The 49,937-nt window shown below is 47.0% G+C and carries 55 protein-coding genes and 1 pseudogene (1 of these 56 running past the window's edge); 52 read left to right on the top strand and 4 right to left on the bottom strand.

All coding sequences use genetic code 11. From position 1 onward, the window contains the following. Window positions 1–441 precede the first annotated feature (441 nt). A complete protein-coding gene (locus tag HMPREF0083_RS16160; RefSeq protein WP_021622646.1) occupies window positions 442–963 on the bottom strand; it encodes a hypothetical protein in 522 nt (173 codons plus the stop codon). Window positions 964–1,107: 144 nt separating this feature from the next. Here HMPREF0083_RS16160 and HMPREF0083_RS27310 point away from each other — a divergent pair, with 144 nt between their 5' ends. Next, a complete protein-coding gene (locus HMPREF0083_RS27310; protein ID WP_240961188.1) occupies window positions 1,108–1,278 on the top strand; it encodes a DUF2768 family protein in 171 nt (56 codons plus the stop codon). Here HMPREF0083_RS27310 and HMPREF0083_RS16155 read toward each other — a convergent pair. After that, window positions 1,268–1,483: a hypothetical protein gene (locus HMPREF0083_RS16155; protein ID WP_040303076.1), complete on the bottom strand. Its 216-nt coding sequence runs from the start codon at window positions 1,481–1,483 to the stop codon at window positions 1,268–1,270. The two genes, HMPREF0083_RS27310 and HMPREF0083_RS16155, sit on opposite strands and share 11 nt — an antisense overlap. A 99-nt stretch (window positions 1,484–1,582) precedes the next feature. Here HMPREF0083_RS16155 and HMPREF0083_RS16150 point away from each other — a divergent pair, with 99 nt between their 5' ends. The 26 genes from HMPREF0083_RS16150 to aroA all read left to right on the top strand — a co-directional run bounded on the left by HMPREF0083_RS16150 (window position 1,583) and on the right by aroA (window position 25,403). Further along, window positions 1,583–1,927, top strand: coding sequence for a 2Fe-2S iron-sulfur cluster-binding protein (locus tag HMPREF0083_RS16150; RefSeq protein WP_021622643.1), 345 nt, complete (start codon window positions 1,583–1,585; stop codon window positions 1,925–1,927). Next, complete coding sequence (locus HMPREF0083_RS16145) at window positions 1,924–2,658, top strand: hypothetical protein (protein ID WP_021622642.1); 735 nt, start codon at window positions 1,924–1,926, stop codon at window positions 2,656–2,658. The genes HMPREF0083_RS16150 and HMPREF0083_RS16145 overlap by 4 nt, the downstream gene beginning before the upstream one ends. A gap of 202 nt (window positions 2,659–2,860) precedes the next feature. Further along, window positions 2,861–4,339: a stage IV sporulation protein A gene (spoIVA, locus tag HMPREF0083_RS16140; protein WP_021622641.1), complete on the top strand. Its 1,479-nt coding sequence runs from the start codon at window positions 2,861–2,863 to the stop codon at window positions 4,337–4,339. 357 nt (window positions 4,340–4,696) lie between these two features. Beyond that, window positions 4,697–4,969 carry an HU family DNA-binding protein gene (locus HMPREF0083_RS16135; protein ID WP_021622640.1) on the top strand — a complete coding sequence of 91 codons (273 nt, stop codon included), beginning with the start codon at window positions 4,697–4,699 and terminating at the stop codon, window positions 4,967–4,969. A 114-nt stretch (window positions 4,970–5,083) separates the two neighbouring features. Further along, window positions 5,084–5,647, top strand: coding sequence for a GTP cyclohydrolase I FolE (gene folE / locus HMPREF0083_RS16130; protein ID WP_021622639.1), 564 nt, complete (start codon window positions 5,084–5,086; stop codon window positions 5,645–5,647). A 263-nt stretch (window positions 5,648–5,910) separates the two neighbouring features. Continuing rightward, a complete protein-coding gene (gene mtrB / locus HMPREF0083_RS16125) occupies window positions 5,911–6,138 on the top strand; it encodes a trp RNA-binding attenuation protein MtrB (protein ID WP_021622638.1) in 228 nt (75 codons plus the stop codon). 236 nt (window positions 6,139–6,374) lie between these two features. Next, on the top strand, window positions 6,375–7,184 hold the full coding sequence (locus HMPREF0083_RS26470) for a heptaprenyl diphosphate synthase component 1 (RefSeq protein WP_021622637.1): 810 nt from the start codon (window positions 6,375–6,377) through the stop codon (window positions 7,182–7,184). Window positions 7,185–7,186: 2 nt separating this feature from the next. Continuing rightward, the gene (locus tag HMPREF0083_RS16115; RefSeq protein ID WP_021622636.1) at window positions 7,187–7,921 is read left to right on the top strand and encodes a demethylmenaquinone methyltransferase; all 735 of its coding nucleotides are present in this window, start codon (window positions 7,187–7,189) and stop codon (window positions 7,919–7,921) included. Next, a complete protein-coding gene (locus HMPREF0083_RS16110; RefSeq protein WP_021622635.1) occupies window positions 7,918–8,781 on the top strand; it encodes a UbiA-like polyprenyltransferase in 864 nt (287 codons plus the stop codon). The genes HMPREF0083_RS16115 and HMPREF0083_RS16110 overlap by 4 nt, the downstream gene beginning before the upstream one ends. Beyond that, window positions 8,778–9,368 carry a UbiX family flavin prenyltransferase gene (locus HMPREF0083_RS16105; protein WP_021622634.1) on the top strand — a complete coding sequence of 197 codons (591 nt, stop codon included), beginning with the start codon at window positions 8,778–8,780 and terminating at the stop codon, window positions 9,366–9,368. The genes HMPREF0083_RS16110 and HMPREF0083_RS16105 overlap by 4 nt, the downstream gene beginning before the upstream one ends. A gap of 4 nt (window positions 9,369–9,372) precedes the next feature. Further along, window positions 9,373–10,224 carry a menaquinone biosynthetic enzyme MqnA/MqnD family protein gene (locus tag HMPREF0083_RS16100; protein WP_040303071.1) on the top strand — a complete coding sequence of 284 codons (852 nt, stop codon included), beginning with the start codon at window positions 9,373–9,375 and terminating at the stop codon, window positions 10,222–10,224. A gap of 36 nt (window positions 10,225–10,260) precedes the next feature. After that, a complete protein-coding gene (gene hepT, locus HMPREF0083_RS16095) occupies window positions 10,261–11,214 on the top strand; it encodes a heptaprenyl diphosphate synthase component II (protein ID WP_021622632.1) in 954 nt (317 codons plus the stop codon). 96 nt (window positions 11,215–11,310) lie between these two features. After that, window positions 11,311–11,760: a nucleoside-diphosphate kinase gene (gene ndk, locus HMPREF0083_RS16090; RefSeq protein WP_021622631.1), complete on the top strand. Its 450-nt coding sequence runs from the start codon at window positions 11,311–11,313 to the stop codon at window positions 11,758–11,760. A gap of 152 nt (window positions 11,761–11,912) precedes the next feature. Continuing rightward, window positions 11,913–12,689, top strand: a complete 777-nt coding sequence (locus HMPREF0083_RS16085; protein WP_040303069.1) for a CheR family methyltransferase — start codon at window positions 11,913–11,915, stop codon at window positions 12,687–12,689. A 235-nt stretch (window positions 12,690–12,924) separates the two neighbouring features. Then, window positions 12,925–14,085 carry a chorismate synthase gene (gene aroC, locus HMPREF0083_RS16080; RefSeq protein ID WP_021622629.1) on the top strand — a complete coding sequence of 387 codons (1,161 nt, stop codon included), beginning with the start codon at window positions 12,925–12,927 and terminating at the stop codon, window positions 14,083–14,085. A gap of 3 nt (window positions 14,086–14,088) precedes the next feature. Continuing rightward, on the top strand, window positions 14,089–15,189 hold the full coding sequence (gene aroB / locus HMPREF0083_RS16075) for a 3-dehydroquinate synthase (protein WP_021622628.1): 1,101 nt from the start codon (window positions 14,089–14,091) through the stop codon (window positions 15,187–15,189). Continuing rightward, window positions 15,189–15,563: a chorismate mutase gene (gene aroH / locus HMPREF0083_RS16070; RefSeq protein WP_021622627.1), complete on the top strand. Its 375-nt coding sequence runs from the start codon at window positions 15,189–15,191 to the stop codon at window positions 15,561–15,563. Before aroB ends, aroH begins: the two co-directional genes overlap by 1 nt. Window positions 15,564–15,817: 254 nt before the next feature. Then, complete coding sequence (gene trpE, locus HMPREF0083_RS16065; RefSeq protein ID WP_021622625.1) at window positions 15,818–17,338, top strand: anthranilate synthase component I; 1,521 nt, start codon at window positions 15,818–15,820, stop codon at window positions 17,336–17,338. Beyond that, window positions 17,331–18,356, top strand: a complete 1,026-nt coding sequence (gene trpD / locus HMPREF0083_RS16060; RefSeq protein ID WP_021622624.1) for an anthranilate phosphoribosyltransferase — start codon at window positions 17,331–17,333, stop codon at window positions 18,354–18,356. The genes trpE and trpD overlap by 8 nt, the downstream gene beginning before the upstream one ends. Continuing rightward, complete coding sequence (trpC, locus tag HMPREF0083_RS16055; RefSeq protein ID WP_021622623.1) at window positions 18,346–19,161, top strand: indole-3-glycerol phosphate synthase TrpC; 816 nt, start codon at window positions 18,346–18,348, stop codon at window positions 19,159–19,161. The genes trpD and trpC overlap by 11 nt, the downstream gene beginning before the upstream one ends. Next, the gene (locus HMPREF0083_RS16050) at window positions 19,158–19,832 is read left to right on the top strand and encodes a phosphoribosylanthranilate isomerase (protein WP_021622622.1); all 675 of its coding nucleotides are present in this window, start codon (window positions 19,158–19,160) and stop codon (window positions 19,830–19,832) included. Before trpC ends, HMPREF0083_RS16050 begins: the two co-directional genes overlap by 4 nt. Further along, complete coding sequence (gene trpB, locus HMPREF0083_RS16045) at window positions 19,810–21,015, top strand: tryptophan synthase subunit beta (RefSeq protein ID WP_021622621.1); 1,206 nt, start codon at window positions 19,810–19,812, stop codon at window positions 21,013–21,015. Before HMPREF0083_RS16050 ends, trpB begins: the two co-directional genes overlap by 23 nt. Continuing rightward, window positions 21,012–21,833: a tryptophan synthase subunit alpha gene (gene trpA / locus HMPREF0083_RS16040; RefSeq protein WP_021622620.1), complete on the top strand. Its 822-nt coding sequence runs from the start codon at window positions 21,012–21,014 to the stop codon at window positions 21,831–21,833. The genes trpB and trpA overlap by 4 nt, the downstream gene beginning before the upstream one ends. A 38-nt stretch (window positions 21,834–21,871) precedes the next feature. Continuing rightward, a complete protein-coding gene (gene hisC, locus HMPREF0083_RS16035; protein ID WP_021622619.1) occupies window positions 21,872–22,951 on the top strand; it encodes a histidinol-phosphate transaminase in 1,080 nt (359 codons plus the stop codon). Between the two features lie 50 nt (window positions 22,952–23,001). Continuing rightward, a complete protein-coding gene (locus HMPREF0083_RS16030) occupies window positions 23,002–24,105 on the top strand; it encodes a prephenate dehydrogenase (protein WP_021622618.1) in 1,104 nt (367 codons plus the stop codon). Window positions 24,106–24,119: 14 nt separating this feature from the next. After that, window positions 24,120–25,403, top strand: a complete 1,284-nt coding sequence (gene aroA / locus HMPREF0083_RS16025) for a 3-phosphoshikimate 1-carboxyvinyltransferase (RefSeq protein WP_021622617.1) — start codon at window positions 24,120–24,122, stop codon at window positions 25,401–25,403. Between the two features lie 350 nt (window positions 25,404–25,753). Here the strand turns inward: aroA and HMPREF0083_RS16020 are convergent, their stop codons facing one another. Next, window positions 25,754–25,936: an aspartyl-phosphate phosphatase Spo0E family protein gene (locus HMPREF0083_RS16020; protein ID WP_040303066.1), complete on the bottom strand. Its 183-nt coding sequence runs from the start codon at window positions 25,934–25,936 to the stop codon at window positions 25,754–25,756. Window positions 25,937–26,342: 406 nt separating this feature from the next. On the opposite strand from HMPREF0083_RS16020, the gene HMPREF0083_RS16015 reads away from it, so the two are divergent. From HMPREF0083_RS16015 to HMPREF0083_RS15960, 13 genes and pseudogenes are all read left to right on the top strand, one after another. Next, window positions 26,343–27,377, top strand: coding sequence for a hypothetical protein (locus tag HMPREF0083_RS16015; protein WP_021622614.1), 1,035 nt, complete (start codon window positions 26,343–26,345; stop codon window positions 27,375–27,377). A 69-nt stretch (window positions 27,378–27,446) separates the two neighbouring features. Then, window positions 27,447–28,043 (top strand): RNA polymerase sigma factor, encoded by a 597-nt coding sequence (locus tag HMPREF0083_RS16010; protein WP_021622613.1) that lies wholly within the window; start codon window positions 27,447–27,449, stop codon window positions 28,041–28,043. A 2-nt stretch (window positions 28,044–28,045) separates the two neighbouring features. Further along, window positions 28,046–28,675 (top strand): anti-sigma factor family protein, encoded by a 630-nt coding sequence (locus HMPREF0083_RS16005; protein WP_021622612.1) that lies wholly within the window; start codon window positions 28,046–28,048, stop codon window positions 28,673–28,675. Between the two features lie 62 nt (window positions 28,676–28,737). After that, entirely contained in the window at window positions 28,738–29,820 is a 1,083-nt protein-coding gene (locus HMPREF0083_RS16000; protein WP_040303063.1) for a tetratricopeptide repeat protein, read from the top strand. A 140-nt stretch (window positions 29,821–29,960) separates the two neighbouring features. Then, window positions 29,961–31,058, top strand: coding sequence for a hypothetical protein (locus HMPREF0083_RS15995; protein ID WP_021622610.1), 1,098 nt, complete (start codon window positions 29,961–29,963; stop codon window positions 31,056–31,058). Window positions 31,059–31,259: 201 nt separating this feature from the next. Beyond that, window positions 31,260–31,460 (top strand): IDEAL domain-containing protein, encoded by a 201-nt coding sequence (locus HMPREF0083_RS15990; RefSeq protein ID WP_040303061.1) that lies wholly within the window; start codon window positions 31,260–31,262, stop codon window positions 31,458–31,460. A 153-nt stretch (window positions 31,461–31,613) separates the two neighbouring features. Then, window positions 31,614–32,084, top strand: coding sequence for a DUF2487 family protein (locus HMPREF0083_RS15985; RefSeq protein ID WP_040303060.1), 471 nt, complete (start codon window positions 31,614–31,616; stop codon window positions 32,082–32,084). 176 nt (window positions 32,085–32,260) lie between these two features. Continuing rightward, window positions 32,261–32,785, top strand: a complete 525-nt coding sequence (locus HMPREF0083_RS15980; protein WP_021622607.1) for a ubiquinol-cytochrome c reductase iron-sulfur subunit — start codon at window positions 32,261–32,263, stop codon at window positions 32,783–32,785. 6 nt (window positions 32,786–32,791) lie between these two features. Further along, window positions 32,792–33,463 carry a menaquinol-cytochrome c reductase cytochrome b subunit gene (gene qcrB, locus HMPREF0083_RS15975; RefSeq protein ID WP_021622606.1) on the top strand — a complete coding sequence of 224 codons (672 nt, stop codon included), beginning with the start codon at window positions 32,792–32,794 and terminating at the stop codon, window positions 33,461–33,463. A gap of 36 nt (window positions 33,464–33,499) precedes the next feature. Beyond that, window positions 33,500–34,270 (top strand): annotated as a pseudogene (locus tag HMPREF0083_RS15970) (c-type cytochrome); the annotation flags it as partial. Window positions 34,271–34,273: 3 nt separating this feature from the next. Further along, complete coding sequence (locus tag HMPREF0083_RS29810) at window positions 34,274–34,636, top strand: c-type cytochrome (protein WP_262360681.1); 363 nt, start codon at window positions 34,274–34,276, stop codon at window positions 34,634–34,636. 100 nt (window positions 34,637–34,736) lie between these two features. Next, entirely contained in the window at window positions 34,737–35,342 is a 606-nt protein-coding gene (locus HMPREF0083_RS15965; protein ID WP_021622604.1) for a DUF1405 domain-containing protein, read from the top strand. Between the two features lie 54 nt (window positions 35,343–35,396). After that, window positions 35,397–36,239 carry a sporulation protein YpjB gene (locus HMPREF0083_RS15960; protein ID WP_040303058.1) on the top strand — a complete coding sequence of 281 codons (843 nt, stop codon included), beginning with the start codon at window positions 35,397–35,399 and terminating at the stop codon, window positions 36,237–36,239. Window positions 36,240–36,434: 195 nt separating this feature from the next. Here the strand turns inward: HMPREF0083_RS15960 and HMPREF0083_RS15955 are convergent, their stop codons facing one another. Then, window positions 36,435–37,292 (bottom strand): YitT family protein, encoded by an 858-nt coding sequence (locus HMPREF0083_RS15955; RefSeq protein ID WP_021622602.1) that lies wholly within the window; start codon window positions 37,290–37,292, stop codon window positions 36,435–36,437. A 122-nt stretch (window positions 37,293–37,414) separates the two neighbouring features. Here HMPREF0083_RS15955 and HMPREF0083_RS15950 point away from each other — a divergent pair, with 122 nt between their 5' ends. The 12 genes from HMPREF0083_RS15950 to dinG all read left to right on the top strand — a co-directional run. Further along, on the top strand, window positions 37,415–37,759 hold the full coding sequence (locus tag HMPREF0083_RS15950; RefSeq protein ID WP_021622601.1) for a nucleotide pyrophosphohydrolase: 345 nt from the start codon (window positions 37,415–37,417) through the stop codon (window positions 37,757–37,759). Window positions 37,760–37,928: 169 nt separating this feature from the next. Continuing rightward, the gene (gene dapB / locus HMPREF0083_RS15945) at window positions 37,929–38,729 is read left to right on the top strand and encodes a 4-hydroxy-tetrahydrodipicolinate reductase (protein WP_021622600.1); all 801 of its coding nucleotides are present in this window, start codon (window positions 37,929–37,931) and stop codon (window positions 38,727–38,729) included. Window positions 38,730–38,742: 13 nt separating this feature from the next. Then, window positions 38,743–39,162 (top strand): methylglyoxal synthase, encoded by a 420-nt coding sequence (gene mgsA, locus HMPREF0083_RS15940; protein ID WP_021622599.1) that lies wholly within the window; start codon window positions 38,743–38,745, stop codon window positions 39,160–39,162. Beyond that, entirely contained in the window at window positions 39,159–39,875 is a 717-nt protein-coding gene (bshB1, locus tag HMPREF0083_RS15935; protein WP_021622598.1) for a bacillithiol biosynthesis deacetylase BshB1, read from the top strand. The genes mgsA and bshB1 overlap by 4 nt, the downstream gene beginning before the upstream one ends. A 16-nt stretch (window positions 39,876–39,891) precedes the next feature. Beyond that, window positions 39,892–41,034 (top strand): N-acetyl-alpha-D-glucosaminyl L-malate synthase BshA, encoded by a 1,143-nt coding sequence (gene bshA / locus HMPREF0083_RS15930; RefSeq protein WP_021622597.1) that lies wholly within the window; start codon window positions 39,892–39,894, stop codon window positions 41,032–41,034. Continuing rightward, window positions 41,019–42,254: a CCA tRNA nucleotidyltransferase gene (locus HMPREF0083_RS15925; protein ID WP_148315987.1), complete on the top strand. Its 1,236-nt coding sequence runs from the start codon at window positions 41,019–41,021 to the stop codon at window positions 42,252–42,254. Before bshA ends, HMPREF0083_RS15925 begins: the two co-directional genes overlap by 16 nt. Continuing rightward, window positions 42,241–43,218, top strand: coding sequence for a biotin--[acetyl-CoA-carboxylase] ligase (locus tag HMPREF0083_RS15920; RefSeq protein WP_021622595.1), 978 nt, complete (start codon window positions 42,241–42,243; stop codon window positions 43,216–43,218). The genes HMPREF0083_RS15925 and HMPREF0083_RS15920 overlap by 14 nt, the downstream gene beginning before the upstream one ends. A gap of 452 nt (window positions 43,219–43,670) precedes the next feature. Continuing rightward, window positions 43,671–44,528 (top strand): 3-methyl-2-oxobutanoate hydroxymethyltransferase, encoded by an 858-nt coding sequence (panB, locus tag HMPREF0083_RS15915; RefSeq protein WP_040303056.1) that lies wholly within the window; start codon window positions 43,671–43,673, stop codon window positions 44,526–44,528. After that, window positions 44,525–45,394, top strand: coding sequence for a pantoate--beta-alanine ligase (panC, locus tag HMPREF0083_RS15910; protein ID WP_021622592.1), 870 nt, complete (start codon window positions 44,525–44,527; stop codon window positions 45,392–45,394). Before panB ends, panC begins: the two co-directional genes overlap by 4 nt. After that, a complete protein-coding gene (gene panD / locus HMPREF0083_RS15905; RefSeq protein ID WP_040303055.1) occupies window positions 45,379–45,762 on the top strand; it encodes an aspartate 1-decarboxylase in 384 nt (127 codons plus the stop codon). The genes panC and panD overlap by 16 nt, the downstream gene beginning before the upstream one ends. A gap of 186 nt (window positions 45,763–45,948) precedes the next feature. Next, complete coding sequence (locus tag HMPREF0083_RS15900; protein ID WP_021622590.1) at window positions 45,949–47,358, top strand: tetratricopeptide repeat protein; 1,410 nt, start codon at window positions 45,949–45,951, stop codon at window positions 47,356–47,358. 111 nt (window positions 47,359–47,469) lie between these two features. Beyond that, window positions 47,470–49,937: the 5' portion of an ATP-dependent DNA helicase DinG gene (gene dinG / locus HMPREF0083_RS15895; RefSeq protein ID WP_040303109.1), read on the top strand. It continues 376 nt past the right edge of the window; 2,468 of the gene's 2,844 nt are visible here — the first part of the coding sequence; it begins with the start codon at window positions 47,470–47,472; its stop codon lies beyond the right edge, outside the window.

Below are 49,937 nucleotides of genomic sequence, written 5' to 3'. Positions count from 1 at the left end.
TTTTTGCCTTTAAGGGGAACATTTTCGTATAAAAGGTAACTTTGGGGCACCCTTCTTCACGTAAAAAAGAAGAAAATCGCTCTTTTGATATAATGAAGTCACCACAACAAACAAAATATCAGAAAGGAACGATTTTCTTATGTACACTCATTATACCACTCGCCAGTTCCATCGATTTTCATTAAGAGGCCTGTCCAAAAATACGGTGGAATAGGGTTTTATTTGTGCTGCCCATAACCTCATAAAATGGACCCTAAAATTAAATCAACGATCAAAAGAACCGCAACTACAAAGATAATATAGAGGGAAAATTGAAGATAAGCAACCTTGAAGATCCATATTAATGTAAAAAAAGAAAGGCTGGCTCGAAAAAGTCGTGATTCAACAACCTTTTGAGATAACCTCTTTTTTTATGCTTGAAAAAAGTAAGGAGGCCTTAGATTAGGCCTCCTCAGCTGACGATGCGATTTCATCCATTTCCAATAATGCCTGCACAAGTGGGGAGTTAAGCAGAGAAATAATTTGGCGGAAATCAATATTATTTAACGATTTGATAAACGAAAACGGTAATTTCTCGCCTGTAGCCTCGTCACCTTGTTTGGCTGCACGCAATGTGGCCCGTTTCTGACTGCTGGTTGACCAGCGTTCATACATGCTGATGAGGCTGGTCAGCGTATTAAGCGTTTGTTCCATCTCTGCCATTGTACCGCGTATTTGGCTTGACCATTCCCGGACAGTATTAATGGATGTTCGCATTTCATCGGGAGACTTGTTTAGAAGCGATGGCAAGTTTTTCATCAACGAGGATGCTGATTGAATATCTATCTTGTTTTTGAGCGGAATGATTGAAGTTGCCGTTTCTTTTTTGACAGCGGATGGTGCAGTTTTTTTGCGTTTTTTGCTGACTGTGGGTGAACGCTTAGGCCTTTTTGTGTTTGGATTCCGCCGTTTTTGGCTGCTCATGGTTTCGCCCCCTTTGTTCTGTAGTCAACATTATAATATGCGTTCGTCCCGTGAGAGGTTCGATTGTCCCGGGTTTGTGCTATAATGTGAGTACATCCGTTCTATAGGATTATTTTTACAGGTAAAGAGGGAGATCCCATGCAAATGATGTTCTACGCGTTAAGCGCGATTGGTTTAATGATTCTTGCTAGCTTTACGATTGTTTTTGCGCGTAAATTGCAACAGCGTATAGTCAGGTTCGCTTTATCAGCAGTCGCATATGCAAGTCTGGTTGTTGCTTTTTTCCTTATGATTGCCGTACTCATTACTTTTTAGTTCCCGGTTCCATGTTGCGTGACTTGATGTATTTATGAAGCAAAAGAAGAACAATATACAGTCCTCCGAGGGAGATGCCGATCCATAATATCGTAGGCGCGGTATTTTCCGTATTGGCGAGGAGGAATACGGGCGTAAACAGCACGATACCAAAGAAGAACGTGCCGCCAAGCGCTACTTTAATCCATTCGCGGCTCATTAACATAACGTATAAACCTCCTTTACGCATGGGATCAAACTTAGTGTGGACAGAAGGGGCATCTTCTATCCGCAATATACGACATCTGAAGAAACAGGAGTTGTTATGATGCCGAAGATTACATTTACTCCAGCAATGCGGCATGTGGAAGTTCGTACCGGAGAGACCATATTGCGCGCTGCTGCCAAGGCGCGAATAGTAATTTCTCAACGGTGCGGCGGCAAAGGGGCCTGCACGATGTGCAAAGTAAAGGTAGAGCCTGGCAGTCTTGTTTCTCCGGCTCAGGAAAAGGAAAAGCGTATGATTGGTGAAGTTGATCTTGTGTGCGGCATGCGGCTTGCCTGTCAGACGAAAGTACAGGGGAAGACACAGGTACAACTGCAAGAAAATCGCCTTGCCGCCGTAGTGCATGCTCAGCTTGAAAAACAACGGCAGGAGAGAGAGGAATGAGTAGAAAAAAGAAACAGCCGTCATTTATGAAGACGGCGGTACTTGTTGTTTTATATGCATGGATGTTATCAGGATGTGCATATCCGCGTGAGCAGATGATACAGAATACGGCACCTCCAGTTCAGCAGATTAAGATGGTGCAAGATGCGGTAGACCAATTCCAGAAAGAGACCGGAGTTCTGCCGATTATGACCAGAAATGCTAATACACCGGAATTTGAGCGATATCCGGTTGATTTTTCGAAAATTGTGCCCAAATATATTCCTTATATTCCAGGTGCCGCATTTGAAGCAGGAGGCAATTATATGTTCGTTCTGCTGGATGCGGAAACAAAACCGGAAGTGCGTTTGATTGATTTGACCGTATCACAAGGCGTTCAGACGATGCAGGAAAAAGTAAGTCGTTATTTCGCTGACAAGAAAGAATTTCCGTTTGGACAAAAGGTGACGGACGGTTACTACCTGATTGATTTCAATAAGTTGCGAATGGGTGAAGAAACGATTCTTAGCCATTTTAGTGAGCAGCCAATGCCTTACATTATGAATGAATACGGGCAGGTCGGGGTAGACTATGCCATGGATTTAGCAATGGCGCTGAGGAATGCTCCCCAAACGCAGAGTCAGCATCAGGATATACGACGCGTACTGACTAACGTATCGCCGCTCGCTCCGGTAAAGTCTTTTCCATACCATCTCATAGACGGTGAGCCGAAGCTTATGCCCGAAAATTAAAAAATGGAATATCTCATGTTTCTTCGCCATATCTTGTACAAAGCAGGACAGGGCGGAACGCATAATTAGCGGAAGCCCGGCACAGCTTCCGCTAGTTTCGTTCAGGCCGTGTCGAGGTCTATTTTTTCCGTCGCCCTCATAAAATGAGTAGTGTCCTTATAGTACAAGAAGTAGATGGAAAGAAACGCGAGGAGGTATCCAGGTGGAACGTGTAGATATTTTCAAAGATATTGCGGAGCGCACGGGGGGAGACATCTATATCGGCGTGGTCGGCCCTGTTCGTACCGGAAAATCGACATTCATTAAACGCTTCATGGAATCAATTGTGATACCCAGCATTCCGTATGAAGCAGAAAGGGTCCGTGCTGTGGACGAACTGCCGCAGAGTGCCGCCGGCAGAACCATTATGACGACCGAGCCAAAATTCGTGCCAAATAATGCTGTTGCCATTCATGTTGCCGATGGACTTGATATTAACGTGCGACTTGTTGATTGTGTTGGCTATGCAGTAGAAGGAGCACGGGGGTATGAAGACGAAAATGGACCGCGCATGGTGACAACTCCCTGGTATGATGAGCCGGTTCCGTTCGAAGAAGCAGCAGAACTTGGGACGCGCAAAGTCATTCAGGAGCATTCAACACTCGGTGTAGTCGTCACTTCAGATGGAACCATCGCTGAAATTTCTCGATCCAGTTACGAAGAAGCGGAAGAGCGGGTGGTTGCCGAACTAAAGGAAGTAGGTAAGCCGTTCGTAATGATTGTCAATTCTGCGCAGCCTGGGCGACCGGAAACGGCTGCTCTACGTGCCGCGCTTGAAGAAAAATACGATGTACCCGTGCTCGTGATGAGTGTAGACTCAATGGATGAGCGAGAAGGGCTTGCGGTTCTGCGTGAAGTGCTGTTCGAATTCCCGGTTCATGAAGTCAATGTAAACCTTCCTTCCTGGGTTATGGTGCTACATGAAGAGCACTGGTTGCGTCAGAATTTCGAGGAAGCGGTGCGGGAGACGGTAAAGGATATTCGACGCTTACGTGATGTGGATCGGGTAGTAGGGTATTTTGGCGAATACGAATTCATTGACCGGGCGGCGCTTGCCGATATGAACATGGGTCAGGGAGTCGCCGAAATCGATCTGTACGCCCAGGATGAGTTGTATGACCAGATTCTAATGGAAATTGTCGGTGTAGAAATTCGCGGAAAAGATCACCTTCTACAGCTTATGCAGGAGTTTAGCGTAGCCAAGAAAGAGTATGATAAAATCTCAGGTGCGCTTAATATGGTTCGTCAGACCGGATACGGCATTGCGCCACCTTCGCTTGAAGAGATGAAGCTTGACGAGCCGGAGATTATTCGGCACGGTTCCCGTTTCGGTGTCCGTCTGAAGGCGACGGCCCCGTCGATTCATATGATTCGCGTTGATGTGGAATCGGAGTTTGCGCCAATTATCGGTACGGAGAAACAGAGTGAAGAGCTGGTAAGATATTTGATGCAAGATTTTGAGGAAAATCCGCTAAGCATATGGAACTCGGATATTTTCGGCCGTTCGTTAAATTCAATTGTTAACGAAGGCATTTCCGCCAAATTGTCCATGATGCCGGATAATGCGCGCTATAAGTTGCAAGAAACGCTAGAGCGCATCATCAACGAGGGTTCAGGCGGATTAATCGCGATTATTTTGTAGGATGCACAAACAAGAATGAAAAAAGGAAGAACAGCGGCTTCTCCTCACTGGGCAGAAGCCTTTTCCTGTTTCGGAGAACAAATCGAAAAAATAGAGATTTAATTTAAGATAAAGTAAAACCTTCTTCCATGCGGGATGTATTGTCCATTTGATTGGGACAAAATAAAGGAGAATTTAAAAAATCCTGGAAGGATGCAGGATGAGTAGTAGGATATTGGGTGAAATCCCTTGAATTGCAGCGTTTTCTATATTAATATTAGCTTGTCTACCTTAAAAATGCTTGGGTTATGTATATTTACTTTATAATTGGTTAACAACGTATAACAAGATACCCCCCTTTGGGAGGAGGTGAATGACATGAATAAAACGGAATTAATCACAAAAGTATCCGAAGTTGCCGAACTCACAAAGAAAGATGCGACCAAAGCAGTTGATGCAGTGTTTGATGCAATTACGGAAGCATTGAAAGACGGGGATAAAGTACAGCTGATCGGATTCGGTAATTTCGAGGTGCGTGAGCGCGCTGCCCGCAAAGGCCGCAATCCGCAAACTGGAGAAGAAATCGAAATTGCTGCTAGCAAGGTACCTGCCTTCAAGCCTGGTAAAGCACTGAAGGAAGATATTCAATAGTGGCGTACATATCGCCATTGGACTCGATTCATCCATTTATGGCAAAGCAAACAAGGGGAGCTGTACGAAGGTACAGCTCTTTTTCCTATCTTGACCTGTAAACAGGAGGCACATATGAAGGTAAATCATAAAAAAATTGAAGAAGGGGTTCGCATGATTCTTGAAGCGGTGGGAGAAAACCCGAACCGTGAAGGGTTGCTTGATACGCCAGCGCGCGTCGCACGCATGTATGAGGAAGTGTTCTCTGGTCTGGCGCAGGACCCGAAAGAATATTTTTCTGTCGTATTCAGCGAAGATCATGAAGAACTTGTCCTTGTTAAAGATATTCCATTCTACTCTATGTGTGAACATCATCTAGTACCGTTCTATGGAGTGGCACATGTAGGCTACATCCCACGTGGTGGACGGGTAACAGGTCTATCTAAGCTGGCACGTGCCGTAGAAGCAGTAGCGAAGCGGCCGCAATTGCAGGAAAGAATTACTTCGACGGTAGCCGATTCCATTATGGATACGCTTGAACCGCATGGGGTCGTCGTCGTTGTAGAAGCCGAGCATCTATGTATGACAATGCGCGGAGTCAAAAAACCGGGTGCCAAAACCGTTACTTCGGCCGTACGTGGTATCTTTGCCAAGGACTCAGCATCGCGTGCAGAAGTATTTAGTTTAATCAAGGGATAGTCAGGAGTAGAAGGATGGGAGTGCTTCCTTGCTGAACTTTTGACTAAGAATGGAAGGATTTACGCATGCTAAGTTCGAGGTGAACATGTGATGAATAAGATAAAAACGATGTATTGGCTGTGGCTTCTGCCGCTCGCTCTGCTCATAGCCGTAGTATATATCGGCTTTTGGTTATACAGATAATCGTTGACAGCGCTTCCTATTTGCGCGATAGTTAAAATCGTAGCCGTACGGCACGGTAAGAGTATAGAGGGGGAGCGTTTATGAGCGGAAATTCAAACGAATTCATTGTTATTAAGGCCTTGGAGAACGGTGTTAATGTAATCGGGTTAACGCGAGGCGAGTCGACAAAGTTTCATCACTCCGAAAAATTGGATAAAGGCGAGGTTATGATCGCCCAGTTCACTGAGCATACATCCGCAATCAAGGTTCGTGGAAAAGCCGTTATTCAGACAAGTAATGGAACGATGGATACACTGGTGGACAAGTAGAGAAAAAACAAGCAGGAACCTGCTTGTTTTTTCTTACAGAGAGCAGGTTTCGCAGGCGTTCTTAGCATTCATCGTGTACAATGCAGGTAGAAAAGATGATTTTTCACCGTAGGGAAACTTACAATTCTTATGTGAGAATTATATAATAGCATGGTGTGGTATCAGTAGTAGTATGGTATACTTTATAAGTATGTTTTCAGTGAGCGTGGAACGTTTTTTTGGGGGATGCATAACAGATGAGCCTTTTGAGAGATGATTTTCAGGAAGAAATAGAAAGCATTGTAAAGCAGATTAAATTGCATGCCGAAAATCGAGTCCTCTACCAGTACATGGATAACCCATCCATTTCACAGCTTCGTGTATGTTTGCTGTATCTTTTCCTGCGCCAGCGCGGCATAGCCGAATCGCAACTTCGTAAATATATTGTGACTGCTATGCTTATTCAGCTTGGTCTTGATAGCCACGAACGGGTTAGTCTGGGAAAGGAAGATACACCTACGGGCATGCGAACCCGTCAGCTTACCATTCTGGCCGGAGATTATTTCAGCGGGCGGTATTATCATTTGCTTGCCGATATGGAAGATGTACGGACAGTTAAACAGTTGGCGCGAAGCATACAAAAGATTAATGAATGGAAAATCAGTTTGTACTGGGAGAACGGTTGGACAGCGGAACAATATTTGCGACGCAAGGTAGATATTGAATCTTCCCTGCTTTGCTCTTTCGGAAGCACATATGGAGCAGAAAATGCAGAGCTATGGATGCGAATTTTTTCACAGATGATACTCATTGAGCAATTGCTCGTCGAGTATCGGGCCTGTCGTTTTGAAGAACGTGCCGGACGGTATTTTCATCTGCTGAGTCAAGAGGAAGGTACACATAATGCCTACCAATCAATGCTGCAGAACGTCCACAAAGCGCTCCATCAGTGTCGAAAGCTAACTGCGCTGGTGGAAGAGGAGGAGTGCCGGATTGAGTTAAAACATCTGGTAGATCAGTGCGCTGAAGAGTTGAACAACCAGAAAGCAAGGGCAGAGGAGATGTAACCATGCGCGAGAAATTGCAGGGGGAAGAGAAGGCGGGTTATGTACATTCGGTGTTTGAATCGATTGCAAAAGAATATGACCGGATGAACTCCGTTATTAGCTTTGGTCGACATAGTGCCTGGCGTAAATATACAAACAGGCGGATGGGCGTAGGTACAGGTCAGAGTGCCATTGATTTATGCTGCGGAACGTGCGATTGGACCATCAGTCTTGCAGAGGCAGTCGGTCCAACTGGCAAAGTGGTTGGCCTTGATTTTAGTCAGAATATGCTGGACGTCGGTGCCGGGAAAATGCAAGATAAGGGTTTGGATCAGGTTGCGCTGGTCAACGGGGATGCGATGAGCATTCCATATCCGGATAATACATTTGATTATGCTACCATTGGATTTGCGCTCCGGAACGTACCGGATTATAAACAGGTTATCCGTGAGATGGAGCGGGTAGTAAAGCCGGGTGGACAAGTGGTGTCGCTGGAAGTTAGCAAGCCGCCGTTCATGCCGTACCGCAAGCTGTTCTTTTTTTATTTCTATAATATCCTGCCCCTTATTGCCCGTTTGGTGGTGGACAAATATGAAGAGTACAGCTGGCTGCCTCAATCGTTGACTAACTTTCCGGATAGCAGACAGCTTGCAGATGTATTCCGTGAGGTAGGTCTTGTAGACGTACAGACGAAACTGTTTGTCGGCGGTGTTTCCGCGCTACACATCGGTTTTAAAAAGCAGGTGGATAAGCTATGAATAAACTAAAGATTATTCTTGAAATGATTAAGTTTGAACATACGATTTTTGCGCTGCCATTTGCGTTTATGGGCGCAATTCTTGGAAGCTTTGTCGTAAATGGTACATGGCCGACTTTGTGGCAGATTTTCTGGATTATTGTAGCGATGGTAGGTGCACGAAGCGCGGCCATGGCACTTAACCGATTAATCGACCGCCGTTTTGATGCGGAAAATCCACGTACGGCGATGCGAGCCATTCCGGCCGGATTGCTAAAAGAAAAAGAAGTACTTTTGTTTATTATCGTATCTTTCATTGTATTGTTTTTTGCTGCGTTCCAGCTGAATATGTTGGCGGTAAAACTTTTGCCTGTTGCGGTCTTTTTCCTGGTTTTATATTCATATACGAAGAGGTTTACTTGGGCCTGTCATCTAATTCTTGGAATCGCCATCGGTCTTGCGCCGCTTGGGGGATGGGTAGCAACAACCGGACAAGTGGACTGGATGGGGGTTTTATTGTTCGTTTCCGTCGCGCTATGGACGGCGGGATTTGATGTCATCTATGCATGCCAAGATGCCGAGTTTGATCGTGAGCGCGGATTGTACTCTATTCCAAGCTATTTCGGTATTGCTAAAGCGTTGAAGCTGGCTCGGTTGTTTCATATCGTGACGATTGCGGGCTTTATCGGTCTGTTCATCGTCACCAGTCTGCATGTATGGTTTGTTGTCGGTATTATCATTGCCTCAATGATTCTTGTGTATGAGCATCGTTTGGTATCACCCAATGATTTATCCAAGTTGAATACGGCTTTTTTTACGATGAACGGAGTATTGAGTGTGGTTGTGTTCTCCTTTACTTTGCTTGATTTGGTGATGAGATGAAGAAAATTTTTGTTGTCGGAATTACAGGGGCGAGTGGTGCGGTGTATGGAGTACGTCTTGTACAGCAGATGCTCCTTCATGACTATAAAGTGCATCTAATAGTGACAGAAGCGGGCTGGCAAGTATTTCGGGAAGAGCTGGAATGGGATACATCAGACCGGGACGCGGTCATCCAGGAGCATTTTCCATCAGTGAACGGGGAGCTCCATTATCACACGCTACGCGATTTCACAGCACCCGTAGCGAGCGGTTCCTACCGCAGTGACGCCATGGTTATCCTTCCTTGCTCCATGGGAACGATGTCGGGCATTGCACATGGTGCCTCCGGCAATTTGCTGGAACGTACTGCCGATGTGATGTTGAAGGAAGGGAAGAAGCTGGTCATCGTGCCGCGTGAGACACCGCTTAACGTCATTCAACTGGAGAACATGACGAAGCTGGCGCAGGCGGGAGCACGCATCGTACCCGCTATGCCGGGATATTATCACAAGCCACGGACAATGGACGATATCATTAACTTTGTAGTGGGAAAAGTACTGGACACCCTCGATGTGCCGCATGAACTATTTCGTCGTTGGGGAGAGTGAAATAATGTCTGCAATAAAAATCGGTAAAATTTCATTTAGCAACATTATGCCCATCTATCACTTTTTTCGTACCGATCAGTTTGATGAGCATCAGGTAGAATTAATTCCGCAGGTTCCTTCACAATTAAATCGTAGCATGGCTGCGGGTACGATTGATATGGGGCCCATCTCGTCATTTGAGTATGGTCGCAATTATAAGGAATATGAAATACTGCCTGATTTGTCCATTAGCTCAAAAGGTCAGGTGCGTTCTATTTTTTTATTTTCACGTAAGCCGATTGAAGAATTGAAAGAGGCGAAAGTGGCGCTTACTGATAAATCAGCCACATCAAATCACCTCCTCAAAGTAATTTTAGAGAAATTCTATGAGTCTTTCTCATCCTATAAAGTGATGCCCGCTAATCTGGAGAAAATGATGGCGATAGCAGATGCCGCACTGTTAATCGGCGATGATGCACTGCTTGCTTCCTGGAATAATCCCGGCTATTATATGTATGACTTAGGGGAATTATGGTATAAGCATACCGGTTTATGGTCGGTATTTGCAGTCTGGGCAGTGCGCCGTGAAGTTACGCACAGTAAGTCTGAGCTTTTGCGCAGTGTTCATAATGAGTTTCTGCATAGCAAGAAAAGAGGACTGACCGACCTGGACACGGTTGTGGCACAGGCGAAAAAGGAGTTTGGCGCTACAGCCGAATTTTGGAAAGTGTATTACACCGGATTATCATATGAATTTACTTCCGAGCATAAAAAAGGGCTGGAGTATTATTACGCATGCGCGGCCGAACTTGGACTGCTGGAGGAAGCAGCCAAAGTGGAGATTTGGAGCCCGGATTCCCGGCAGTCGGCTGTATAAGCCAAAGGAAGAGAAGAACCAGTTGGGTGGAACGTAATGAAACTAACAGATATTTTTTGGCCATTCCGATCGGACATGAATTATATTGAACGCGAGCTGGATAGGGCGATTGACACGAAAGAGCCTGTATTGCACAAAGCGGCCAGTCATTTGCTCAAAGCCGGGGGGAAACGGATCCGCCCCGTCTTTGTGCTGCTGGGCGGTAAGTTTGGCAACTATGATATTGAGCGGCTTAAATATGTGGCTGTACCGCTCGAGTTGATTCATGCGGCGTCTCTTGTTCATGACGACGTCATTGATGATGCAGAGCTTAGGCGCGGTAAAATCACTGTGAAATCAAAATGGGATAATCGAATTGCGATGTATACCGGTGACTATATTTTTGCCCGTGCGCTTACGCTCGTTACCGAACTGCCCAATCCACAGATTCACAAAATTTTATCTAATACGATTGTTGAAGTGTGCCTTGGGGAAATTGAGCAAATTCGCGATTTGAATAATTGGGATCAAAATTTACGTCGATATTTGCGTCGCATTAAACGAAAAACGGCGCTCTTAATGGCAATTAGCTGCCAGCTGGGTGCTATCGCGACGGATGCATCCAAAGATGTTGTACGCAGATTGTATGCATATGGATACAATGCTGGTATGGCATTTCAGATTACCGACGATATTCTGGATTTTACCGGTGATGAAAAGAAGCTTGGAAAGCCTGCGGGCAGTGATTTGAAACAGGGAAATATTACGCTGCCAGCGCTTTATGCATACCATAAAAGCCAAAATGCGGCAGCATTTCGTGTATTGGCTGAAGAGAATCGCACAGATGAGATGATACGATTCATTCGTGAAGGAGAGTGCATTAATGAGGCCCAGAAGCTTGCAGATCGGTACTTGATGCGGGCTGCTGCGGCTCTTGATGGGTTGCCCGATAACCGCAATAAGGAAACGTTGCTTAAAATTGCACATTTTTTTGGAGAACGGCAATCATAAGCGAAAGTTGCAAATGTACCCTGAATTTGTTAAAATTTTCGTTGTGTGCTAGCACATCGTACATACAGAATTGAGAAAACATGGAGGTTGTAATACATGGCAAAACAACGTACGTTTATTATGGCAAAACCAGATGCTGTACAGCGCAATCTGATTGGAGATATTATGCAGCGCTTTGAGCGCAAAGGCTTCCACCTGATCGGTGCAAAATTGATGAACGTACCGCGCGAATTGGCAGAAGAGCATTATGCTGAGCATAAAGAGAAGCCATTTTTCGGTGAACTTGTAGACTTTATTACATCCGGCGCTGTATTTGCCATGGTATGGGAAGGCGAGAATGTAATTGCTACAGCCCGTAACATGATGGGTAAAACAAATCCGGCAGAAGCAGCACCAGGCACAATCCGTGGTGATTTCGGAATCAGCATGGGTATGAATATCATCCATGGCTCAGATGCTCCGGAAACAGCTGAACGTGAAATCGCGCTGTGGTTCAAAGATACTGAGCTGCACGTATACGAAAAAACAATCAACAAGTGGATTTAATCTGCGAATGACGTGGAGTTTTCCTAGTTGACTGACTAGGCGGATGAAAGCATGGAGCTTTCATCCGCTTTTTTAATAAGAAAGAAGGAAAAAAAGTATAGGCCGCGAATACCATTCTAGTAATGCTTGTAAGGACTAAAGGGGATAGAGTGATGGAAGACAAGGATTTTCTGCAATTTATTGACAGAATCAAGCACAAAACAGGTATTGACCTGGCGCTGTACAAAGAAGCCCAGATGAAGCGGCGTCTAACTTCGCTGCGCGTAAAGAGAGGGTATCATACGTTTGAAGACTTTTTTGAAGCAATGACTAAAAACCAGGAATTGTTCAACGAATTTCTGGATCGCATGACGATAAATGTGTCGGAGTTCTTTCGGAACCCGAGCCGCTGGGAAGTATTGGAGAAGAAAATTCTCCCTCGTCTTCTCAATGAGAAAGGCAAGATTAAATGCTGGAGCGCCGCTTGCTCTACAGGGGAGGAGCCGTATTCGCTGGCAATGCTTCTGACACGTTTTATGCCGCTGCACGAGATTGACATTACGGCAACAGACATCGACGAAGGGGCAATTGCTAAGGCGAAGCGGGGACTGTACACGGAGCGTTCTTTGCAGGATGCGCCGAAAGATCTGATAGGCAAATACTTCAAGAAAGACGGCATCACCTACACAATTTCGGAAGATATCAAGCGCCTCATTAAATTTAAGCGTCATAATATGCTGGCTGATGCGTTCGATAAAAATTGTGACTTGATTATTTGCCGTAACGTTATGATTTATTTCACAGAGGAAGCGAAGCATGAATTATACCATAAATTTGCCGCTTCACTACGAACCGGTGGAGTATTGTTCGTTGGCAGCACAGAGCAAATCTTTCAGCCGCAGCAGTACGGATTTGAACCGGAGGACACCTTTTTTTACCGTAAAATGTAAAAAAATGCAGGGAAAGCAAAGCCGTACTTGTCAGCAGAAGGATGAGCACGGCTTTTTTTCTGAATTTTATCTAGGATTTTCCCGACAGCTATACTATAATAGCACTTAAAAAATAAAACGAACCCTACGCTTGCTAGCTAACCTCGTTTTATACCAGGAGAAAACAAGTGCAGGAGATAGGATTATAAGAAAACGTGTTTCCTGATACAAATACAAAAGAGGGTGGAGGAAGAAGATGCGCTATCTTACAGCAGGAGAATCACACGGACCTCAATTAACGGCAATTATCGAGGGAGTACCTAGTAATTTGCCTATTTCAGTAGAAAAAATTAATGAGCAGCTGCTGCGCCGCATGAAAGGACATGGTCGGGGCCGTCGTATGCAAATCGAGAAGGACGAAGTGAAGATCGTTGGCGGTGTACGTCATGGCAAGACGACAGGTGCACCTATCTGTCTGGTAGTTGAGAACAAGGATTGGACTCACTGGCAGAAAATCATGAGCCCTGAGCCGGTGGAAGAGGGCGAAGATAAGCGTCGGGTTTCACGTCCGCGCCCTGGACATGCTGACTTAAATGGGGCATTGAAATACAATCAGTACGACATGCGTAATATTCTCGAGCGTTCCAGTGCACGAGAGACAGCCATACGCGTAGCGGTTGGTGCAGTAGCGCGGCAATTATTAGAACAATTTGATATTGCGATTGCAGGACATGTCCTTCGCATTGGAGAAGTGGAGGCGAAGTCCATCGAGGTCAGCCTTGAGGAGATGATTCGTATAACCGAAGAATCGCCGGTTCGCTGTCTTGACAGCGAAGCTGCACAAAAAATGATGGATTTAATCGATAAGGCGAAAGCTGACGGAGATTCACTCGGCGGTGTCGTTGAGGTCATCGCGGAAGGCTTACCTATCGGACTGGGCAGTCATGTGCAATGGGATCGTAAGCTTGACGGACGCCTTGCACAGGCAGTCATGAGCATTCAGGCATTCAAGGGTGTAGAGGTTGGCATTGGATTTGAAGCTGCAGTCCGTCCAGGCTCTCAGGTGCATGATGAGATTGTACTGGATGAACAAGGTAGATATTCCCGAAGAACAAACCGTGCAGGCGGGCTCGAAGGCGGTATGACAACGGGACTGCCAGTGGTTGTACGTGGTGTTATGAAGCCGATTCCGACGCTGTATAAGCCGCTCGGCAGCATAGATATTGACACAAAAGAACCGTTCGCAGCGAGTATCGAGCGTTCGGACAGCTGCGCTGTGCCGGCTGCGAGTGTTGTAGCTGAAGCAGTCGTATCCTGGACATTAGCCGATGCGCTGTGTGAAAAATTTGCCGGTGATTCGTTGGAAGAGATGAAGGCCAACTATGAGAGCTACCTCCGGCATGTAGAGGAGTTTTAACCGATGAAACGGTTAACAGTAGAACTAGGGGAGCGTTCGTACCCCATCTGGATTGGTGCCGGGGTGCTCGGTCAATTGCCTCGCTTGCTTGAGGAGGCGGGCATCAATAATCAGCGCAAGCTATTCATTGTAACGGATGAACATGTGGCTCCTTTGTATTTGGACAAGACTACAACGGTACTGCGTGATGCTGGCTATATGGTATATCACAGCATTGTAGAAGCAGGAGAAAAAGCGAAAAGCCTTTCCATATACGAACGAGTGATGACAGAAGCGCTTGAGGCAGGACTGGATCGCCAATCCGCGTTTCTTGCGCTTGGTGGCGGAGTTGTCGGTGATTTGGCCGGATTTGTAGCAGCAACATACATGCGCGGCGTTGCCTTTATACAGATCCCGACAACGCTGCTGGCTCATGATAGCAGTGTAGGGGGCAAGGTTGCGGTTAATCATCCGTTGGGCAAGAATATTATCGGTGCGTTTCACCAGCCACGTCTTGTAGCGTATGATACCGAACTTCTCAAGACGCTCCCGTCCCGTGAAGTAGCCGCCGGATTTGCGGAGGTAATTAAGCACGGATTAATTTGGGATGAGGCGTTTGTAGAATGGCTTGAGCAAAATGCAGACGGATTGCAGCGTTTTGATGATAATCTTCTACAGGAAACGCTGCTTCGTGCCTGCAGCGTCAAAGTTGCGGTTGTCTCGGAAGATGAGAAGGAGCGTGGACTGCGCGCGATTTTGAATCTCGGTCATACGTTTGGCCATGCATTTGAAGCGCTGTGCGGATACGAAAAGCTGAACCACGGTGAAGCGGTTGCCATTGGTATGGTCGCAGCTGCGATGCTGGCTGAGCACCTTGGTATGGCCTCCTCTATCAGTAATCGTACACGCCGTATTCTCAAGCAGTACAGCCTTCCTGTTGTGCTTCCGTATGCTATGGAGGCAGATGCGATCATTGAGGTTATGCGACGCGATAAAAAGGGTGAAGGAGGCAAGCTTGTATTTGTCTTGCCAACCGCCATCGGGAAAGTGGAGATTAGAAAAGATGTAGCAGAAGAGGCGGTGCGTGATGTATTGTGTGCACTGCAAGAAGGAGGTAAGTTGTAATGGCCGTTCGTGGGATTCGTGGTGCAACTACTGTGACTGTAAACGAAGAAGCCGCTATTCTTGAAGCAACCGAGAAGCTAATGCGCAGCGTGATCGAGGCAAATGAAATCGATCATGAAGACGTGGCAAGCGTTATGATTACAGTTACACACGATTTGGATGCGGCGTTTCCGGCACGTGGAGTACGTGCAATTCCGGGATTCGATCTTGTACCGTTGATGTGTTCGAATGAGATTCCAGTGCCAGGCAGTCTGGAGAAGTGTATTCGTGTGATGATGCTGGTTAATACTGAGAAATCGATTCGTGATATCCGGCATATTTTTTTAGAGGGAGCAGCCGCATTGCGTCCTGACCTGAATTCGCAGATCAAATAAGAGCAAGAACAGTTGACAGTCAGGCGAAAAGCCTATATGCTGAGAACAATAGGAACAGATCAAGTGAGATAGAGTTGAGAGCAAGAGTAGAGTTATGTTTGACAGTTGAGAAGAGCAGAGCCTGAGAAGAGCGGAAATCTGTTGATGAAGTACGTAAAGAACAGACATTTTCGAATCCAGGGCTGTGTTAGCCCTGGATTTTTTATATTCTTCTTTAGGCCCTCTTCCTTAATGAGAGGAGAGGTGACAACCATATGTTTACCCCGTCGTTAGCTGAGGTGCAAGAACTTGCCTTACGCTATAATTTTATTCCCATCTCGTATTCCCTTTTGGCCGATCAGGCGACCCCTATTCACTTATATCAAAGCTTGCGCAGACCTGATTCATTTTTGCTAGAAAGCGTGGAGGCAGGCAGCCGTTTTGGTCGTTATTCCTTTATCGGTCTGCATCCGTTTCTGAAATGTCGTGTAAAAGACACAAAACTTGAACTTTCATACCGTTCTGGTGAGCATGAGATAGCGGAAGGCAATCCGCTCGATGCGCTACGCCTTCAGCTTTCCCGTTTTCGCAGCCCAAAATTAAACGGTCTGCCTCCTTTCACTGGTGGCGCAGTCGGCTTGCTTGGATACGATACGATTGGGTTTGTCGAGGAACTCCCGAAAGCCGCCCATGATGAACTGCAACTAGATACGATACATTTGCTTTTTGCCGACGAAGTGATTGCATACGATCATGTAAAACAAGAAGTGAAGGTAATTGTCAATATGCAGGCAGATAAGGATATGACAGATGCAGAACTAGCCGTATCTTATGAAAAAGCGTGTGCGAGGATACGTGCTCTCGTTCGGGAAATTACCGAATCGGAGACACGCGCATTCACTCGTATCGACAATATTCCTGCAGAAGGAAAGCCGCTTGCAGTGAAGAGCAACATAACGAAAGAATCATATGTGCGAATGGTAGAGCAGGCGAAAGAGTATATTGCTGCCGGAGATATCTTTCAGGTTGTATTGTCACAGCGCTTCTCAGTGGAACATACTGCGGACCCGTTGCTTGTTTACCGGATTCTTCGTTTGACCAATCCATCCCCTTACATGTACTACTTTGAAATTGATGGTGTTACAGTTGCCGGAACATCGCCGGAATTGCTTGTGAAAGTGAATAATGGAAAAGCGGAAACAAGACCTATTGCGGGAACAAGGCGCCGTGGAATAAGTGAAGAAGAGGATGCGGTGCTTGCATCCGAGATGCTGGCTGATGAAAAAGAGTGTGCTGAGCACTTGATGCTGCTTGATTTGGGCCGTAACGATATTGGAAGAGTGGCACGGTATGGAAGCGTGGAAGTAACCCAGCAGATGGATGTAGAGTACTATTCACGGGTGATCCATATGGTATCGCACGTTCAGGGTATGCTTGCAGACGGAATGGAACCGTTTGATGCACTCACCTCATGCTTCCCGGCTGGAACGCTGTCCGGTTCACCAAAAATAAGAGCTATGGAAATCATCGCAGAATTGGAAGGCCAGGCGCGCGGCTTTTATGGCGGAGCAGTCGGTTATTTTAGTTTTGGAGGAAATCTCGATTCCTGCATTGTTATCCGGACGATTGTATTTAAAGACGGAAAAGCGTACGTTCAGGCTGGAGGCGGTATCGTAGCGGACTCTGTACCGGATGATGAATATGAAGAATCAAGAAATAAAGCAGGAGCGATGATAAACGCGCTGAGCTTAGCTGAGAAAATGATGAGCATAGAGGAGATGAGAATGCATGTTTAAACAATTGCTTGGTCGGGTGGCGCACGGTGAATCGCTTACACGCGAAGAGGCGCGTGAAGCCATGCGGCTCATTATGGAGGGTGAAGCGCAGCCGATTCAGATTGCCGGTTTGTTGACGGCTTTGCGCATGAAAGGTGAGACGGTCGATGAAATCGTCGGGTTTGTGGAAGCGATGCGCGAAAAAGCGATTCGCCTGGATACATGTGGAGAAGGCTTGCTGGATACGTGTGGTACGGGCGGTGATGGAGGTGGAACATTTAACATCTCTACAGCGGCGGCGCTAGTTGCAGCGGCGGGCGGCGTGCGGGTTGCCAAACACGGCAACAGGGCCGTATCGAGCAAGAGCGGAAGCGCCGATGTGCTGGAGGCGCTTGGCGTTACGATTACGAGCACACCGGAGGCAGCGACGCGCTGTCTGACGGAGACAAATCTATGCTTCATGTTTGCACCACAGTATCATCAGGCGATGAAGCACGCGGTGGAACCGAGGCGGCAGCTTGGCTTCCGTACTGTATTTAACCTTTTAGGGCCGCTGACCAATCCGGCGCGCGCCGATCGGCAACTATTAGGCATTTATGATAAAAGCCTGGGATTGAAGGTAGCGGAAGTGTTGAATGAGATGGGAGTTAAACGAGCGCTTGTCGTTGCAGGCGCCGATGGTCTGGACGAAATTAGTATCAGCGAGCCAACCTATATTGTAGAGGTAAACTATGGGATGATTTCCTCGTATACGGTTCATCCGGAAATGTTCGGTTTAGATTCGTATCCGCTGGCTGAGGTAGCCGGAGGCGATGCACAAGTAAATGCTGAGATCATTAAGCGTGTACTTAATGGTGAGAAGGGCGCATACCGCGATATTGTCGTATTGAATGCGGCAGCTGCTTTCTATCTGGGTGACGAGGCGTCCTCCATTGCAGAGGGTGTTCGCTTGGTGCAAGATTTATTGGATACAGGGGAAGGAAAACAGAAGCTGGAGCAATTAGTTGAAGTGACAGGAGGGGTAAGTCATGCTTCGTAAAATTGTGGCGCAGAAACAACAGGAAGTAACGCGGTTGTATGAACGAACATCATTTGCGGAATTGGAGCGGCAAATAGCAGACATGGCACCTTGCTTATCGCTGAAACGGCGTTTTCTGGAACGTTCGCGTAAGGTTGGCGTTATCGCCGAGGTGAAAAAAGCGTCCCCTTCGCGCGGGTTAATCAGAGATCCGTTCGATCCTCTGGCTATTGCCCGGTCATATGAAGCAGCCGATGCAGAAGGCATATCCGTGTTGACGGATGAGCAGTTTTTTCAGGGGCATCTTTCTTTCCTGAACGAGATTAAGCGGGCGTTGCATAAGCCGATTCCGTTGCTCCGCAAAGATTTTATGGTTGACCCGCTGCAGTTGTATGAAGCGCGGGCATACGGAGCGGATGTCGTACTGCTTATTGCCGCCATCCTGGATCGCGAACAGTTGCGCACACTGTTCAAGGAAGCGAAGGCACTCGGCATGGAAACACTCGTGGAAGTACATACGGCACAGGAGCTTGACGATGTACTTGATGTGGTAGAGCCGGATTTGCTTGGAGTAAACAACCGGGATTTAGCAACGTTCAATACTTCGCTTGCTACTACATTTACATTGCTGGAGCGCTTGCCCGATTCCTTCGTAACGATTAGCGAAAGCGGCATTTATTCGGCGGAACAAATCGCACGGCTAGCCGAAGCCGGTATTAGTGGCGTACTGGTAGGAGAGCATTTTATGCGTCAGTCGGAGATCGAGAGCGCAGTGTGTGATTTGGTAGGTTCGGTGAACAACCCGGTTACGGAGACAAACCGATGACGCCGATGTTGAAGATTTGTGGTATTACGGATACGGAAACATTGGTAGGGATGGCTGCTGCGGCACTTTCGCCTGATCAGCTGGGCTTCGTATTTGCCGAGAGTAGGCGTCGAATAGAGCCCGTACAATGGGAACGTCTCTCCCGGTTAATTCCGGGAACAACGAAGACGGCAGGCGTGTTCGTGAATCCATCTATTGCAGACATTACTACAGTCTTTAAAGCTGCATCACTGGATATCGTGCAATTGCATGGTGAAGAATCCCCGGCCTTTTGCCGGGAGGTTCGTGAACGATTTGGCTGCGTAGTAACGAAAACATTCAGCATTCAGACACAAGAAGGTCATTCGATACGACCGGAGCTGGCTGCCTATAGTGGAAACATTGATTATATACTGTTGGATACAGCATCTGGAAAGCAACGTGGCGGTACAGGGAAAACGTTTGACTGGGGACGTATCGCCTCATACCTTGCATGGAGCCGAGCACAAGGCATTCCACTGTTGGTGGCAGGCGGAATTAATGCGGACAACGTATCCGACTTACTTATGCATTACAATCCCGACGGTGTGGACATCTCCAGCGGAGCGGAAACGAACGGAAAGAAAGACATTGCGAAAATGCGGAAAATCATAGAGAGGATGAAGATGTATGAGCAGAGCACAGTTGAGTGAGCAGAGCAGAGGTCGATTTGGGGCATTTGGTGGACGGTATGTACCGGAAACGCTTGTTAATGCGCTTGATGAATTAGAGGCAGCATATGAAGATGCGTTGCAGGATAAAGCGTTTCAGGAGGAGCTTGCGTATTTTCTGCAGGAATATTCCGGGCGCCCTACACCGCTGTATTATGCAGAGCGTCTGACTGAAAAGCTGGGCGGCGCACGCATTTACTTGAAGCGGGAAGACTTGAACCATACGGGTGCACATAAAATCAATAATGCATTGGCGCAAGGCCTTCTGGCCAAGCGGATGGGCAAGCGGGAGATTATTGCGGAGACTGGTGCGGGCCAGCACGGTGTCGCATCGGCGACTGTGGCAGCTCGTCTCGGGCTAAAGTGCAAAGTCTTTATGGGCGAAGAGGATATGAAACGCCAGAAGCTGAATGTATTTCGTATGGAACTGCTTGGAGCGGAAGTGATTCCAGTCTATTCCGGTACGCGTACGTTAAAGGATGCGACCAGTGAGGCCATTCGGTTCTGGGTAAGCAAGGTGGATACTACCTTTTATATTATTGGTTCTGCCACCGGGCCGCATCCGTATCCGAAAATGGTCCGTGATTTTCAACGTATTATCGGCGATGAAACGAGAGCGCAAATCCTTAAGGCCGAACATCGTCTGCCTGATTATGTCGTTGCATGTGTAGGCGGAGGCAGCAATGCGATCGGCATGTTCTATCCGTTTCTAGAAGATGAGGATGTTTCGCTAATCGGTGCCGAGGCAGCCGGACATGGTGTTAATACGAACAAACACGCCGCCACAATTACGAAGGGAACACGTGGTGTGCTTCATGGTACGATGACGTATTTGCTTCAGGATGAGTTCGGACAGATTACCGAACCGCATTCGATTTCTGCTGGTCTGGACTATCCGGGTGTGGGACCGGAGCACGCATACTTGCATGATAGCGGACGGGCTGCATATCATGCGGTAACGGATGAGGAAGCATTAGATGCACTGCGTATGTTGTGTCGGGAAGAGGGCATTATCCCGGCTTTAGAAAGTGCTCACGCGGTAGCGGAGACGATTAAGCTTGCCCCGACATTGTCCCCGGATAAGATTATCGTTGTCTGTCTATCAGGACGCGGCGACAAAGATGTTACCCAAATTTATGAGCGTGAAGGAGGCGATCAAGCATGATGGGCACGAAAACAGGTGCAGAACGTATTACAGCCGCTTTTGCAGAAGGAAAACAAGCGTTTATTCCATTCATTACAGCCGGGTATCCGGCTCCTGAACTGACAGTGGATATCGCGCTTGCGCTTCAGGAAGAAGGGGCGGCGGTGATTGAACTGGGGGTTCCATATTCAGATCCGCTGGCGGATGGACCGACGATTCAGCATGCATCCGCGCAGGCGCTCTCATATGGGATGACGATTGGACGAACAGTGGAGTTGGCGGAGAAAATGCGGAGCGCAGGACTTACTGTTCCGCTGGTGTTATTTACGTATATCAATCCTGTGCTTCAGCATGGGCCGGAGCGTTTGTTCAAGGATATGGAAGCATCAGGAATAGACGGTATTCTCATTCCTGATTTGCCTGTGGAGGAGGCTGAGGACATTGAGGCATTGGCGCATGCACATGCCCGTCCGCTTATTCAGCTAGTAGCTCCCACATCAGAACAGCGGGTCGAGATGATCGCTTCACGAGCAAGCGGATTTCTATACTGCGTATCTTCACTTGGTGTTACCGGTGCCCGTGCAGCACTCGGTGAGGGGGTTACTCGCTTCCTTGAACAGGTTCGTGCTTTTTCGTCTGTTCCTGTTGCGGTCGGCTTCGGTATTTCCAGTGCTGAACAGGCACAGATGGTTGCACCGTATAGCGATGGATTTATTGTTGGCAGTGCCTTACTCGAAAAAATCCGTGAAGCAGAGTCCCTTTTAATGTGCGAAGAAACAAAGGAAGAAGGTTTTCATATAGTAAAAAAATTTGTACAACAGTTGCAATCTAGGGTATGATGGATGAAAAACAGTGAAAACATGTGAGAGGTGAGAGAATGATTCCAAAAACTCGGATTGTCAGTCTACCCATCTATGAGCCAGGTAAGCCGATTGAAGATGTAAAGCGGGAGCTAGGTTTAACCGAAGTCATTAAATTGGCGTCTAATGAAAACCCGTTTGGTAGCTCGCCAAAAGTAAAGGAAGCCATTGTTGCAGAGCTTGATCAACTGCCGATTTATCCGGACGGCGCTTGCCTAGAGTTACGCAGTGCGCTTGCTTCATTCCTAAAGGTAGGGGAAGGGGAACTTGTCTTTGGTAATGGGTCAGATGAGATTGTTATGCTTATCGTCCGTGCCTATTTAGAAGCGGGCACGAATACCGTGCTGGCGACTCCTACATTTTCTGTATATAAAACGAATGCGACGATTGAAGGCGCGGAGGTTATCGAAGTGCCATGCGTAAATGGAGCGCATGATTTGGATGCGATGCTTGCACGTATCAACGACCAGACGCGTGTTGTGTGGGTGTGCAATCCGAATAATCCGACCGGCTTGATGATTGAGGAGAAGGAGTTAATCCGTTTCCTTGATCAGGTACCTGATCATGCGTTGGTGGTGCTGGACGAAGCGTATGTAGAATATGTAAAGAGTGAAGCTTTCCCCAAATCGCTTGATTTGCTGAAAAAATATAAGAATGTTATTGTGCTGCGCACATTTTCGAAAATTTACGGCATCGCGGCCCTGCGCGTAGGTTATGGCGTAGCGGCAGAGGATATTATCGATAAGCTAAACCGCGTACGCGAGCCGTTCAATGTGAACCATCTTGCCCAGAAAGCTGCGCTTGCCGCACTTGCCGACCAGGAATTTGTCCTGCAGTGCAAAGAGGCCAATGCTGAAGGGTTAGCCCAGGTTTATACAGAATTGGATGCATTGGGTGTACCTTATTATCGTTCCGAGACTAATTTCGTCTATATTATGCCGGAGCGCGATTCGAAAGAGATTTTTCAGGAGATGCTTAAGCAAGGTGTTATTATTCGCGCGTTTCCGCAGGCGATTCGTGTGACGATTGGAAATAAGGAACAGAACGAAAAAATGCTGGCCGCACTAAAATCTGTATTGGCTCCCGCGAGAATGTAATTCTCGCGGATAGCGGCCTTTTTCGATAGAGTGGAGGAGAAGGCAAAGGCATGACTGAGATAGCAATTCTAGGAGTGGGGCTTATCGGCGGTTCGCTGGCACTCTCGCTTCGGAAAAACGAAGACGTACATATTACCGGTTTTGACGTAGTGGAAGAAAATTTGCGTATGGCCCGATCGCTTGGTGTCATCGATAGTGGAACGACCCATTTGGCTGAAGCGGTAGCGCAGGCCGATTACATCTTTTTGTGCGCTCCTGTAGGCAAACTGCAGGAGTTGATTTCATTTTTACGTTATACACCCCTTAAAGAAGGCGCAGTTATTTCCGACACCGGCAGTACAAAAGTGTCGGTAATGGAGCATTCTCATGGATTTGCGCAACGGGGCGTATTCTTTATCGGCGGTCATCCAATGGCTGGGTCCCATAAATCAGGCGTGGAAGCTTCGCATGATCGCTTGTTCGAAAATGCATATTATGTGCTAACTCCGGCGAAAGATACGCCAACGGCTGTGACCGATCGCTTAAGGGAACTTCTTGCACCTACACATGCTAAAGTAGTGGTAATGAATGCGCAAAGACATGATGAAGTTGTCGGGGCTATTAGCCATTTTCCCCATATTATTGCATCTGCGCTAGTGAACCAGGTTGCCTCATACAGTGAAGCGGACGAAATGGATTGGTACCGGAGTTTGGCTGCGGGTGGCTTCCGCGATATTACGCGCATTGCCTCTAGTAATCCGGGCATGTGGCGTGATATTTTGCTAAATAACCGACCAGTAATGAAAAAGATGGCGGAAGATTTAAAGCAAGTTATGGAACGTATCTCCACTTTAGTTGAAAGAGCTGATGGACCGGGAATTGAACGTTTCTTTGCTGAAGCTCGTACGTTTCGCAATGCATTACCTGAGAAGAAAAAGGGCGCATTGCAGCCTTATTTCGATTTATATGTGGATATTCCCGATGAACCAGGCGTTATTGCCCGGGTAACAACTTTGCTCGGAGAGGAGAAAATTAGCATTACGAATATTAGCATTTTGGAAACTCGGGAGGACATTCTCGGTGTGCTGCGTATCTCATTCCGCAGCCATGAAGATATAGAGAAAGCAACCCATGTACTGAAAGACGAAGGCTATAGCGTATATGAGCGAGAGTAGGAGGCGAATGCATAGTGGCAACCATTCAAGGCGTACAACGAGTTGAAGGAGAGATTACCGTACCTGGCGATAAATCCATCTCGCATCGGGCAGTGATGTTTAGCGCACTTGCAGAAGGGACAACCTCAATTGAAGGGTTCCTTCCGGGGGCTGATTGTTTAAGTACGATTTCTTGTTTTCGTAAGCTTGGAATTACTGTCAAACAGGATGGCGACTGTGTACAGGTGGAGGGCAAAGGCTGGTACGGTCTTACTGAACCAGCTGATATTCTTGATATTGGCAATTCCGGTACGACCATTCGGCTTATGATGGGCATTTTGTCGACGCAGCCTTTTCATAGTGTGCTGATTGGCGATGAATCGATTGCCAGACGCCCCATGAAGCGGGTAACTGGTCCCTTGCGCCAGATGGGCGCTGATATTGCAGGACGACAGAATGGGGAATATACGCCGCTCTCACTTCGTGGTGGCAAACTTACAGGGATAGAATACCATTCACCGGTAAGCAGTGCTCAGATTAAGTCAGCCGTGCTGCTCGCCGGATTGCAGGCAGAAGGAACGACCACGGTATATGAGCCTGAACTGTCACGTGATCACACGGAGAGGATGCTACGTTCGTTCGGTGTGGAGGTCGAATCGTTTACCGGCGGCGTACGTATACATGGAGGGCAGAGGTTAGTATCTCCGGGGCGTATTCAAGTGCCGGGAGACATTTCATCGGCAGCATTCCCGTTGGTGGCTGCCGCCATGCTTCCGGGCAGTCGTGTTACGGTACGGAATGTGGGGATAAACCCGACACGTTCCGGTATTATTGATGTTCTTAAAGCGATGGGTGCAGACCTGATGTTACATAACGAACGGCTCATGAATGGAGAGCCAGTGGCGGATATTGAGGTTGCATATTCTTTCCTTAAAGGTACCGAAATCGGCGGGGGGATTATCCCGCGTCTCATTGATGAAATTCCGGTGATTGCTGTGCTTGCCACACAAGCGGAGGGCGTAACCGTGATTAAGGATGCGGCCGAGCTTAAAGTAAAGGAGACAAACCGGATTGATACAGTAGTGGCGGAGCTTCGTAAAATGGGCGCTCATATTGAACCAACCGAGGATGGAATGATTATTCATGGCGGAACGCCCCTTACCGGAGCCGTATGTGATAGCCATGGCGATCATCGTATTGGTATGGCCGTTGCAGTTGCAGGATTGGCTGCTTCCGGCGAAACGACCGTACTGAATGCAGCATCCATCGATGTGTCATTCCCTGGCTTTTTTGCAACACTACAGCAGATAAGTGAGTGAAATGTGACAAAAATAAAATAAGTCTGAATAAAAGGTTGACTTTTAATAGAGAAACCCTATAATGAAGATTATAGTATGGTTTCTCTCCACTCCTATCCATATATGGGAATTCCCCATACCGCTTCGGGCAATGCGCCGAGGCGGATTTTTTTGCCTATTTTATCATTTGCCGGTTCATTTCATCAGGCTTATGGCATGCGAACAGGGCACGGCACCGTGGTCGTTTCTTTTCTTAGAGCTTTGCGGAAAAGAAACAAACATGGTGCCGTGCCCTGTCCGTGTTTGTGCTATGGCATAGAGCGAACTGCTTCCTCCAGGGATATTTCGTATATGTGTAAAAATCTTCGCTGTTAACAGTGAACTTTACTACGTGCGGCCATGCGCTGTTTCATAATCGTATTAATCAAACGGTCGACTTCCTTACTTGCAGCCAGCACTTTCTCATCACGTAAATTCTTGTTTGCCTGTATATAAAGAGAGTGCATAGAGCGCCTTTTCTCCGTGATTAATTGAATTAATTTTCTTTCTTCCACGGACCACCCCTCCTTACCAATTACATATCTGATCATATGATACAGTCACATGTTCCAGTGTAGTATGTGATAGGACTTGGGGAAAGCCCTAATCAATCGACAAATTATAACACGATATCTTCTAGGTATGTTTTTTTCGACGCTGCATATGTATGGATGTAGGACAGACTCTTATTTTTTCCTCCTATCTTCAAAGGAGTGTGAAGAAATAAACGTGCATAAAAAGTCGAAAGTGCCCCGCTTTTATCGGACGAACTCATCTTATGGGGCAAAAAGTATAGCATATAGCATGTGAAGCTTGCGGAGGCACTCTCATACGATATGTCTACGGATTGTTATATCCCAACCGAACCGGCGAAATTTCCAATATTGCTAAAGGCAAATAGATGAATGGGGGACGAGTAAGATGGAATTTATTGTACGTGGGTCCACTCTCGTAAATTCAGGACGCTGCTTTACGGCTGATGTATGGGTTCAGGATCAAATAATTCATTATATCCATGAACATATCCCCCCAAAGCCGCCGATAAAAGAAATAGATGGGAGCGATTGTTATATGCTTCCTGGCTTATTTCGCTTTGGTTCTTCGCTAGGAAGTGGGAGAACGAATGCTGAAGGGTTTAAACATATACAGGAGCAATGGCTTCGGGAAGGATATACCGCCTATGTGGATGACTTGACAGTAAACCATGGGGCAAATTGGCGTACATTGCTCGGCTATGAATTGGCCATGCATCATAACAGTTGGCTTGAGTATAAAGTGCGGCTGCGTGTACCGTATCGTTTAGTAAATGAATCGCTAATCCGGGCTGTTCTTGCACATCGTATTCCGATGCTTGAAATGATTTTACTTCCTTCTGATTCACTTTCGGCTTCATTCTGGTCACTGCTATTAGCTGGTTTTTCTCGCTATCGGCTTGCCCTTAAGCTATCTTTTGTAGAGGAATGCACACTGCGTGAAAGAAAACATTGGCTTGCAGAACATCTACCGTTGCTAGTTACGATGTTGGAATATAGAGGGATTTCACTTATACTAGATGAGCATCCGAAAATCATCAAAAGTATTTCTGACCGGAAGGGTTCATACGGTGCGTATGTTACATGGGAAATGGACAAGGATTCAGAGCTTGCTTACGATAGAAAACAATTCGGGATGTTTTCTATTTCTTCCACAAGGTTCGGACAACTTTCTATGAATGAGCGGACGCTGCAAAGAATCGTAGAGATAGGCTCCCAGCAGCCGGCCAGATTATTTGGTTCGTATCCGCAGAAAGGAGCGCTCGTAGCAGGATCAGAAGCCGACTTTTTTCTTCTTTCGAAAAAAAATTTTAAAAACCCTGCAACTTTTTGGTCACCTTCCCTCGTCTATACGAGAGGAAGAAGAAACAAATACTTACTATTTACAGAAAAAGATGCAAATAGATGCAACATAGCTCTCTAGGAACGTCGAATACCGATGCAGTGCAACGGTATGGCACAAAGGGAGTGGAAGACAACGAGGAGGTAACAGATGTTGGTCACCGATTCCCAATTAATTCGCGAAATCAAAGATGGCCGGGTGGAATGCTATGCAGAATTGATTAACCGGTACGAACGAAGGATTCTCGCATTTATTCTGCATATGCTTAAAAGCTACCATATGGAGGACATGGCGGAAGACTTGGCCCAGGAAACGTTTTACAAAGCGTTCCGCAGTCTCCATTCGTTCCGGGATGTTGAAGCATCCTTCTCGACGTGGCTGTATACTATCGCCCGCAATACTGTATTAAGCGAATTAAGGAAGAGCCGGAACTCTGAGGTATATCTTGAAGATAGCAAGCAGCAGCCTGCGCGTATTTCCGTCGACAGGTTGCCTGAGCAGGAATTGTTGCGTACGGAACGGGTTCATCTTGTGCGCCAGGCTATTAACAAACTTCCTGAGAAGCAGCGAACTGCCCTTATTCTCCGGGAATATGAGCAGTTGGACTATAAAGAAATCGCGGTCATACTCGATTCAACGGTAAGTTCCGTAAAATCACTTCTATTCCGTGCGCGCCATAGTATTAAACAACAGCTTGAGCCTTATATGATCGAGGCGCAGTTCGATGAAGCGGAAGGAATGAGATAGCCATGAACTGCAAGACGGTGCAACAGCTGCTTGCGAATTATATGGAGGGCAAGCTGTCTTCTGCACAAGAGAAAGAAGTGGAAAAACATCTGGAAGAGTGCGAAGCGTGCCAGGATGAACATGCATTTTACATAGACTCGAACCAAGCGTTCCTTCATTCGCCCGTCCTGCCTACAACGTATGAGCACCTGTCTGTATCCGATAAAGTAATGGAGCGGATTCTTCAAGAAAATAAGTGGGCTTCTCCTGCACCGGAAAGAGCCCGTGAAATTCCGAAACCGCTCAGACAGTGGATAACAGGTCTGGCAATTGCATTGTTGCTTGCTTCTTTTCTTCCTGTGTTTATCCTTGGCAAGCAGCTGAGCGAAGTCATGCATCCAGCGGCGTTTGATACAGCAACTGATATGGTTGCTTCTGCTGAAGCGCTCCGCTTTTCACCAGAAAGAAGCGAAAGTATCCCAAAAACTCAATATGGCGTCATCGCTAGTGCGAATGCTCCTATTCCCTACAGTTTGTCGCCGAAAGAGCAACCTTCACGTGTTCATTATGGTCTGCTCTCGGCATTGTTTGGTATACTGGTTACTGTGGTTAGTATGAGTTGGCTTTCGCGCTCGAAGAAACATGCAGGCTGACCGTTCATTGTGGACGGTTTTTCTTTTTGCCGGAGGGTGAACAGATAGAGGGAGGTTTTTTCATGAAACAACAATGGCAGGCACAGCTTGACCGGGCCATCGCGTTATTGGAAGCAGGCGATATTGAAGGCGGGCTTGCCAAGCTTGCAGATATTCGGGATAGCCATACGAACGATCCGATTCTAGGACTGCAGTTGGTCAATATTTATCATGAGCTAGGGCATCACGACGTGGCACTCGATATTTTAGAGGGAATGGAAGTACGACGGGCGGAATGGGATGACGAAATTCAAGGAGAAATGAGTGTGTATCGGGCTTCGCTTTATATTGATTTGGACAGGCTGCAGGAAGCAATGGACACGCTCTTACCAATAAAAGAAGTTGGAACAGATGACTACCGTGTATATGCTCTGCTTGGTGAACTGTTTCTCATAGAGGGGCTTACGGAGGTGGCGGTCCGCTACTTTGAGCGTGCCGTTGAACTTGAACCGGATAATGAAGAAATCCAATACTTATTAGGAAAGCTATATGCAGAACAAGGCGAAAATAAACGGGCAATAGAAAAATGGCAACTGCTTGAAGGGTTTGAAGATGAGTCACAAATTTTGCGCGAAAGGGCTCGTCTGGCTGCACGGCAAGGGAATTTCGAAGAGGCACTGGCTTTATATGAAAGGCTAGCTAAAGATGAGGGCGACGCTGAGGTGTTATACGGGGCAGGGATGACGGCATACCAGCTTGACGATTGGCAACGGGCTGTACGCTATCTTGCACGCCTTATCGAAGCGGATGCGGATTATATAGTGGCATATCCGCTATTGGCGGAAGCGTTATGGAAGCTGGGTATGCGTGAGCAAGCTGTGGCTATTTACCGGCAGGCGTTATCCCTTCGTATTGAAGAAGAGAGGCTTCTCCCTGGTTATTTGCGCTTTGTTATTGAACTCAGAAGATGGGATGAAGCGAATGAGGCACTTGCACGGCTTCGCGAATTGGATGAGGAAGATCCGATATATTGGTATTGGCAGGGGCGTGTCGCGGAAGCTAAAGGCAAGGTGGAAGAGGCACTGGCTTTTTACGAACAGGCAATGGACGGAGATGAAGCCGTAGCTGATGCACAAGAGCGCTATCAAAATCTATTTCGACATTAAATAATTAAAAGCAGGTTCCTGTGTATGCAGGAGTCTGCTTTTTACGTTGTAAGCATAAAAAATGTATCGTCTGTGTATACGTTGTTTTTCTTTCGGTCAATACTGACAGGTAACAGTATTTCCTGAAAGGGGAAATTTGAATGAATCTGGCTGATACGCTTGTCTATGCTGATATTGGACAACTGCACCAGTTGGCTTCCGCCTGTGGGATTACGTGCAACATCCATTCGAAGCATGAACTGGTGCAGGGATTACATAATCGATTGACTTCCTCCGGGTTTTGTCAGGGATTGCATGATCAGCTCACCTGGGAAGAGAAAAGGTTTCTGCTTCCCCTTTTATTTGAGAAACGAAAGGAATATTCACGTGAAGCATTGTTGAGCCGAGCCAGAAAAGCATTCAAGGAAGAGATTCGGCACGGCGAACATGAAAAGCTACTGGACCGTGTTTTAGACGGGGGCTGGTTGTTCCGTATCCGAAAGTCATACGCGTTTGTCTATACAATGCCAGATGATCTGCGTCGAAAATGGCGAGAGATTTTTGTTAAAGAAGTGTGTGAAGCTGCATATGGTAATTATACAAGGCCCAATGCATACCGTGATGACACATACGCAATGGCGCACGATGTACAGCAACTGATCAAATATGTGCAGACGAACCATGTACCGCTGTCTAAAGAAGGTGTGATGTACCGCAAGCAACAGCAGAAATTAATGGAGTTTATGGCCGTGCGTGAAGAGTTAATTGATGGGAAGGAATGGCGTTTCGGGTATGGGCGAAGGTTCCGGGATTATCCGGATCGTTTGGCGCTGATATATGATTTCGCGTATCATCAGCAGTGGCTGCAGGAAAGAGAAGAAGCATTGATATTGACGGAAGCAGGTGCGAAGCAGGCGCTGACACTTGAACAGGAACAAGAAAAGAGCGCGGAGCGTCTTATGGCATATTGGCTTTTATCTTACAAAAAAGCAATCCCGGCTATTGAAAGCCTATGGATGTTACTTGCCTGCGTTTGTGATGAAGATTGGCGGGAAGAGGCAAGTCTGATACGTGCGCTGCGAAATTGGGTCCGCCCCTTTTATTATGACATTGAAGAAGAGGTGATTCGTCGCCGTCTGCTGTCCATGATGGTTTATCTGGGGGTGTTACGGAGGGGAATACACATGCCGGACGTTCCTGTTTATTCGCTAACAAAGTGGGGTAAATCTTTATTAAATAAAACACAAAATCGTAAATAATTGAGTACACATCTTACGGACGAGAATATGATGTATAATAGGAAATCTTATTCTCTGCTGGCATAAGGATGGCGAACGGCAGTAAAGATATCGGATTCAGAAAATTAAAACGATTGAAGAGTAATGTTGAGACGCTCGCTATAACAGGCAAACAGATAAAAAACGGATCAAAGCGGTGCACATCGAATGGAGGGAAAGCAAATGGAAAAGCAAAAACAAAACATTGTAAATCCTTCAACACTGAGTCTTATGGCAGAAATGGTGCTGGATGAAGCTATCCGCAAATATCGAATTGATAATCTTTATAAGGATATTGACGAGGCGTTGGAGGCTGGTGATGAAGCAAGGTTCAAGGCGCTGACGGGAGAGTTGAAAGAAGTACAACGCAAGATGCTTACGTAGCGTGCAAGCAAAGGATATGGTAAGCTAAAACCCGGAGTTTCCGGGTTTTTTTCAATGGTTAAGAAAGCGATATCCGCTTTCTGCCGATATATCACTTGAAAAATGCTTGCGAGTTTTTCTTATGATTACATAAAGAGGAGGAAGGATGTAACAATGCGTTGGAAAGTAGAAGATATGGAACAGATCATTGCGATGGAGGAATATGTGGACACGCTGCTGTATCCGGTGTGTGTTTCATTTGAAGAGAAGTGGGATGAGAATTGGATTAAGGAACAGTTCTGGCTTGAGAGAGTATGCGGCTATACAGAGCGACAACTGACAGGACGTTTGCTTTTATTCCAAACTTTATTTATCGCAAGAAAAAAGGAAATGAATGAAGGATTTTCCACTGCACTTATCGAACAGAATATTCAGGCACTTATTCAGCGGTTTCCTCATTGTATAGTTGTTACAAATGATAGCACGTTGTCAATAGAACTTATAAAAAAAGGAGTACAAGCCTATGTAATCTCAGCGCCACCCGAAGAGAAGACGGATACAAAATTCTTTCTTGAAAAAGCGTTAAGTGAGAGTAACCGTGTTGTGAAAAGCTGTATTGCACTTTGGCGGAATGAATTGAAATGAATTGTGACAAATTATATAACAATAAGCAAAAAGACACTGGAAACTATAGTGTTTCCTGTATTGCAAATTCTTGACAGTAGGCACCCTTCCATTTATGATGGTTATGTCCTAGTAAAGTTGTGTGATAATGTTGCCGTCCATCCGGACGTTATCATAAGGATAGGAGGTTAGAGAGCATGAGTGAACGTAACAACAAAGGGGTATCCAGAAGACAATTCCTCAATTATTGTCTCACTGGAGTCGGTGGGTTTCTAGCAGCTGGGATGTTAGCACCAATGGTTAAGTTCGCAATCGATCCGGCCCTGCAGAAAGCAGGCGCTGCGGGCGGTAAAGTTCCTGTAGCGAGCTTGAGCGAGATTACCGAAGAGCCGAAAAGCATTAGCTTCAAAAAGAAGATTGTGGACGTGTGGACAGGCGAACAAGAAACACCTTTAACGGCCTGGATCTACAAGCAAGGCGATCAAGTGATTGCGCTTTCACCGATTTGCAAGCATTTAGGCTGTACGGTGAATTGGAATGGGGATGAAAAGCACAAGGAACAGTTCTTCTGTCCGTGCCATTTGGGCCGGTATGAGAAAAACGGGAAGAACGTTCCGGGCACACCGCCTATGAAGCCGCTTGATCAGTATGAAGTCGAAGTGAAAGACGGCAAAATACTGCTCGGTGAAGTGAAGGCAAACAAGATTGCAGAGGGGGCATAATGTAACATGATCCGCAAAATGTACGATTGGGTCGACGAGCGTCTGAATGTTACCCCGATGTGGCGTGACATCGCGGACCATGAGGTGCCTGAACATGTAAACCCGGCCCACCACTTTTCGGCGTTTGTTTATTGTTTTGGTGGACTTACTTTTTTTATTACCGTTATTCAGATTTTGTCCGGCATGTTTCTGACGATGTATTATGTACCGGATATTATCAATGCGTATGAGTCGGTTAAATACCTGCAGAACGAAGTTGCATTTGGGGTAATCGTTCGCGGTATGCACCACTGGGGTGCAAGTCTAGTAATTGTAATGATGTTCTTACATACATTACGCGTATTTTTCCAGGGAGCCTATAAGCGTCCGCGTGAATTGAACTGGGTTGTTGGGATGTTGATTTTCTTCGTCATGCTTGGACTGGGCTTTACAGGTTATCTGCTGCCATGGGACAATAAAGCGTATTTTGCGACCAAGGTAGGTATTCAGATTGCGGAGCAGGTTCCATTTATCGGCGGCTTCATTAAGACGCTGCTGCAGGGTGGTCCGATCGTCGGCGCCGAGACGCTTGCACGATTCTTTGCGATTCACGTATTTTTCCTGCCGGGCGCCCTGTTCGCTTTGCTGGGCGCACACTTTATCATGATTCGGAGACAGGGGATCTCCGGACCGCTATAAGATGGAGTTCGATCCATTGACAAGGGGGGTAATTCAATGGCAAAGCACGACAAGACGATAGAGTATGTCGGTGACTCGCGTGTACCCGCAAAGCGAATGCCGAACATCGCTCCGTCTTATGCAGAATTTCCAGGCAAATCCGAGGCATTCTGGCCAAACTTCTTATTGAAAGAATGGATGGTTGCCGCGGTTGTCTTAATCGCTTTTCTTATTCTTACCATTAGCCATCCATCACCGTTGGAACCGAAAGCAGATCCGAACAATGCGTCGTACATACCGCTTCCGGACTGGTATTTCTTGTTTCTCTATCAATTGCTGAAGTATCCTTGGCAGTCAGGCAACTGGGTTGTATTTGGGGTAGTGGTCGTGCCAGGAATTGCATTTGGAGCATTGGTGCTTGCTCCTTGGCTGGATACGTCTCCAGAGCGCAAACCTTCGAAGCGTCCTGTGGCAACCGGTATTATGCTGTTGGCAATTGTGAGCATCTTCTACCTTACATGGGCTGCGATTGATGAACACAATCGTCTGCATCCAAAGCCGGCGGCAGGTGCTGGCGACGCTGCGGCTGCGAAGCCACCGGCTGATTTCAAAGCGGATGCGATTTGGACGAAACAGGCAAGCTGCCAAGGATGTCACGGCGGCAATATGGAAGGTGGTGCCAGTGGTGCACCGCCGTTATGGAACGTAGGCGGACGCCTTGACGAGAAAGCCATTCATGATGTGATCGTAAACGGTCGTGGCGCAATGCCTTCTGGTATGTTCAACGGTTCTCCGGAAGAGCTTGACCAGCTTGTCAAATATCTTGCCAGCCTGAAAGGTGATGGCAAAGGTGAAGCGGCTGGTGGCGGAGCCTCTACTCCTGCTCCTGCTACCGAGGAGAAGAAACCGGAAGGCGGAGAAGCAGATAAAGGCGGCGCAAGTGCGACCGCTCCGACCGGCGGAACGGCTGAAGAAGGCAAAGCTCTGGCTGATCAAAATCAGTGCATGATGTGTCATGGTCAAGATTTGAAAGGTGGAGCGGCTCCGAGTTTGGCTGGTGTTGTTGATAAGCTCAAGCCGGAAGGTGTGGCAGAAGTGCTGAAGAACGGACGCGGTGGAATGCCAGCGCTTGGTGCCGGTTGGTCCGACCAACAGATGAGCTCTATGATTGAATATTTGAAAACAGTGAAGTAGTAAACAAAAAGCCAGGCGGATTTCTCCGTCTGGCTTTTTCACACTACCATAGAAATGATAAAATAGAAAGGCTAGTTATTACATAAAGGATGAGTACAATATGGTAACAGTATGGAATTGGTTTATTGCTTCTTTGCGTGCCCGCTGGTTTCTCTGGATGATGATCATAATTAACGGGCTTGGTTCGGTGTATGGCTTTATGTGGTATGCCTACCAGCTGGAGATGACGTCTCCTGCATTCCTTCGGATTTTTGTACCTGATAGCCCGACCGCGAGCACATTATTTACGCTGGTGCTTATTGCAATGCTTGTAGGACGCAGCATACCATCGCTGGAAGCGTTTGCCGCCGTAACAAATTTTAAATACGGGGTATGGGCAGTGGCAGTCATTATAGCTGGCGCGGCACTGGGTGATCAGTTGAACTGGCAGCATTATATGTTAATGGCGTCGCACGGCGGCATGGCGGTAGAATCTTTACTGTATGCAAGGTTTTATACATTACGTTTACGTCATATTTTGTATGTGGCAGCCTGGACGTTGCTGAATGACTTGCTTGACTATACTCTGGATATTCATCCGTGGCTTGCGGATGAATTGGAGGTATACCACAATGTGGTTGGATGGGCAACCGTAGGGTTGAGCCTGTTTAGTTTATGGCTTGTCTATTCTCTGGTTCGATTCTATCGACGTGCACAAAGATCGTAAACATATCCTTGTCCTCTCTTTCATACATATGTGGTAAGAGGGGGAGGACGAGTCGTGAAAAAAATCATTGTTCTAGTAGGTATAATGTTCCTCTGCGCGGTTCTTTACACGGGTTGGTCTGTGCTGGATCATCGCGTCTTCTCCGCCAGAGTACCGGAGCAGACGATGTCGGTATATGAAAAGATGGATGTGTTGTCGCAGGATGTATACCAGTTAACCAAGGAAGGTAAGTATCCCGAAGCGAAGGAGAAACTTGCGAGTTTGGGAGCGTTGTTCGCGGAGACAAAACCGCCCAAGGGCTTATCGATCGAAGCGGTCAACGCGCTGTCTGATACGATTATTAAAGCTAAACGTTCGTTCGCTGCCGCGGAAGTGGAGCCGAATCGTCTACTATGGCACTCCCTGCAGGTACGTCTGGCAATTGATAGCTTGACACATGAGAAGCAACCGTTATGGAGGAATTACTATAGCTCTTATCAGGAACATATCAACAAGATGATGCTGCTGGGTGCAGGGCGCAAACAGGCGGAATTCTCCAGAGCTTTTTCTCAGAATCTACAGCTTTATCAGACATTAAAGCCTGCTATTACGGTAGCTGCGTCCGCACAACAGATGGAGGCCCTGTATTCGATTTACAGCTTTTTGCTGCAGGAGACAAGAAAGGCGGAATATAATTGGGAGGCAGTGACGAATGCACTCACCGAGTTGAATCGTCTTGTAGATGCTATTTTTGTTGGAGAAGACAGGTCTGTTTTTGCACCAGGAATGCCTCCAGATTCTCCGTTCCTTATTATTGCGCTTTTCGCCTCGGTCATTCTAACCTCGCTTGGTTATGTTGGGTGGAGAAAATATAAGGCAGAACAGGATACGAAGCAGCGAAAACGAAGGGAACCTTAAAGCCGAATTAGAAATGCGCCATTTTACTTGAAAAGCGTGCAGACAAAACATCGTGGTGTTTCCAGAATGGGATCAGTTGCCTGCAATATATCGCTTTTTGAGAAAAGGGCGCTTTATTTTTATTCGTATTTTGCGCAATGTATGCAATGTAAAGGAACTGAAAAATGCAGGTCATTCCTGTCTCTCGCCTGGTCGCTACTTTTGCAGGGGCTGTTTTTGTTCATCAAGTGTAAATCCTTCACCGAACACTTCATGCACATCATTAATAATGATAAATGCATGGGGATCGACTTTATGCACAAGGTTTTTGAAGCGGACGATTTCATTTCGGCTGACAACACAATACAGCACTTCCTTATCAAGGCCCGTATAGCCGCCTCGCCCTTTCAGCAGCGTAGCACCCCGCCCCATATCTTGCATAATGCGCTGGGAAATATCCACCGCATGATCAGAGATAATCATGATCGCTTTAGCTGCGTATGCACCCTCCTGTACGAAGTCGATGACACGGGCTGCCACAAACAGTGCAACCAGTGTATACATTGCCAAATCAAGATTAAGATAGTAAAGCGATAGAGCGATAACAAAGATATCAAAAATAAACATCGTGCGGCCGATGCTCCAGCCCAAATATTTATTCACCAGCCGTGCCAGGATGTCCACTCCGCCCGTCGTTCCGCCAAAGCGGAATACAAGTCCAAGGCCAAGTCCTACCGTTACCCCTGCATACAGTGCTGCCAGTAGCGTATCATTCTCCATTGGATGGCGAAAGGAAGAGAAAATAGTCAGGAATACCGATACACTAACAGTTCCGATAATCGTGTAGACCGCCGATTGACGACCAAGCATCCTCCAGCCAACGAACAGCAAAGGAATGTTCAATATGAGGTTCGTGATGCCCGGGTCCCAGTCAAGTGTATATTTTAGAAGCAGGGTGATCCCTGTAATGCCACCTTCTGCAAGTCGGTTAGCGATATTGAAGTAATTAATGCCGAATCCCATAATCGCAGAGCCGAGCAAAATAGCAAAAATATTACGCAGATGATAGTTCATGTAGTTCCTCCCAGATACGTGCTAGATTATGGATATTATACCGGGAAATTTGTCAATCTTCCACCTCTGCGGTAACATAAGAAATACATAACATACATATAGCCGCAAAAGGGAGGTGCAATATGCCGGACGAGAAGCAGGCCATGACAATTGCTGAGATGCAGCGTACCGTTGACGAATACATTGGTCAGTTTAAGGAAGGGTATTTTTCGCCGCTTGCGCTGATGGCCCGATTGACCGAAGAAGCAGGTGAATTGGCGCGTGAAGTGAATCATTATTATGGCGAGAAACCGAAGCGCAAGGATGAAGCTGAAAATACAATCGATATGGAGCTTGCAGATTGTCTTTTCATCCTTGTCTGTTTTGCTAATTCACTTAATATTAACCTGGAAAAGGCCTTTCATGCGATGATGCATAAATTTAATACGCGTGACAAGGATCGGTGGACAAAAATCGACACAGAGTAAATGGCGAGTACATATATTGTATACAATGAGCAAAACCAGAATGTAAGCCAATGGCCACAGGGGAAAATTGGATAGTATGTCTTGACCCGAATTCAACGAAGCAAAAACACTACTTACACGTTGTCGGGAAAAAGTAATAGCAGAGAAAAAAGAAGGGGGAGACATAACAATGGAAAAAATTCGCGTAGCGATAGCTGGCCCGCGTGGCCGGATGGGATCGGAAGCGGTAAAAATGCTTATGAAGGATGAAACACTGCAATTTGTTTGCGGAGTTGATCCGAAATACAATGGAGAAGACGTAGGTGATATACTTGGGCTGGGTGCCTTGTCAGCTCCTTTTGTGCCGGATGTAAGACAGGCTCTAGAGACGTATCGACCGGATGTATTAGTGGATTTTACAACTCCGCATGTAGTGAAACAAAATATGGTAACGGCGATCGAAGCCGGGGTTCGTCCTGTAGTCGGTACAACCGGATTTACGCCGGAAGATATTGAAGAGTTAGACAGGCTATGCCGGACACAAGGTATCGGTGCTATCATTGCGCCCAATTTTGCTATTGGAGCAGTATTAATGATGAAATTCGCACAGGAAGCAGCCAAATATATGCCGCATGTTGAAATTATTGAGCAGCACCATGATCAGAAGCTTGATGCTCCATCCGGCACAGCAGTCAAGACAGCAGAAATGATTCAGGCAGCGCGTCAAGAACTAAGGCAAGGACACCCGGAAGAGAAGGAAACGATTGAAGGTGCCCGTGGAGGTTATTATAACGGGTTCCGTATCCATAGTGTTCGTCTGCCGGGTCTTGTAGCCCATCAGGAAGTCATTTTTGGAGCGGTAGGGCAGACGTTGACCATTCGCCATGATTCTATTAACCGTGAGTCGTTTATGCCTGGTGTTAACCTTGCCATTAAGAAAGTCATGGAACATACCGGTCTGATATACGGTCTGGAAAATATTATGGTATAAGAGGGGATCCCGTATGAATATTGCGTTAATCGCCCATGACAATAAGAAAAACGAGATGGTTAACTTTACAATAGCTTACCGCGATACGCTGAATAAGCACACCATATATGCGACCGGCACAACAGGAACAAAAATTATGGATGCGACAGGGCTGCATATTCAGCGAGTGCTATCCGGACCAATGGGCGGCGACCAGCAAATCGGCGCGCTAATTGCCCAGGATCAGATGGATCTTGTCATTTTTTTGCGTGATCCGTTGACCGCGCAGCCGCACGAGCCTGATGTTACTGCGTTGCTACGGCTATGCGATGTTCACAGCATTCCGCTTGCAACTAACATTGCGACCGCAGAGATGCTAATTCATGCGCTGGAACGAGGTAATTTTTCCTGGCGGGAGACGGTTCATAAATATAAAGGAGAGGATCTCGCATGACGGATCATAGGCCAGAGCCTTTGCATGCGTTAGCCTTCGGCGCACATCCGGATGATGTGGAAATCGGTGCCGGCGGCTTGCTGCACAAATGGGTGAAGCAGGGAAAAAAAATAGGCATTTGTGATTTGACGTATGCCGAAATGTCATCCAATGGAAACGTAGAGAGGCGTCAGCAGGAGGCGAACGAGGCTACCAGCCTGCTCGGATTGCATACTCGGCTTAATCTGGGTCTTCCGGATAGAGGACTTATGCCGGTTCAAGAGCAGATTCAAGTCATTGCGCATACGATTCGTTTATATCGGCCGCGTATCGTATTGATGCCATATTGGGAGGATAGGCATCCGGATCATGGCATGTGCAGTGTACTGGTCCGTGAAGCTGTATTTAATGCCAAAATCCGTAAATATGAAACGAATGAGCAAGACATACTGACTGCACATAGGGTAGAGCATGTGCTTGCCTACTTTATTAATGGACAGACTGAACCGCAATTTTTAGTGGATATTAGCGAAGAGATGGACGTAAAGATGGCGGCACTTGGCGCTTATCGCTCACAGTTTGAGATGGAACCCGGATCGGTAGCCACCCCTTTAACGCAAGGGTATTTGGAGCGGGTACGTGCCAGAGAATACGTATTTGGCCAATCCGCTGGTGTAGCATATGCCGAAGGGTTTGTCAGCCATACACCATTGTTATTGAAAGACTTCCTATAATGAGAGGGAATGAACGATGAAAATCGGAATTACATGCTACCCTTCTGTGGGCGGTTCCGGCGTTGTAGCGACGGAATTAGGCAAGTTGTTGGCAGAAAGAGGGCACACTGTACATTTTATTACGTCGGGTATGCCATTTCGTCTTGGTAAATATTACAGAAACATTTATTTTCATGAAGTAGATGTAAATAGTTACTCGGTATTTCAATATCCCCCGTACGATTTGACACTGGCAAGCCGGATGGCCCAGGTTGCACAGACTGAAAATCTGGATGTATTGCATGTGCACTATGCAGTTCCGCATGCAATTTCTGCATATTTAGCTAAGAAGATGGTAGGAGATCGCTTGAAAGTGGTGACTACTCTTCATGGAACAGATATTACTGTGCTTGGATATGATCATACGTTAAAGGATATTATTCGCTTTGGTATTGAACATAGTGATGCAGTAACAGCCGTGTCGCAAAGCTTAATCAACCAAACGCGGGAAGTGTTGCAAATTGAAAAGCCGATTGACTTGGTCTATAACTTCATTGATAAACGGGAGTATTATCCACGCGATATGTGTGATGTTCGTGAGGAATATGCACCAAATAAAGAGAAGGTATTTATCCATATCTCTAACTTTCGCAGCGTAAAACGTACGGACGACGTCGTGCGAATCTTCCATCGTATTAAACAGCGTATACCAGCCAAGCTATTGATGATTGGGGAGGGACCTGAGTTGCCGATAGTTCGGGAGCTGGCAGCTGAGCTTGGTCTTTTGGAAGATGTGATTTTTCTTGGTAAGCAGGAGGATATTGCCTGCGTGTTATCAATGGCAGATGTTATGCTGCTGCCGTCCGCCCAGGAGAGTTTCGGTCTGGTGGCACTAGAGGCGATGGCGTGCGGCAAGCCAGTCATCGCTAGCGATGCCGGGGGATTGCCGGAAGTGGTTAAAGATGGGGAGACCGGTTTTGTTCTTCCGATTGGTGATGTGGATGGTATGGGCGACAAAGCGATTGAGCTGATTTCCGATCCTGTCATGTATGAACGCTTTTCCCGTCAGGCCATTGAGCGCGCATATCATACGTTCTGTCATAAGGATATTACACGGCAGTATGAGGAGATTTACCGACGTGTACTAACCGAAGAAACGGAGGCGTGCTCCAAGCCGTGATGCCGAGCCATATACTTGAAGCAGGAAAGCAAGTGTTATACGTGCTGGAGAAAGCCGGATATACAGCATATTTTGTTGGAGGGTACGTGCGAGATACGTTGCTTGGACGACCGGTGCATGACCTTGATATTGCGACTTCTGCCAGGCCGGATGAAGTAGTAGCTTTGTTTGCCAGAACAATACCGACAGGGCTTGCCCATGGAACGGTTACTGTGCTTCAGGACGGCGTACCGCTGGAAGTAACGACCTTTCGTACAGAAGCAGGGTATGCTGATCATCGCCGGCCGGATGAAGTTCGATTCGTAAGCGATATTGCTGAGGATCTGGCACGCCGTGATTTTACGATAAACGCGATGGCATTGGATTTGCGTGGAGATGTAGTAGATCCGTTTGGTGGGAGGCAAGATTTGCATGACCGCATCGTACGCGCGGTGGGCAAGGCAGACGAGAGGTTTGCCGAAGATGCATTACGTATGCTGCGCTGTTTGCGCTTTGCAAGCCAACTTGGCTTTTCCATCGATCCTTATACATATGAAGCAATACGAAGGCATGCGCAAGATATTCATTATGTAGCGGTTGAGAGGATTAGCTCTGAATGGAACAAGGCGCTTGACGGTCCATATCCGGAGCGGATCGTAACGGGCATACTGCATACAGGGCTCGCTTCTGCAATGCCAGGCTTCTGTCAACTGTTTGAGGATAAATATGATCTTACAGATAAAGAACAAAAACAAATATGCGCAGTGAATGGAGTCGTACCGCGATGGGCTTATCTGTTTCTTATTTGTAATCGGGAAACAGAGGTAGAGAGGATTCTGCGTGCACTGCGCTGCGAGAAGAAAGTAATTAGAGCATGCCAGCAGATAACGAATATAGCAAGGAAACTGCATAATTCTCATACAGCGGGTGAGCGGATGCGCTGGATACTGGAACATGGATTCGAAGCGCTATATGAAGCTGCATCGTTATATGCAATTATATATGAGAATGAAACGACGGCAAAGGAGATAGAGCGGCTATATGAATCCATGCGTATAAAGGTGCTGCAGGATTTAGCTGTAAACGGTGCAGAGTTGCAAACAGAGATGAATCGTAAAGGCGGTCCATGGATTCGCGATTTGTTGCTTACGCTTGCGCTGGAAGTAAACGAAGAACGGATAGAAAATGAGCGGCAGGCGTTATTACTTCGAGCGAGGATGATATTGAATGAAGATACGTGAGAGTTTGTTGCAAATGTTTAAACAGGCGGAAGGAGATTTTTTGTCGGGGGAGGAAATCAGCCGCAGGCTTGGTGTCTCCCGCACCGCCATTTGGAAGCATATCGAAGAGCTGAGAGAAGAGGGATACGTATTCGATGCCGTCCGCCGTTCTGGATATCGATTGGTTTCGACCCCGGACATTATGCTTGCCGAGGAGATTAAGGCAGGTCTTATGACACGCCGGCTTGGACATTATGTACATTATTATGCAACGATAGATTCTACCCAGAATAAGTGTCAAGAACTGGCTAAGGCGGGGGCCCCTGAAGGAACGCTGGTTGTCACGGATGAGCAGATCGGAGGCAAAGGGCGGTTAGGCCGTGTGTGGCATTCGCCGCCCGGAGCGGGCATTTCAATGAGCTTGCTGCTTCGCCCTACATTAGAGTTGCAAAAATGTCCGCAGCTAACGCTGCTGACAGCGGTCGCCATTGTTGAAACTTTTCGTGAGTTCTGTGGAATTGATGCTCAGATTAAATGGCCGAATGATATTTTGATTGATAGAAAGAAAGTATGTGGTATTCTGACCGAGCTGAATGCGGAATCGGACCGTATTCATTTTCTTATTATCGGAATGGGGTTAAATGTAAATACGCTACCGGAGCAATTTCCGGATGAAGTACGTGATGTTGCGACATCACTGCGAATTGCGAAGGGCGAAGCTTTACGGCGCGTGCCGATTATTCAGCAAATCCTGTTCCGACTAGAAGAGCTATATGAATTGTATCTTGCACAAGGGTTTGCCCCGGTGAAGGAACGGTGGGAGCGCTGCGCTATTACGATTGGTAAAAAGGTAACAATTCGTACGCTGCAAGGCTCTCTTTCAGGGTATGCAGAAGGAATTGATGATGCAGGCGTGTTGTTGGTACGTCAGGAGGACGGCGCTGTAACAAAGGTATACTCCGCAGACGTAGAAATTCATGCGTAAAAAGGATGTTCAAAAATTCCTGGAAACAAATCTACGGATTTCTACGTTGTGCTGCCTCTCCGCTGCTCGGGATTGCCGTGCCTTGAACTTCACGGCTCTGTTTGTCCCCCTTTTTGAACATACTCTTCGCTCCTGTTTTTCAGGAGAAGTGTACAAAAAGATTGCCCAGGTGTTATTTTTGCCTTTATAATGAGGGTGTCAGGGCTGTATCCGTATGGAACGGTACCAGGACACCCGAATATTTATTTTGTTGCCATTGCTGAACGGTACAATATCAAAAATCTGCTCTGAGCCGATGAGGACCGAGACAGAGGGAATAAGTTGTTACCAGATTTGATCTCGTATTCAATCATGGTTTCCGTACGCCTTCTTCTCTGTTGAAGGCGTTTTTTATATGCCTTTAACGAGCCTTATTCTTACCAAATCGCTCAAAGCGTCAGGGAGGAATGAAAATGGCAGGAAATTCACCAATTACGACCGCATCTATAAAAGAAATGAAACGGGAAGGCCAGCGCATTGTCATGTTGACTGCGTATGATTATCCGTCTGCCAAATTAGCTGACGAAGCCGGCATTGATATGATTCTCGTCGGAGATTCACTCGGTATGGTGGTGCTTGGTTATGAGTCGACGGTGCCTGTGACTCTCGAAGACATGATCCATCATACGAAAGCGGTTACGCGAGGGGCCAAGCGTGCGTTTGTTGTTACGGACATGCCGTTTCTTACTTATCATGGCACGGTTGAAGAAGCATTGCGGAATGCTGGACGTATCATGCAGGAAGGATTAGCGAAAGCAGTTAAAATTGAAGGAGGAGCAGAGCTTGTACCGCTTGTGCGCCGCTGTACGCAGGCAGGTATCCCGGTAGTGGGACATATCGGGCTAACGCCACAATCCGTTCATCAACTGGGAGGCTACAAAGTACAGGGAAAAACGCCGGAAGCTGCACAAAAACTGCTTGACGATGCCTTGGCGCTTGAAGAAGCGGGTGCGTTCGCCCTTGTGATGGAATGCGTACCCAAGCAGTTGGCAGAACTCATGTCACACAGGCTTTCTATCCCGACCATTGGCATTGGCGCTGGTGCTGGTTGTGACGGGCAAGTATTGGTATACCACGATATACTGTCTTATGGCAGTGAGCATGTGCCGAAGTTCGTCAAGAAATATGGGGATGCCGGTAGCCTAATCAAACAGGCGATTACACAGTATGCAGGTGAGGTGCGGTGCGGGGCGTTTCCGCAGGATGAACATACTTTTACGATGAAGGAAGAAATGTTGGAGAGATTATACGGAGAAGGTGTCAAAATATGAGAACGGTTTCCTCCATTCAAGAGCTACGCGCTTCCCTAAAAGAAGTACGTCCACAAACGATCGGATTTGTTCCGACGATGGGATATTTGCATGAAGGGCATCTAAGTTTGGTTGATAAGGCGAAAGAGACAGCTGATGTAGTTGTGATGAGCATTTTTGTTAATCCGCTGCAATTCGGCCCTCATGAAGATTTGGAGAATTATCCGCGTGATCTTGAAAGAGACAGTCATCTTGCCGAATCACGCGGTGTGGATATTTTGTTTTTTCCGCCGGTAGAAGAGATGTACCCGTCTGGGAGCAAAACCACTGTTTCCGTACAAGACATTACCGAATCGATGTGCGGCGCATCCCGTCCAGGTCACTTCGACGGCGTGACTACAGTAGTGGCTAAGCTCTTCAATATTGTACAACCGGATTATGCATTTTTTGGTATGAAAGATGCACAGCAAATAGCGGTCGTGATGCAAATGGTCCGCGACTTGAACATGCCGGTAGAAGTGGTACCATGTCCGATTATACGCGAGGCAGACGGGCTTGCCCTCAGTTCCCGCAACGTGTATTTATCGCCAGAAGAAAGAGAACAAGCGCTTGTCCTATCGCGTGCTTTACAGCAAGTGCAGAGTATGGTCGGATTAGGTGAGCGAAACGTAAAGACATTGCGTACAGCTATAGAGAAGGTCATCCAAGAAAGCCCGCTGGCAAGCATTGATTATATTGAGCTTCGCACTTATCCTGGGCTTATGCCGATAGAAGAGCTGCGTGGAGATTGTATTGTCGCACTTGCAGTTCGCTTTGGACATACACGCCTTATCGATAACATTATACTTGCGGCAAGTCAGGAGGAAGCAGCATGTTCCGTACGATGATGAAAGCAAAAATCCATCGGGCAACCGTCACGGAAGCCAATCTGAATTATGTTGGAAGCATCACCATTGACCGCAATATTATGGATGCGGTAGATATTTTGCCCAACGAAAAAGTGCAGATTGTGAATAATAATAACGGAGCTCGTCTGGAAACATATGTAATTGAAGGAGAGCGTGGCAGCGGTGTGATTTGTCTCAACGGTGCGGCGGCTCGCCTTGTACAGCCGGGTGATGTTGTTATCATTATTTCTTACGCTATGATGAGTGAAGAGGAAGTCAAAACACACCAGCCGAAAGTCGCCATTATGGATGAAAATAATCGCATCGTCGAAATGCTTGGTGAAGAAATTCACGCTACGATTTATTGAATACAAAGCGAAATAAAATGTAAAAGGAAGGGCGGGACACAGTTCTGCCCTTCCTTTTGATCGTATCACTTGAAGAACGAACGGAACGTATGCCAAACATTTCTTTTTCTTATTTGTTTTTATAATTATCCTGCCTTTGTGCCACACTGAAACTATATAACCGTTGACGTGAAAGGTGGCGGAAGCATGCTACTGTCCTATTATTTTGCCGGGTTGAATGAGAGGATCGGGAAGATTAAGGAACGCATGGCGATGGCGCAGGAAGAGGAGAAGACAAAGCTGTATCATACTGTTCTGCAATTGCGCCAAATTAGCGATAAGGTAGTGGAGGAATGGCTGAACTTTGAAGAGCAGCTGGTGGAAGTTCAGCGTATGTTCGAAAACATGGAGGATGAGGAATCCTGTGGCACCTCAGAGCTACAATCAGCGGATGGGGAAACAGAAGACGTGCAGGAGATTTATCTGCCATATCCGTTAGCTGCCCAATTCCGTCGGGGACAGGGCTATTTTATGTTATCTATGTACCGGGAAGCGGTCGAATCGTTCAATCAGGTAATCGAAGAAGCGCCCGATGTTGCTGTGGCCCGTTTATATCTTGCTTTTGGCTTTTTCATGTTAGGACGACTGGACATGGCGTACCGGCAGTTCCGCCTGCTTAGTGAAACGTGTGAGCATGCTTTTATCCGTGCTGCTTCGTATAATGCATTGGGTTGCATTTCCGCAGTGGAAAACAATGCGGAACAAGGATTGCTTTGGTTTGAGCATGCTCTTGCTGCATTTCCAGATTTAACGGATGCAGCATACAATCAGGCATTAACCTTATATCAGCTCGGGAGGTACAAAGAAGCTGCGGCAGTGTGTGCCTTGTTTTTGGAAAAAGAAAAGGATGATGTGGAAGTGTTGCTTCTTGCGGGCGCCAGCCACGCCAAAAGCAAACAGATGGAGGAAGCCTGCAGATTGCTGAGACGGGCGGAGGGAATTGCACGTCAGGCAAGACATCGTAAAAGGATTGCTTGTACATACGAACAACTGGAGCGATTTGCGGACGCGGCTCGTTGTTATCGGGAGTTGCTGCCTGATTATCGAAATGATCCCTCTGTTTGGCATGGTCTGGGCTGGTCATTATGGCAGAACGGACAGGTAGAACAGGCACTTTCCTGTTTAAAATGTGCTTTGACACTGGCTCCGGAACAGCCGGATTATGCCTGTTCGTATGCATGGATGCTACTTTATGAGGGAGAGCATGTGCGTGCGGGGCGTATATTTGAGCGTATTGCACGAAAATATAACCAGCCGCTGGCCTGGGCGGGAATGGTAGAGACGTTGCTTAAGCAGCAGCGAATCCCGGAAGCGCAGGCGTTGGTTGATGGTTTGCTGGCTGCGGAAGCCGGGCATGTGCGTACGCTGGGGCATTATTTGCAAGGACGGGTTCTTTTGCTTCAGGGTAAGCGAGAAGAAGCGCTACCGCATTTTTCAGCAAGTCATGCGGCGGGTGGCATTCGGGAAAGCGGCTTGTATGCTGGGCTTTTACACTACACTGATGGCGCATACGAAGAGGCGTACGAACGATGGAAAGAGTGGATGCCGGCTCCGTAAAAGCCGGTTTTTCTTTTTTTTTATTGCACTTCCTTCGTAAGTAATAGAAAATAATAAGTGGATCCTTGTCTGCGAAAACGTGATGAAGCGGAAGAGTTTGAGGTGAAGCATTTGAACACTTTTGTTGTGGTCGATTTTGAAACAACAGGCAATCGGCCAAAAGAGGGAGACAGGATTATACAGATCGGCGCCGTTCTCGTTCGTGATGGAGAAATTACCGAACGTTTCTCTACGTTGGTTAATCCGCGGGTCGATATTCCCCCCTTTATAGAAAAATTGACAGGCATCAATGATGAGATGGTAGCGGATGCTCCACCTATCGAAGATGCACTACCTTCGTTGCTAAAGCTGCTAGACGGAGCTACCTTTGTAGCTCATAATGTTTTTTTCGATTTATCATTTTTGCAAAATGCGTTGCATGAAGCCGGATACCGTCCGTTTACGGGGCCGCTCCTTGACACGGTAGAACTGTCGCGTTTGCTGTTACCAGGCCAGGAAGGATATCGGCTCTCTGACTTATCTGTCGGGCTCGATATCATGCACGATCGGCCGCATCAGGCTGATTCCGATGCGGAAGCGACAGCCCGTATTCTGCTGCACCTGCTTGGTAAATTGGAGAGCATGCCGCTTGTTACCCTTCAGCAACTTCAGCGGGTAAGCCGGCCGTTTCATTCTGATGTACAAACGCTTCTATCTGATATTGAGCAGCAGAAGATTCGCCAGGGAGCATATGAACCAGCTGTGGATTTGGAAGTTGTGCATCAGATTTGCCTAAAGAAGCGAAAAACAGTCGAAAAAAATTCTGGCCGTTCTCTCGAAGAGACGATGGATTTCGACGATTTTGTGGATGCTTTATTTGGGGAACGGGGCATGTTGAAAGAGCATATGCCGGGATTCGAGTTGCGCCCTGCCCAGGTTACGATGATGAAGCAAGTATACGATTCGTTTGATTCCGGCCGCCATCTTATGATTGAAGCAGGAACAGGAACAGGAAAATCGCTTGCATACTTGATTCCGGCTGTATTCTGGGCCAAGCAACAGGAAGAGACGGTTGTCATCTCAACACATACCATTCAGTTGCAGGAACAGATGTATTCGCGCGATTTACCGATTTTGCAAGCGATTTTTAGCAATGATGCGCCCCGTATTTCTGTATTAAAAGGCAGGAATAATTATCTATGTCTGCGAAAGTTTTCACATAGTTTGCAGGAGGAGCACGATAACTATGATGTGCAGCTCAGCAAATCGCAGATGCTCGTTTGGCTGACGGAGACGGAGACAGGGGATATGGAAGAGTTAAGCCTACCTTCCGGCGGTCAGGTATACTGGAAGCAGGTGCAAAGCGATGCTGGTTCATGCTTGAATCGTCAGTGTCCGTGGTTCTCGCGCTGCTACTACCATCAGGCACGGCGTAAAGCGCAACAAGCTGAGGTCATCGTAACGAATCATTCGCTCCTATTCACAGATATGGGTGCTGAGCATCGGATTATTCCTTCCTATAAATATGCGGTAATTGATGAAGCACACCATTTTGATGATGTGGCGAGCCGCCACCTTGGGGACTCGATTTCCTCTTATCAGCTGGAAGGGATGTTACACCGATTGCATCCGGACCGGGGAGTAGGGCTTCTCGAAGAGGTTGAAGAGGCTGTACGCGGATGGAGCGAAGCTAGCTATGAAGAGAGCAAGCATGCTATCGAGACTGCTTATCAGCAGATACGCGAAGGGAAAGAGACCGTTCGTGAGATGTATACTCTGTTGTACCAATGGTCACATCAGAGGGCAAAGGAAGGCGAAGAAATCGGGCATACCGTTATGCGTTACAAGCAGGAAAATCTTAGGGATCGCTGGGGACGCGCCGTAGTCTCAGCCGTGCGCAACAGCGTAGATTTATTGCTTGCTATTGGAAAAAAGTTGGAGGCGATTTATGCCAATATCCACGGTGACGATGTGCCTTTGGGCATGAAGAGCCTTGTGACCGATTTAAACGGGATGGTTAAGGATTGTCTCGAATATGCTTCCTTGCTGCATGATATGCTATTAACAGAGGATGAAGACCATGTGTACTGGATTGAACTGGATACACGTAGCACACGTAAAAACATCTTTTTGCATCGGGTGCCGATCGATGTATCTAGCCTGCTGCGCGAACAATTTTTTGATAAAAAAGAGAGCGTAATCCTTACTTCCGCGACACTAAGCGTTAATTCCTCTTTCGCCTATGCGACTGAGAGGTTCGGGCTTGCTGATTTATTGAGGGAAGACAGCGTGGATACCGCGGTGCTTGCTTCTCCTTTTAATTACAAAAAACAGACGCTCGTATGTATCCCAAGTGAAATACCGAATATCAAAGGAGCAACCGAGCGTCACTTTATAGAGGCGTTAATTGATTCCTTGTCGCAAGTAGCCGTAACGACAAAAGGGCGTATGCTTGTACTGTTCACATCGTATGCAATGCTTCGTAATGTATATGAACCGTTGAAGGAAAGATTGAAGGAAGCGGATATCACTGTGCTTGGTCACGGAATGGATGGCACGAGCCGCAGCAAACTGACCAAACAGTTCCGTTCACTTCCTGC

The organism is Aneurinibacillus aneurinilyticus ATCC 12856 (assembly GCF_000466385.1).
GTDB lineage: Bacteria > Bacillota > Bacilli > Aneurinibacillales > Aneurinibacillaceae > Aneurinibacillus > Aneurinibacillus aneurinilyticus.
The sequence above is the reverse complement of the archived record's forward strand: the minus strand, read 5'-3'. Positions and strand labels throughout refer to the sequence as shown.

Excerpts from the sequence above, each read along its gene's own strand:
- HMPREF0083_RS16160 (WP_021622646.1), bottom strand. The coding sequence starts at position 963 with ATGAGCAGCCAAAAACGGCGGAATCCAAACACAAAAAGGCCTAAGCGT.
- HMPREF0083_RS27310 (WP_240961188.1), top strand. The coding sequence starts at position 1,108 with ATGATGTTCTACGCGTTAAGCGCGATTGGTTTAATGATTCTTGCTAGC.
- HMPREF0083_RS16155 (WP_040303076.1), bottom strand. The coding sequence starts at position 1,483 with ATGTTAATGAGCCGCGAATGGATTAAAGTAGCGCTTGGCGGCACGTTC.
- HMPREF0083_RS16150 (WP_021622643.1), top strand. The coding sequence starts at position 1,583 with ATGATGCCGAAGATTACATTTACTCCAGCAATGCGGCATGTGGAAGTT.
- HMPREF0083_RS16145 (WP_021622642.1), top strand. The coding sequence starts at position 1,924 with ATGAGTAGAAAAAAGAAACAGCCGTCATTTATGAAGACGGCGGTACTT.
- HMPREF0083_RS16135 (WP_021622640.1), top strand. The coding sequence starts at position 4,697 with ATGAATAAAACGGAATTAATCACAAAAGTATCCGAAGTTGCCGAACTC.
- folE (WP_021622639.1), top strand. The coding sequence starts at position 5,084 with ATGAAGGTAAATCATAAAAAAATTGAAGAAGGGGTTCGCATGATTCTT.
- mtrB (WP_021622638.1), top strand. The coding sequence starts at position 5,911 with ATGAGCGGAAATTCAAACGAATTCATTGTTATTAAGGCCTTGGAGAAC.
- HMPREF0083_RS26470 (WP_021622637.1), top strand. The coding sequence starts at position 6,375 with ATGAGCCTTTTGAGAGATGATTTTCAGGAAGAAATAGAAAGCATTGTA.
- HMPREF0083_RS16115 (WP_021622636.1), top strand. The coding sequence starts at position 7,187 with ATGCGCGAGAAATTGCAGGGGGAAGAGAAGGCGGGTTATGTACATTCG.
- HMPREF0083_RS16110 (WP_021622635.1), top strand. The coding sequence starts at position 7,918 with ATGAATAAACTAAAGATTATTCTTGAAATGATTAAGTTTGAACATACG.
- HMPREF0083_RS16105 (WP_021622634.1), top strand. The coding sequence starts at position 8,778 with ATGAAGAAAATTTTTGTTGTCGGAATTACAGGGGCGAGTGGTGCGGTG.
- HMPREF0083_RS16100 (WP_040303071.1), top strand. The coding sequence starts at position 9,373 with ATGTCTGCAATAAAAATCGGTAAAATTTCATTTAGCAACATTATGCCC.
- hepT (WP_021622632.1), top strand. The coding sequence starts at position 10,261 with ATGAAACTAACAGATATTTTTTGGCCATTCCGATCGGACATGAATTAT.
- ndk (WP_021622631.1), top strand. The coding sequence starts at position 11,311 with ATGGCAAAACAACGTACGTTTATTATGGCAAAACCAGATGCTGTACAG.
- HMPREF0083_RS16085 (WP_040303069.1), top strand. The coding sequence starts at position 11,913 with ATGGAAGACAAGGATTTTCTGCAATTTATTGACAGAATCAAGCACAAA.
- aroC (WP_021622629.1), top strand. The coding sequence starts at position 12,925 with ATGCGCTATCTTACAGCAGGAGAATCACACGGACCTCAATTAACGGCA.
- aroB (WP_021622628.1), top strand. The coding sequence starts at position 14,089 with ATGAAACGGTTAACAGTAGAACTAGGGGAGCGTTCGTACCCCATCTGG.
- aroH (WP_021622627.1), top strand. The coding sequence starts at position 15,189 with ATGGCCGTTCGTGGGATTCGTGGTGCAACTACTGTGACTGTAAACGAA.
- trpE (WP_021622625.1), top strand. The coding sequence starts at position 15,818 with ATGTTTACCCCGTCGTTAGCTGAGGTGCAAGAACTTGCCTTACGCTAT.
- trpD (WP_021622624.1), top strand. The coding sequence starts at position 17,331 with ATGTTTAAACAATTGCTTGGTCGGGTGGCGCACGGTGAATCGCTTACA.
- trpC (WP_021622623.1), top strand. The coding sequence starts at position 18,346 with ATGCTTCGTAAAATTGTGGCGCAGAAACAACAGGAAGTAACGCGGTTG.
- HMPREF0083_RS16050 (WP_021622622.1), top strand. The coding sequence starts at position 19,158 with ATGACGCCGATGTTGAAGATTTGTGGTATTACGGATACGGAAACATTG.
- trpB (WP_021622621.1), top strand. The coding sequence starts at position 19,810 with ATGAGCAGAGCACAGTTGAGTGAGCAGAGCAGAGGTCGATTTGGGGCA.
- trpA (WP_021622620.1), top strand. The coding sequence starts at position 21,012 with ATGATGGGCACGAAAACAGGTGCAGAACGTATTACAGCCGCTTTTGCA.
- hisC (WP_021622619.1), top strand. The coding sequence starts at position 21,872 with ATGATTCCAAAAACTCGGATTGTCAGTCTACCCATCTATGAGCCAGGT.
- HMPREF0083_RS16030 (WP_021622618.1), top strand. The coding sequence starts at position 23,002 with ATGACTGAGATAGCAATTCTAGGAGTGGGGCTTATCGGCGGTTCGCTG.
- HMPREF0083_RS16015 (WP_021622614.1), top strand. The coding sequence starts at position 26,343 with ATGGAATTTATTGTACGTGGGTCCACTCTCGTAAATTCAGGACGCTGC.
- HMPREF0083_RS16010 (WP_021622613.1), top strand. The coding sequence starts at position 27,447 with ATGTTGGTCACCGATTCCCAATTAATTCGCGAAATCAAAGATGGCCGG.
- HMPREF0083_RS16005 (WP_021622612.1), top strand. The coding sequence starts at position 28,046 with ATGAACTGCAAGACGGTGCAACAGCTGCTTGCGAATTATATGGAGGGC.
- HMPREF0083_RS16000 (WP_040303063.1), top strand. The coding sequence starts at position 28,738 with ATGAAACAACAATGGCAGGCACAGCTTGACCGGGCCATCGCGTTATTG.
- HMPREF0083_RS15995 (WP_021622610.1), top strand. The coding sequence starts at position 29,961 with ATGAATCTGGCTGATACGCTTGTCTATGCTGATATTGGACAACTGCAC.
- HMPREF0083_RS15990 (WP_040303061.1), top strand. The coding sequence starts at position 31,260 with ATGGAAAAGCAAAAACAAAACATTGTAAATCCTTCAACACTGAGTCTT.
- HMPREF0083_RS15985 (WP_040303060.1), top strand. The coding sequence starts at position 31,614 with ATGCGTTGGAAAGTAGAAGATATGGAACAGATCATTGCGATGGAGGAA.
- HMPREF0083_RS15980 (WP_021622607.1), top strand. The coding sequence starts at position 32,261 with ATGAGTGAACGTAACAACAAAGGGGTATCCAGAAGACAATTCCTCAAT.
- qcrB (WP_021622606.1), top strand. The coding sequence starts at position 32,792 with ATGATCCGCAAAATGTACGATTGGGTCGACGAGCGTCTGAATGTTACC.
- HMPREF0083_RS15965 (WP_021622604.1), top strand. The coding sequence starts at position 34,737 with ATGGTAACAGTATGGAATTGGTTTATTGCTTCTTTGCGTGCCCGCTGG.
- HMPREF0083_RS15955 (WP_021622602.1), bottom strand. The coding sequence starts at position 37,292 with ATGAACTATCATCTGCGTAATATTTTTGCTATTTTGCTCGGCTCTGCG.
- HMPREF0083_RS15950 (WP_021622601.1), top strand. The coding sequence starts at position 37,415 with ATGCCGGACGAGAAGCAGGCCATGACAATTGCTGAGATGCAGCGTACC.
- dapB (WP_021622600.1), top strand. The coding sequence starts at position 37,929 with ATGGAAAAAATTCGCGTAGCGATAGCTGGCCCGCGTGGCCGGATGGGA.
- mgsA (WP_021622599.1), top strand. The coding sequence starts at position 38,743 with ATGAATATTGCGTTAATCGCCCATGACAATAAGAAAAACGAGATGGTT.
- bshB1 (WP_021622598.1), top strand. The coding sequence starts at position 39,159 with ATGACGGATCATAGGCCAGAGCCTTTGCATGCGTTAGCCTTCGGCGCA.
- bshA (WP_021622597.1), top strand. The coding sequence starts at position 39,892 with ATGAAAATCGGAATTACATGCTACCCTTCTGTGGGCGGTTCCGGCGTT.
- HMPREF0083_RS15920 (WP_021622595.1), top strand. The coding sequence starts at position 42,241 with ATGAAGATACGTGAGAGTTTGTTGCAAATGTTTAAACAGGCGGAAGGA.
- panB (WP_040303056.1), top strand. The coding sequence starts at position 43,671 with ATGGCAGGAAATTCACCAATTACGACCGCATCTATAAAAGAAATGAAA.
- panC (WP_021622592.1), top strand. The coding sequence starts at position 44,525 with ATGAGAACGGTTTCCTCCATTCAAGAGCTACGCGCTTCCCTAAAAGAA.
- panD (WP_040303055.1), top strand. The coding sequence starts at position 45,379 with ATGTTCCGTACGATGATGAAAGCAAAAATCCATCGGGCAACCGTCACG.
- HMPREF0083_RS15900 (WP_021622590.1), top strand. The coding sequence starts at position 45,949 with ATGCTACTGTCCTATTATTTTGCCGGGTTGAATGAGAGGATCGGGAAG.